The following is a 57671-nucleotide window of genomic DNA, read 5'->3' as shown; positions in this document are numbered from 1 at the left end:
TTTGGTGCTTAGTAGTATTAGTGCGGGAATTCCAACAAATGCTTTTCATAACTATGATATTACTTCACGCTCGTTTTTAATGATTCAAATCGATTTGATTCTTGAACTGTTTTTGAAAAAGTATGCAGATAATTAATCGACTATTCCATTCCCCCACTTTCCTATGTTCTTGCTCATCTTTATTCAATTATTGCTTATATTAAATTTTGAAATACACCTTGGCTTTCGGTGGATTTTTGGACTTTAGGAGTAATTTATCGTTTAAAAAGAATTTGTTTTTTTGAAAGTGTGTGGTATACTCGAAATAAGAAAAGGGATATGCGCTAACATATCCCCGCACAGAGCCATTAAAGATGGTGGCTGATTAGATGATATAAATAACCATCCTTTCGTCCAAAGAATTAGATGGTTATTTTTTTTGCTTATCGTTCGAGTCACGAACAGCTAATACTAACATTGCAAAAGCAATCATCAGCACTAGCGTTTCATACACCGACACAGTTAATCCTTTCCAGGAAGAAACCTCGAATAAACATCGGCCTCACCCCCTTGCTAGGGAATTTCAGCCACCATCTTTACTTCTCTGCTCATTTATCTTAACACGAATTGAGTCTCTTTTCTATCCCCTTTTATCTAGGAGAATATTGATTTTTGTGAGGTATCCATGTTTTTCAAAAGTTATAACTCTTCCAAAAAACTCTCATTGAGTTCATTTTCACTAGTATGCTATTAAAATATTATTTTCCCACGTAAAAAAGCGAAGGAGGCAAATCCTTCGCTTTTCTTATGGTAAGAACGTTTCGTCCATTAAATAAAAGTCAACCTCACGCGCAGCTTCTCTGCCTTCTGCAATGGCTGTCACAACGAGGCTTTGGCCGTATCTTGCGTCCCCACAAGCGAATACTGCTTCCTCACTCGTTCTGTAAAACCCTTTTGCGGCATCAATTGTGTGGCGCTTTGTTTGGCCCACATTGAAATTCGTGAAAATATCATCTGTAGCGCCAGCGAATCCAGCGGCAATTAGAACCATGTCGGCTTCAAAGAAACGTTCAGTACCTGGTATTTGTGTGTACTTATGATTCTCTACATCATGGTCCACTTGAACAGTGTGAAGACCAATTAGGTTTCCAGCGTCGTCTTTTTCAAACGCGACTGTGCTAATTAAATACTCGCGTGGATCAGCACCATAAACGGCTTCCGCTTCAGCGTGAGCGTAATCCATCTGGAAAATATGTGGGTATTCAGGCCACGGGTTTTTCCCGGTCCGCTGTTCTGGAAGCTTACCGCGGTGTCCGAATTGGTGAATGGAGGTTGCACCTTGCCGAAGGGCTGTCGCAACACAATCCGCACCGGTGTCACCACCGCCAATGATAATCACCTTTTTCCCCTGTGCAGAGAGGGTTTGAACGCCCTTGTTATCGAGATTGTCGCGAATGCTTTCGGTCAAGTACGGGACGGCCATGTGAATGCCTGCTGCTTCTCGTCCAGGGATTTCAACATCACGAGGCTTGCTTGCACCCGTTGCTAGGACGACGGCATCGAATTCAGCTTTTAAGTCCGTCATTGTGATGTCAACGCCGGCGTTGACGTTTGTCACAAATTCGACGCCTTCAGCGGCCATCAAATTGACACGGCGCATGACGGATTCTTTCTCGAGTTTCATCGTTGGGATGCCGTACATGAGCAAGCCGCCGATACGATCGCTTTTTTCATAAACCGTGACGAAGTGCCCCGCCTTGTTTAACTGATCAGCGCAAGCAAGACCAGCGGGGCCAGAGCCGATGATGGCAATCCGTTTACCCGTCCTATTTTGCGGTGGCTCTGGCTGAATCCACCCTTCGGCAAATCCGCGGTCAATGATTTCCTTTTCAATCGATTTAATGCCGACCGCCGGTTCCGAAATCGCGACCGTACACGCCCCTTCGCACGGGGCTGGACAGACACGCCCAGTAAACTCTGGGAAATTGTTCGTCTTCATAAGCAACATGAGCGCTTCTTTCCAGTCGCCGCGGTAAACCGCATCGTTCCACTCAGGAATCAAATTGTTCAGCGGGCAACCCGATACGCCGTTTTTAATTTCCATGCCAACGCTACAAAACGGGACACCGCAGTCCATGCAACGCGCCGCTTGAATCGTTAAATCCTGTTCCGGCATCGGTAGATTATATTCATTCCAGTCGCGCGTCCGCGTTTTCGGATCGCGAACGGGCGCTTTAATCCGTTTATAGTCCATAAAACCAGTTGATTTTCCCAAATTCATCGCCTCCTTTACTGCGCCGTAACTTCCTCTTTATTTCCCGTCAGCTCATAAAATGCTGCCAGTTCAGCCGCCGCATGCGTTTCACCGCTCGCTTCAAGCTCTTCCATTCGCGTCAAAATCGCCTCATATTCATGCGGAATGACGTACACGAAATGCTCAAGTTCATTTTCAAATTGGTCTAAAATGGATTTCGCGAACTTGCTCCCTGTGTAGGCGACATGGCGAATCAGCATATCCTTCAAACGATTCGCCTCCCGCGCAGAAGACACGCTCCGCACCGAAACAAGTTCGTGGTTCGTCTTCAAATGAAAGGCTTCCTTGTCACGCGTATAAACGTACGCCACACCGCCTGACATTCCCGCTGCGAAATTGTCTCCCACTTCGCCTAAAATGGCTACGGCACCACCTGTCATATATTCACAGCCATTATCGCCGATGCCTTCTACAACGGCGGTCGCACCGCTATTTCGTACGGCAAATCTGGCGCCCGCTTTTCCTAACATATAAGCTTCTCCGCCTGTTGCGCCGTAAAGTGTGACGTTGCCGACGATGGCCGATTCGTGCGGATTTACGGGTGTCTTGTCATTTGGTGCGACGATGAGTTTCCCGCCTGACAGCCCTTTTCCGAAGTAATCGTTCGCATCGCCTATGATTCGAAGTGTCATGCCATTTGGCGTAAAGGCACCAAAACTTTGACCTGCAGCACCGATAAACGTCAAATCAACGGTATCTTCCGGTAAGCCTTCTGCGCCAAATTTTTCGCTAATCATTGAACCCGAGATGGTGCCAATTGTGCGGTCAATGTTGCGCACAGGGAATGTCCCCGTCACTTTTTGCCCCGCTTCAAGTGCTGGCTGAATTTGCTGTACAATTTGGCGGGCATCAAGTGTTTCTTCTAACTTATGATTTTGCGCCTTCGTGCAAATTTGCGTCTGTGTTTTGTAAAAGTCATCTGTATAAAGCAACTTGCTGAAGTCCAAATATTTCGCTTTCCAGTGTGCGTCTTTTCGTTCGTGGAGTGTGATATATTGTTTTTGGCCAATTAGTTCGTCCAGCGTGCGGAAACCTAGTTCCGCCATCATTTCGCGCATTTCTTGAACGATAAACTGGAAGAAATTCACAACGTAGTCGGCGGAACCGGCAAATTTTTTGCGCAGCTCTGGATTTTGTGTTGCGACGCCAACCGGGCAAGTATCCATGTGACAAACGCGCATCATGACGCAGCCGAGTGTCACGAGCGGCGCTGTCGCAAAACCATATTCTTCTGCGCCTAGTAATGCCGCGATGAGAACGTCTTTACCGGTCATCATTTTGCCGTCTGTTTCCAAGGTGACTTGATTTCTAAGGCCATTCAAAAGGAGCGTTTGCTGTGTTTCCGCGAGACCAATTTCCCACGGTAAACCAGTGTGGCGAATGCTACTTCTGGCAGCAGCACCTGTTCCGCCTTCATAGCCGCTAACTAAAATGACATCGGCGTTTCCTTTTGCCACACCAGACGCGATTGTGCCTACGCCGGTTTTCGAAACGAGTTTCACATTAATACGCGCCTTTTGATTCGCATTTTTTAAGTCAAAAATAAGTTGGGATAAATCTTCAATTGAATAAATATCATGATGTGGTGGCGGGGAAATGAGGCCGACTCCAGTTGTTGAACCACGTGTTTTGGAAATCCACGGATACACTTTCTTCCCAGGCAAGTGTCCTCCTTCGCCTGGTTTCGCCCCCTGTGCCATTTTAATTTGCAACTCTTCCGCATTGACCAAGTAATGGCTTGTTACGCCAAAACGACCAGACGCCACTTGTTTAATCGCGCTTCGGCGCAAATCGCCGTTTGCATCGCGCACAAAACGCGCTGGATTTTCACCGCCCTCACCGCTATTGCTTTTGCCACCAAGGCGATTCATTGCTACAGCGAGCGCTTCGTGGGCTTCTTGGCTAATCGAACCGTAAGACATCGCACCCGTTTTAAACCGTTTAAAAATCGCTTCGGCTGGTTCAACTTCCTCGATAGGAACGGGCTTACGATCACTTTTTATATCAAACAAGCCACGTAGAAAAGCTTGATTTTGATTTTGCATTAAATCGGCGTATAGTTCGTAAGCTTCGCGGTCATTTTCGCGTGTCGCGCGTTGCAAGGAGTGAATCGCAAGTGGATTATAGACGTGATATTCGCCGTTCGAACGCCACTGGTATTCACCGCCTGAATCTAGCGTAAACGCCTGATAGCCAATATCGTGAAACGCTTGTCTATGGCGGAGCCACGCTTCTTTCGCAATAATATCAAGCGGAATGCCTGATAATACGCTTGCCGTCCCAGGGAAATATTTCTCTGTTACGTCAGCGCCAATGCCAATCGCTTCAAAAATTTGTGCCCCGCGGTAACTTTGCACAGTGGAAATCCCCATTTTCGACATCACTTTTAAAATTCCGTCTGTGAGCGCCTCCATGTATCTCGTTTCCGCTTCATCAAGCGTAAAACCTTTCATGCGACCTTGCTCAATTAAATCATGGAAAGCGTGCAGCGCAAGATACGGGAAAATCGCATCCGCACCATAGCCAATAAGTGTTGCGCATTGATGAACGTCACGCGCCTCGGCTGTTTTCACAATGAGGCTCGCTTTCGTCCGCAAACCTTTTTGAATCAAATGTTGATGCAAACCACTTACCGCAAGGAGTGACGGAATACCAATCCAATCGGCGTTCGTCCCTTCGTCCGTTAAAACAATGAGCTTGCTACCTGCTTGAATGGCTTCTTCTACTTGGGTAAAAAGAATGTTTAAGCGCGCATCTAGCGACTCGCATTCTTCTTGTTTGAACAGCATCGGTAAAATCGTCGTGGCTTCGCTAAATTTAGTTTGGTTTTTTAGGGCCGCATATTCCTTACGCGTTAAAATTGGCGTTTTCAAGCGGATTCGATTAGCGTTTTGTGCGCCAGGAGCTAAAATATTTCCTTCGTCGCCTAGAAGCGTCATCGTCGACACAACCGTTTCCTCGCGAAGTCCGTCGATCGGCGGATTCGTCACCTGCGCAAATAGTTGCTTGAAGTAATTAAACAAAAGTTGTGGTCGTTTCGAAAGCACTGCAAGCGGCGCGTCGTACCCCATTGCGCCCATCGGATCTTTTTTCTCCGTCACCATCGGAATTAAAATTTTGTTCAACTCGTCCTGCGTGTAGCCAAAAGCCTGCTCGAGTTTAAAACAAGCCGATTTTGTGAGCGGCACGAAATCCTCTTTTACATCTTTCGTGAGCTCGGAAATATCGGTTAGATTTTCAAGCCAGTCCGCATATGGTTCCGCCGATTCTAATGCCCCTTTAAGCTCGGCGTCCGGAATGATACGCCCTTGCTCCAAATCAATGAGCAGCATTTGGCCAGCGCCAACGGTTTCTTTTTTCACAACGTCCGCTTCATCAACTGGCACAACACCTGTTTCCGACGAATAAATGATTGTCCCGTCTTTCGTCAAATAATAACGAGCCGGACGCAAGCCGTTGCGATCTAAAATTGTCCCAATGACGCGGCCGTCCGTGAAGGAAATCGAAGTCGGTCCGTCCCACGGTTCCATGAGTGTCGCGTGATACTCATAAAACGCACGTTTTTCCTCCGACATATTTTTGTTTTTATCCCACGGCTCCGGAATGAGCATCATTGCCGCGTGCGGGAGCGCCCGCCCTGTTTGCACGAGGAATTCAAGCGCATTATCAAGCGTGGCCGAGTCGCTACCTGCTTCATCAATGATTGGCAAAACCTGACCGAGCTTTTTGCCAAAAAGTGGACTTTCTGCGCGTTTCTCACGAGCCTTCATCCAGTTCACATTGCCGCGTTGTGTGTTGATTTCACCGTTATGAATCAAGTAGCGGTAAGGATGCGCCCGCTCCCAGCTTGGAAATGTGTTCGTCGAAAAGCGCGAATGAACGAGCGCAAAAGCCGACGTGTATTCTTGGCTTGCGAGGTCTAAATAATACGCGCTAATCTGCTCTGGCAGTAACATCCCTTTATAAATCACTGTCCGAGTTGATAAACTCGGCACGTAAAAAGTCCCTTCTAAGTCAAGTGTCTTTGCAAAATTTTCAATTTGTTTCCGTATCAAATAAAGCGCGCGTTCAAATTCCTTTTCAGAACGTGCTTCTTCCTGTTCAATAAAAATCTGGTAAATTACCGGCTCCGTCTGTTTCGCGCCCGCGCCAATTTTCGTTGCATCGGTTGGCACTTTTCGGTAGCCAAGAAACGTTTGCCCTTCTTCCGAAACAATTGCCGCAAACCGTTCCATCAGCTTTGTGCGTTCAAATTCATCTTGCGGAAAATTAATCATACCCACCGCATATTTAAATTTTTCTGGAAGTGAAATGCCCTCTTCAGAACAAACTTTTCTAAAAAAAGCATCTGAAATTTCAAGTAAAATGCCAGCGCCATCACCCGTATCTCCGCCAACTTCACCACCGCGGTGTTTAAGCTGGCATAACATGTGAATCCCTTGCTCCACAATTTTATGCGAACTTTTATTTTGTACATTCGCCACAAAACCGATTCCACAAGCATCATGCTCATTTTCCGGATTATATAAACCATGTTTTTTTGGCAATCCTACATTTCTCATTCAAATTCCTCCTCCAGCATCCGCCTCTCTTTATTGACGGAATAAACTAAATTGATAGAAAATTCTCTCCCATCAAGTGACGTTTTGTGTAAGTTCTATTTTATCCCTTTTCATTTATCGAAACAATATATATAATAGAATAAAACAATCTCATTTTGAGAACGAAAGAAGTGTTTAACGTGGAACTACGCCAATTAAAATATTTTATGGAAGTCGCAAGAGTCGAACATATGACGCAAGCATCCGAAAATTTACACGTCGCCCAATCTGCCGTCAGTAGGCAGATTATTAAACTCGAAGATGAACTCGGCGTGGCGCTGTTTGAACGCGTCGGCCGAAATATGCGCCTTACAAATGTTGGGAGAGATTTTCTTGAACAAGCCAAGCGCGCCTTCAATGAACTCCAAAAAGCAGAATCCATTGTTACCGAGTATACCAACCCAACACTTGGAACCGTGCGCGTCGGGCTCCCTAACTCGCTCGCCACAAAAGTTTTACCCGCCGTCATTTCCAAGTTTCGGGAAAAATATCCCGACATTTCCTATCAATTTCTGGAAGGCTCAAACGCAGAACTCACAAACATGCTACACTCTGGCGACCTCGACTTCACGTTTTTGTCACCCGTCCCAGCTGAATCCGAATTTTTTCACACAACCCGCTTTTTTGATGAAAAATTAAAAGTAATCGTCCCAAAAACGCATCCGCTAAGCAGCGAGCAGACGTTAACGCTTCAAGACCTCGTCCAAGAAAAATTTATCCTTTATCCGAGCGACTTCGATTTATTCCAAATCGTCCAAAAGTCCGCCGAAAAAAAAGGTATTATGCTTGATATCGCCTTTCAAAGCACCGATTTCTACACAATTCAAGGCCTAGTTGGCGCTGGACTCGGCATCTCCATTCTCCCAGAAATGATTTTAGACGGTGCCATCTTCAAAGAAACCATCAGCATCCCTTTGCGCGACAAGGACTTACGCCGTTCAGTCGGCCTCATCACCACCAAAAAACGCAATTTATCTCCATCCGAACGACTATTTCACGATTTTATTTTAGAATTTTTCCAAAGCAAATAGATTTTTCGCATCAAAATAAAGAAGCATACATCCAAGTAACCATTCCATTTCAAACATGGTTGTTACTGAATTTATGCCTCTTTTTTTCGCACTCCTTTACACTTGGTTAAACGCATCGGGATAGCGAACTTCTCCGCTAAAATCAGTTAAGCCACCCGGATACAATTCAAGCGCTAAAAAGTTTTCTTCCGGGACATCAAACGGTGCAGAAATCCCAAAATCAGCAGCTTTCTTAAAACCAAATTTAGGATAGTAAGACGCATGGCCGAGCACGATAATTCCCGGATATGCTTTGGCACGCGAAAGCCGAATGCCCTCCTCAATGAGCGCACTCCCGACCCCTTCGCCTTGAAATTCTGGCAACACCGAAACCGGTGCAAGACCAAGTAAAACGCGTGTTTCCCCTTCTCTTTCAAGAAAAATTTCACTAAGCAAGGCGTGACCGACAAGTTGTCCGTCTAACGTTTCAGCGACAAGTGAAAGGTCACAGACATACTGCTCCGTTTCACGAATTAAATCCACTAACTTAGCTTCATCTTCGCGACCAAAAGCGCGTTTATGAATCTCAAAAATTCCCCGATTTTCCTCCTGCGTTTCTATCCGTATGTTCATTTTATCTAACCTGCTTTTCCATTCGATATTTTTCAAGCCCAAGTATCGCTTGCTCGACTTTATCCGCAGTTATTTCACCCGGCATCATATGAATTGTTTCGCCCGCCTCTGTCGCACGAGTTGAAACAGCGCGTATATCGCTTTCAGAAAGCGACTCCGTCAACATATCGGCAAGTGAAGTCGGCAAACCAAGCGCCGTATAAAATGGCAGTAACCGTTCCAATTCATCAAAACGATTTTCAAGAACGAGTTGAACGAACACGCCGTACGCAACTTTATTCCCATGTAAGATAGAATGTGTTTCTGGAATCATTGTGAGTGCATCGTGAATTGAATGTGCGCCAGCCGTTCGGCCATAGCGGTCACCAAAGCCACCCACCATTCCAGCAACTAAAATATTCGTTTCAACCGTTTTAATAAACGCATCATTTAATTCGCCCGCTTCCATTGCAGCAATTGCCGAAACGCTAAGCTCTAACAGATTTTCCCGACATTTATTCGCTGCAAAGTAAGCAATTTCAACTTCAACCGGCAGATTTTCCAGCTGGGAAATGATGACATCCGCCTCGTACCATTTCGCAAGCGTATCACCAATTCCAGCAATCATTAGCGAGATTGGAGAATGCAAAATGATTTCCGGCTCAATTAAAACAAGCGCGTTGCTTTCAGGGAACACATCGTAGCAAATCATAGCGCCGTTTTGATCATACATGACGCTAAGTGGTGTCGCTGCCGCACAAGTCGAAGCAAGTGTTGGTAAAATAAGTACTGGCATGCGTAACACATGCGCAGCCGCTTTCGCTAAGTCCGTTATTTTCCCACCGCCAACTGCAATAATCGCTTCAAATTGTTTTTCTTGAACGAGGCGAACAATTCGGTCGCGCTCTTCGTAGGTGCAGTCGCCATTATATTGTTCAAATGAAACGGTCACCTCTGGCAAATCAGGAAATTTCTCCTCAGCCACTTCCCATGACTTGTCGCCATGCAAAACGAGGACTTTTTCCAAACGACGTCTTTTTAAATGTTCCGGTAGCGTTTTCCATGCGCCCGTTGTACAAACATATTCTTGCGGTGCTCCGCGTACAATCAATTCTTCAACCATGATGAATCCTCCTCCAAATCTTTTGCCACTAATAAATAGTCTGCTTTTCTTGCAAAGTGAAGAATGAGCTCCGTGAACTCTCCTTCACTCGATTTAATTTCCACGCTGTGGCCGAGCTTTTTCGCCATTTGTTTCGCCAAATAAAGCCCAATGCCCGTCGCTTTCTTTTCTTTCCGACCAATCATGCCCGTGAAGCCTTGCTCAAACACGCGCGGCAAATCTTCTTCACTAATGCCACGACCGTTATCCCAAATATGCAAATCGATGCGCTCTTTTTCCTCCTCACACCAAATCTTCACTTCGCCACCCTCAGGCGTATACTTCAAAGCATTTGAAATAATCTGGTCCAAAATAAACCCAAGCCACTTGCTGTCCGTCCGCACATCAACGTTCACATCATCCATCGAAAGCTTTTTCTTCCCGGAAATAAACAGCCGAGAATGGCGCTTAATCGACTCCCTAACAACACTTCCAAGATTTTGTTCTTGGATAAAATAGTCTTTTGCAAATGTGTCAAGCCGGGAGAAGTACAGGGCTTGCATCACTAATTGATCCACCCGGTCAAGCTCCTCATCGACTTTCGAAAAAATCGTTGCAGTATCATTCAAATCCGGATTTTTAATCAGCATTTTACTAGCCACAAGTGGTGTCTTAACTTCATGCACCCAGTATAAAATAAAATCATGATATTCTTCTTGCTTATCTTGAAGCGCCGTCACCGTTTTTTGTTCTTCTCGATGCTTTTTGCGCATCAGTTCATTGAAGAAAGCTTGCTCGCTCGTACGCGGTTTCGGTAAGAGTTCGATAATATTTTCATCGATTTCCCCATCAACAAGCTCTTTCATTTCTTGCCAGTACCGATATTTAAAAATATAGCCGAGAATCAGATAGGCGACTAAAAACATGAACACGAAAAAGTATAAATAAATAATATTGCCGAGTGTTAGTTTACTGTTTGGATCAATGTAAATTAAAAGACCAACAAAAAACATGACGATGAAAAAGAAAAATAAGAAAAAGCGTTTATCGCGTACATAGCGCCACCAAGTCATTTAGCTCACCCTTTCTCGTCAATTTCAAGTGGAACAAAATCAAATTTTTGGAAATCAAACAGCCCTTGATCGGTAAGTTTATATTCTGGAATGACAGGCAAAGTAAGAAACGATAGCGTAAGAAACGGATCAAATCCGCGCGCCTGACTAATCGTCTGGAACACACTTAAAAGCGTTTCTAAATCGGCTTGCACTTTTTCAAACGGGGCATGTGTAAGTAGGCCCGCAATTTCGAGGCGCAACTCGCCAAGCAATTTGCCATTTGCAACAACGACAACGCCGCCGCCAATTTCCGTTAAACGACGAATCGCAAAATCAATGTCCGCATCATTCATACCAACCGCCACAATATTATGAGAATCATGGGCTACAGTGGTCGCAATGGCGCCGTTTTGCATACCGAAACCTTTCACAATGCCTAGGCCAACATTTTCCGTTCCTTTATGCCGCTCCACAACGACCATTTTAGCTAAATCGCGGGAAGCGTCGGGAACAAATTCGCCGTTTTTGAGGTCCACAGTGGCGGTTAAACGCTCGGTGAATAAACTGTTTGGCAACATGCCCATCACGCGTACGTTTTCCGATTTCAAAGTGAGTCGCAAATCTTTTTTCGTTAAGCGATGTGTGATTTTTGGCGATACAAAATTGGTAGCCGCTTTTCCGAATTTTTCTTCCAAGCGAATGCCGTCCTGAACGAGTAGCTCTCCTTTTTTGAAAACTTTTGTAATCGCAACATCCTCCAAGCGTTCGAGGAAAACAAGATCCGCTTGGTAGCCTGCTGCAACCGCCCCCAAATAAGGTAAATTATGACAGTTTGCAGCATTAATTGTTGCCATTTGAATCGCTGTAATCGGCGCAATCCCGTGCGCAATCGCAAGCCGAATATTGTAATTAATCGACCCCTCCCGAACTAAATCCGGAATTAATTTATCATCTGTACAAAAACAAAAACGGTGACTGTTTTCAATTCGCACAGCCTGAATCGCTTTTTCTAAATCGCGTCCAACAGTTCCTTCACGAAGCATGACAAACATGCCCGCCTGAACGCGGTCTAGCGCCTCATCGCGCGTCGTACTTTCATGGTCCGTCCGAATCCCAGCCGCCAAATAATTATTCAAGTTATCGCGCGTTAAGCCGGCCCCGTGCCCATCAATGCGCCCGCCATTCGCTTTCGCATCAATGATTTTCTGTAAAATATCAGCCGAGCCTGATGCGACCGACGGAAAATCCATCACTTCCGCAAGCCCAATGACTTTCTCATGTGTATAAAGCGGCTTTAAATCTTCCGCAAGAAGTGTGGCCCCGTTGTTTTCTTGGGGCGTTGCTGGGACAGAAGATGGTGACATGACAAACATATCGATTGGCGCGTCTTCTGCATCTGCTAGCATAAATTCGATTCCCGGAACGCCTGCCACATTGGCGATTTCATGTGGGTCCGTCACAATCGTTGTGACACCATTTGGCAAAAGTACACGGGCAAACTCGCTCGGTGTAATCATGGCGCTCTCCACATGGACGTGGGCATCTATAAAGCCAGGCGCGATATATTGCCCTTTCGCATCAATAATTTTAGCAGCCTCTTCAAACGAGCCAATGCCGGCGATATAACCGTTTTTAATGGCAATGTCGCCCTCCATAATTTCTCCTGTAAAGACGTTGATAATTCGACCATTTTTAATAATACAATCCGCCTTCGCCCGATGATCACTGACGGCAATGCGCTCACGCAAACTTTGAACTGTTTCCAACTCGAAATCCTCCTCTTATTTTTGTTCAAAAAAACCTTCGTCGTTTAAATAGCTTTCCGCGGCTTCAATCGTTGGGAATATCGCTTCCACATTTTCGAAAGCGTAAACAATCCACATTTTATTTTCATAAATTAAGGACAGTTTTTCATTAAATTCATCAACATACGTTATTTCTTGCCCTTCTTGGAATATATCCCCGTCGCTATCCATATATGCGATTGCGGCTTCGATGAGCCCGACTAATTCGGATTCGCTTGCTTCAAAAACGTTGAAATAACCTTGTTTATCAAGCGTATCCGCATCTAAATACGGCGCATACACATAGCCATTTCCGTTAGGATGTAAATGTTTAATTAAGATGGACTTATCACGTTTACTTTCTGGATAATGATAATTCACACGCCCAAGCGAAATCGCTTTTTCCTCTAATTGGGTATACCGGGAAATAATTTGTTTTTTCTCTTCAAAAGTTAGCATCGTCTTCTCTTCTTTCTTATTTAAAATCTTTCGCTAGCATTTGTTCTTTGGCAACAACTGGTAGCCAGTCATGGACATCTTGAAAGATGAAGCCAAGATTTTTAGCTTTTGTATTGTCTAAATAATACGATTTCGGAATATCAAACGGCGATTCGTTTTCATCATCAGTTTCCGAAACATCAGCAACATGCGCTTTTTTCTGCGTAATTGTTTCTAATGTTTCGATTAATTCGCTAAGCTTGTAAACACCATTTGACGCCGCGTTTATCGGGCCAGTAAAGTCTGACTTCGTGCCGATAAACGCAAGAAACCGCGCAGCTTCGTCTGAGGTAATAAACCCGATTTCCGCCTCCTCGTTTTGGAGCCCGATTTCTGTACCATTCATGATTCTTGATGTATGAAATTGCAGACGCTTCGTGTAATCATCGGCGCCAAGCACGATTGGAAAACGTACAGCGACCACGTCGAAATCCGCTTTCTGGCAATATACCGCTTCGCCGAGACGCTTCCCTTCGCCGTAATCAAAGTCCATGCGGTCGCCAAGAATAATTTCGTAGTGCTTGCTATCAAAATCTTCTTCCAAAAGCGCCCGTCCTTTTATCCCGTAAACCGAAAGAGAGGACGTATAAATCAGCCGCGTTTTCTTGCCTTTAAAGGCTTGAATTAAATAAAGCGCATCTTGCGGTGAAAAACAAATATTGTCATAAATTACATCAAATTGTTCATTTGCCAGTTGAAATAAATCTTCGCGCCGCTCGCGATTTAATTTTAAATGCCTCACACCAGCTGGAATAGTCACATCCGCCTTGCCGCGCGTCACAATCGTCACACGGTGCCCCTCCGCTTGCAAAATATCCACAAGACGCTTACCAAAAAAACGCGTACCACCTAAAACTAAAACCTTCATCCAAACCCCTCCTTTTTTTATGTAAAAACAGGAAGTAAAAGTTTCTCGTAGCAAAAGAAACCTACTTCCTCCAATTTATTCAATCATATAGCCCTGCCCTTTTTTCGTCTTAATGAAATCATCTAAGCCAATTTCGGCAAGTTTTTTACGAATGCGCACAACATTAACGGTAAGCGTATTGTCGTCCACAAAACTTTCATCTTCCCAAAGTGCACGCATGATTTCGTCACGGCTAACAATACTGCCTTTTTGTTTCATTAATTCATATAAAATTAAAAACTCATTTTTAGTCAGCTCAATCTTTTCATCAAGAAAAGTAAGCGTGTTTGTGTCGATATGCAAAAAGACATTATTATGTTCCATGACATTGGGCTCTTCAAGTTCAGCATACGAATAAGTACGCCGCAGAAGCGCATTAATTCGCGCCATTAAAACGTCCAAATCGACAGGTTTTTCAATATAATAATCTGCCCCCATATTCATGCCCATAATTTGATCCATACGCGAATTTCTAGAAGACAAGAAAATAATAGGTACGTTCGAAACTTCGCGAATTTGATTGCACCAGTAAAAACCATCAAAGTATGGCAAATTCACATCTAAAATAACCAATTGTGGTTCGAATTCTAAAAACTCATTTAAAATGTTATTAAAATCCTCTACGGTGTGAATATCAAAGCCCCACTTCATCAAATGTTTTTGAATCGTATCGCGAATGACTAAATCATCTTCTACAATATAAACTTTAACCATCGTTTTGCCTCCAATTTCAAACTAACACCACACGACCAGTTCTATTTGTATTTCATTTCGCAGCGCGTATCTGTCTCCATCACCGGATAATGAAATCACCTGCTTTAAAGTAAAATTTCGCTCTTCTCTATTTTAGCTGATTATCGTTATTTTTACCAATTAATGGCGGAAACGCGTGACAATATTCATGTAGCTGTTCACACAAATCCAGTAATAAAAACCATAAAAAATGCAGTACACACTTGTGACGATAATGACAGGCCACTGCAAGCTATAATCGATATTTCTTGATAGCCCAATCATGGCAATCATGCTGTGTGAAAGGCCAAGTAAGAGCGGGATAATAAACATTGGCGCAATTTGTCTAGAAACAACACGCCTTAATTCTTTTCGCGTTAAGCCCAGTTTAAAGAGTGTCGTAAATTGATTTTGCTCTAAATAGGCGTCCGTCACTTGTTTAAAGTAAATGATACTGCCTGTTGCCATGAAGAAAACCAGTCCAATAAAGACACCAATATAAAGAATCGTTCCCATTAAAATCGACACCATGTGATAGTTGGAATAATAGCTTGAAAAGTTTTCCGACCATAGATTTATTTTTCCTTCTGTGGCCATTTGAATTTTATTTCCTAAAGCTTCGGAATGATCGACTTCTGTCACATCATAGATGGAAACTTTTTGCGTGCGTAACTCTCCTGTAAGTTGATTATAAAACGCATCACTAACAACAAGCATCGCATCTGCAAAACCAGCATTAAAAATCGGATAATAGCGAAAATCGGTAATCGTGACATCGCCTAGTTTTTTTGTTTTATCGGTTGAAACAATTTTAAATTCTTCGCCTAGCAATTGTTGTACACGCTTATCACGTACATTGCTCATTGATTTTCCAACAAAAACAGCTTCACCCGTTTTTAAATTTTTAATGGGTTTATTATTCCTGTTTTCTACTAAATTAAGACGATTAAATTCTGATTCTGTAATGAAAGAAAACGTAGCTTTATTTTGATAGTAATCATACGGCATTTGGTCGAGTTCTTGCTCAACGTAAGCATCAATATAAGCACTTCTTGTCATGTAATTTAAATTATGATTCTTATCGCGCTTAATAATCCGCTCCACTTCAGCTTCTTTATTTGGTGTTAAATTTAAAAGTTGATAACTACTTGGATTTTCTTTTTGCACTTGATCGATGGTGATGTAATAGAAGCTACTAATAGCGCCGATGATAGTTAAAGTTGTGGCACTTAAAACGGCAATCATGGCTAATGTATTGGCATTTTTTTTCATGCGGTAGCGAAGGGATGTGACGGTGATTAAATTTGTTCCGCGATAATAGGCCTTTTTAAAGTTATAAAAATAACGTAACCCGAGTGGCATGGAGTAGCGAATAAAAATCCATGTTCCCAGTATAACTGACCCAAGGATCAATAAAATGCAGTTGCCAAATCCTACTTTTTCCCAAAAAGAAGAATTTACAACGATTTGAAGTGCTAAACAATAGCCAAAGACGATGAAAAGGAGTCCGGCAATGGTCAACATGAGCGAGCCTTTTACACGTTTCTCGCGTGTTTCGGATTTAAAGAGTTCGAGCAAACTGTAGCGAAAAATGATGTACACCGCATAGACTGACGTGACGCCCATGATGAGGAGGAAAGTATAGATGGTGTCTGTAATCGCCTTAGTAGACACAATTAGCTGTGTATCTACGCGTAAGTTAACAATCCAAAAGAGGAGCATAATGAACAGTTTAGAAAAGAAAATACCTGTCAAAATCCCCGCCACAAGCGCGAGCAAATAAGTTAACAAATTTTCAAAAATAATAATAATACTAATTTGCCCTCTTCTTAAACCGAGCAAAGCGTACAAGCCAAATTCCCTTTTTCTTTTTTTTAAAAAGTAGCTATTCGAATAAAAAATGAAAAAGCCGACAAATAAAATAAGAATGACGCCCGCTGATGAAAATAAAGAGTTCCCAACAACTTCCCAGTTTTTGAAAATTTTATTTATAAGCGGATTTTGCGAAAGCGACATAAAGGTAAAATAAATTAATACGCTAATCGCAATACTAATGAAGTAAATCAAATATTGGTTGAAATTTTTTCGCATGTTGGTGACAGCAATTTTAAAAAGCGTCATCAGCTTCACCGCCAAGCATCGCCAGCACATCTAATATTTTTTGAAAAAATTGTTTGCGCGTCGTTTTACCGCGGTGAATTTCAGTATAGATTTCACCATCTTTAATAAATAAGACGCGGTCTGAATAGCTTGACGCAAAAGCATCGTGCGTGACCATTAAAATCGTAGCACTTCCTTGTTCTTTCGCTTGCTTTAAACCTTCCAATAAGTTCGTTGCCGCCTTTGAATCAAGTGCACCGGTTGGTTCATCCGCAAAAATAAGCGCTGGCTTTGTAATCATCGCGCGGCAAACTGCTGTGCGTTGTTTTTGGCCGCCTGAAACTTCACTTGGAAATTTATCACGCAAATCATAAATGCCAAATTGCCTTGCAATCTCTTCAAAACGCACTTCAATTTCAATAGGTGGCACACGATTTAAAGAAAGCGGCAACACGATATTATCTTTTAGCGACATCGTTTCTAATAAATTATAATCTTGAAAAATAAAGCCTAATTGGTCCCGCCTAAACATCGCCAATTCCTTTTGGCGCATATCGGAAAGTGACTTCCCGTTAATTTCAATTTCACCAGAAGTGGGGCCATCAATTGATGACAGCACGTTTAAAAGTGTCGACTTTCCCGCACCAGACGGTCCCATGACACTAACAAACTCCCCCTTTCTCACCTCTAAAGAAATACTATTTAAAGCAGGAAAAAGACTTCCTTTTGACCCGTAAACTTTACGCACTTTATGGGCTTTTAAAATTAAATCTTCCATCGTTTTCCTCCTGATATTCAGTCATCTCGTGTTATTTTACAGTATACCGAAAGATTTGAACAAGGTCTATAGTTGTAGAAAGCTATTTTTTTCAAAAAAAAAAGCAGATATTCTGCTTTTTAGAAAGATAATGCTGGTTCTTCCGACGTTTTACGATTTTCCTCGCCAAATTCCGCCATGCATTCCTGAATAAGCATTTCTAGCTCAGAAAGTGAGATTTCACTATCATACGCGGTAATATCCCACACAAGTTCTCTCTCTTCTTTAATAAACGTATAAATTTCAAGGCGTCCGTGTTGAAAAATTGTTACACGTGGCATTTTTAACTCGAGCTCACAAACGGCAGGCCAAGTTTGAAAATCGCCGCGATACGAAATTCCTTCTTTGGAAAGTTCAATAGTCGGCTGCACGTTTAAAAGCCGAAAAAACGGACGCAAAGTCGCCGCCGCTAGAAAAATGAGGAGAATGACTTCCTCCGTTCCCGTAACCCCTTTCAAATGACTAAAACTCAAATATATCAAGACGCAAACAGCCAAAGTCATCAGCACACTTGAAAAAACAAGCCGCCGATTCACCATCAACTTCATCGTCTCACCCGACTTCAATTTAGCTAAATTTCCCATCTTTTCGATCCTTCCTTTATCCACATAACTTCATTCTACACTAAATCCTACTGGATAAAAAGGGGCAACCTCCAAAATCAACATACTGACAAACGATGATTTTCGTTAGTTAGCATCACTTCGAACCATTGACCTTTAATTCTTAGAAGTGTTAAAATACTTGTAAATTGGGGGAGATAAATATGGTAAGACAACTTATTTTAACTGGCTTTATGGGAGCTGGCAAAACGACCATTGGAAAGCTCTTAGCAAACAAAATGGAACTTCCATTTATTGATATTGATAAGGAAATCGAAATCGAACAAGAAAAGTCAATTCGTGAGATTTTTGATACATATGGCGAAGAAGCCTTTCGCAAAATGGAGCGCGGAAAACTTGCCGAATTACACGACACTTCTGCCGTGCTTTCAACCGGAGGAGGTATTGTGCTAGACGACAACAATCAAGCCTTCCTAATCCGCCACCCCGCGCCGGTTTTTTACTTAAGGACGAGCCCGAAAATCTTTCTACATCGCCTCAGAAACGACACAACAAGACCTCTCCTTCAGGCTAAAACGAGCGAGGAGATAACCGCCATTTTCGAAAGTCGCACACCACTATACGAGCAAACTGCTAATTATGTCATCATAACCGACAACAAAGATCCTTACGAAATTGCCGATGAAATTTTGGCGAAACTAAAATAACCCCTCGCTGCTGCGAGGGGTTATTTTAGACTGAATATGGTGTGAAGCTGTTTTATATTTGATTTTAGTTTACTGTATGCAGCGTTTACACCAAAGTTCTGGTAAAATTGCCGTGTAATCTTTCGTGAATGTCAATAAATCATAAAACATTTGGTCATAATATCCCGACTCGTCCACTTCAATTTCTTTTAAAACATGCAAAGCGTCGAGTGCCTTATCGCGCAAGGCAGGTAAAATATAACCGGTAATTTTAATTTGACCGAGTGCGGCACTAACAGCTATTTTCATGGATAAAAAGGTGTTTTCATCCTGGCTTTCGCGCATTTTTTGAAGCGTCGCAGCATCATAGTCTTTCGGCTCCACAAATGAAATCCCTTTTTCTTCCGCAAAATATTTCGGAAATGCAGATAAATTTAGCCCCTCATCTGATTTATCTTTAAAATAAGACGTTAGGCGATCTAAAACTTCTTGTCCTATAGCGCTACTAAACGGCGCCTCTTTTTGCTCCAAATCATAGTAAATATCCAAGTGAAAGTGTTCTGTAAAGTGCGGATGGCTCGTTTCCTTCTGAATCCCGTTCTCATTATCAAAATACATCGTCATACTCAAAGTCAACTACTCCTTCCATGTGAAGTTCTTCTCATAACGATTGTATCAAATTTTTTTGGAAAAAGCACGAGTATTTTTGTTTCATAGACTTGCCACTTCGATTCCCGCTCCCAACCAGTCTTTCTTAAAAGCGAACGCTGTGTCCACTTGTTGCATGACTAATAAACCGCTCAAAATACGGTCTACCTTCGCTGATATATCTGTCCTATCCTCTGAACTTTCAATCCTAGCGAGCTCACACAATCTAAATTCACATTTAAAAATCATAAGTCCATCTTCACGTGTAATCGCTCGTTTCAAAGTACATTCTAATAAATCTTTTGTTTCACAAAAGCGACCATTTAAACGAAGCCTTTCACAAAAACAGAACCACGTCGCTATTTGTAGCCCCTCAACATTTTGATAACCTTTGTACCGCTCTAACGATTTAAACACCCTGCTCGCTATCACATCAATTTGCGTAATATCAATCATATATAAAACATGACACATTACAATAAGCTCATAATACGTCCACTGCTCTTGTTCAGCTAACGTAACCCATATAGGAAGAATGTGCTTTTGGATAGCTTCATCAGTTTGCTGAGGCATATATGCCCTTGTTATCGTTTCTAAATAAGCACAAAGTTTACGCTCTTTTTTTATTTCTTTCATTTGGGATAAAAGCTGGTTCATGTTTGTTCCAATGAAATCGCTACCCACCTTCAAAAATTGGTCCATAATTTCATCTAATGCCCTTTTCTGGTATCCCCGGCAAATAAAAATAAGCTCTTCAAAAGAAACTCCGTTATCTCGCAATACTTTTTCAAGTTTTTCCTGTCCAATATTTTGATGCCCACCCTCAATTCGGTACGCATACTTCTCTGACATGCGCTTGCCATAAAAATCCGTAATCGTTTCATTTTTATTTTTACGAACCACACGAAGCGCATTCCCAATTAATTTCGCTATTTCCATCTCGATGTCATCTCCCTTATTCTACTTATCAGTTGAATTTTCGTCGCATATAAATAAAGTATGTTATTCTAAAAAGTAGGGGCAAAACAATGTCTATATTTCATTCAGTGTAACATAAATACACAGAATAATGAACATTAATTTCTATTTACATAGTTCTAACAAGAAAGAATAGGTGAAAAAATGATACAAGTTCAAAACTTACATATCGTTACACGGGAAACTTTACTAAAAGATAGCAACTTTACTTTTAAAGATGCTTTAATTTATGGAATATCAGCACCAAATGGCTCTGGAAAAACAACACTTTTACGTGTCTTAGCAGGTTTAAAGCCTGCCAATCGTGGACAAATTATTTTTAAAGAAAATCAGCTCTTTTTAAAATCAAAAGACGTCCGTCAAAAGCTTTTTTACTATGAAACTTCCGAATGGTTTAATCCAAACTTATCTGCATGGGACTACTTGCAATTTGTGCAAAAAATGTGGACTAGTACATCTGCTGATTTAGCAGAGATTATTCAATTTTGGGAACTAGAAGAATTTCTAAAAATACCTATCCGCAAATATTCTTTAGGTATGAAACAAAAAACATTGCTTGCGATGTATGCCGTTAGTCAAACAACTTACTGGCTTTTAGATGAGCCCACCAATGGATTAGATTACAAGAATCAAGAACGCTTTGTAACATTCATAGAGCAAGCAAAAGCCAGTGGTAAAACGATTATTTTCACCTCTCATCAGGACGATAAAATGTACGCTATTTCAGATGAGATTGTTCAAATTCACGACCGAAAACTACAAACAACGATAGAAATTTAAGGGGGGCAACCTATGCAACAGCAAACTTTTTATTTTAAGAAGTTTTTCAAAACAAAGGGAAACTGGATACCACTTTTTGTATTAGTAGCCACCATCTTATTTGTTCTAATTATGAATACAATAACAGAAAAAGAACACGATATGGCTGCTATCGCTGATTTGAACATGTCAATCAATGAGCAAGGTTTTAAAAACAACCAAAAAAAAAGAAATAATGGTGAGTTATCAAAAGAGGATGAACAATTACTTGATGAAAATCAAGTAAGCACTCAACAACTTTTGACTACCTATCAGAAAATTCGCGATTACTATAATTCGGGACAATACAAACAAGCATACGCTTTGAAAATTAAAGAAATCGAAAAATCTATTGCTTTTGAAAAAGAAACCTTTACGGATAATGGAATGGAATCCCTCAATATCCGTGACTTAACCAAATATAAGAAATTACAAGAATTAAATATTAACGAGCAAGTGGAAGATATGGAAACACAAGGATTCACCTATCTTTACCGTATGCTAGTAAATTTCTTCCCTCTACTCATTATTATTGTCAGTTGTTTCGCTCTAACTTCCGTTTTAACAGAACGATTTCATAATGGCTTAGATCGAATGAAATTGATGCCCCTTAGTAGCTTTAGAAATACAACAGAACGCTTAGTTTTTAGTACGTGTGTGGCACTTATCATTTATTTTTTAAGTATTCTTTTTGCGTTTCTTCCAGCAACAGTTTTATCTGGTCTAGGAAGCTTAAATTATCCAATTCTTTCAGAGATGAGTGGTGGATATGTAACCCTTCCTGTTGGAAAATTGTTGCTGGAAACCATCATTCTTCAAATGCTCAGTTTGTTAATTGTCATTTTAGTCATTGATTTAATTAGTAAAATAGTTAAGAAAGCCATGCCCACTTTATTCTTAAGCCTAATTCTCTTAATTGCACCAACGTTTCTTATCGGCAAAGTGGTTTTTCTTGATAAAATAGCTGCTTTTCTACCAATGACTTATTTTAATTCCGGGCAAGTGACAAATTATTTTTTAGCGGAAGCATGTAACAATCCTACTATTACATTTGTTACTGGTGTAATCGTATTACTAATTAGTTTATGTCTTCTACTGGTGATTAATTATTATATAGATTGGAAAGGAGGTGAAAATAGCTCTCACTTTAAGCAAAAAAAATAAACACTTAGTGCTACTATAAACTTACACAAGGGAGTTGTTTACCAACATGAAAAAGGCTATGTACAAGATTGCGCTTGCGCTTATATTAATAACTGGAATTTTAATTACTATCACCCCAGATGCTATGTCAAAATCCGTGTTAAGCTGGCAAAAATATGATATCAATAAATATACTAAAAAACGTACAGTTGTATCAGAGCAATGGAAAAGTGTTCCAAATAACGTATACTGGCATAGTAGTAATGTAAACCGTGCTGGCAGTGGCTGGAATTATAATCGTTATGTTATTACATTAAAATATTTTGATGCGAAAACAAAAAGATATTATTAGAACTATAAGAAATTTTATAAAATACTTATCTACATAATGTATTTAGATATTTCATAAGTTCATTTTTCGGAAAATAACACAAAATAAGTAATTTTATATTGAAAACACTTAGCCCGATGATTCTTTTGTATCATCGGGCTTTTTTATAGCATAAAACTCACTAAAAAATATATTTATTCCTCGACTGGTAAAGAGAAACAAATGTTGTCAGCTCTTGCGCAGTGCCTGAATACGTCCTCTTTGCTTGCAATTTTATCCAACTTGAGACTCCTGTTATAATTCCAAAGATACGACATTTTCAATATGCGTCGTCATCGGAAACATGTCCACAGGTTGGACGGCTGAAACTTTATACCCGCCTTCGTTTAAGATGCGTAAGTCGCGGGCAAGGGTTGCTGGGTCACAGGATACGTAGACGACTTTTTTCGGTTTCATTTTTAAGATAGTGGCAAGCAATTTTTCGTCGCATCCTTTTCTTGGGGGATCGACGACTAGGACGTCTGCGGTAATCCCATTTTTATACCAGTTGGGGATAACGTCTTCTGCTTTTCCGGTTTCAAACGTGACATTCTCGATTTGGTTTAGCTTGGCATTTGCTCGCGCGTCAAGGATGGCTTGGTTTACGATTTCGACGCCGTAAACATGTCTTGCTTTTTTGGCGAGGCAAAGCGAGATGGAGCCAATGCCACAATAGGCATCAATGACGGTTTCATTTCCGGTTAAATTCGCTGCATCAAGCGCTTTTTGATAAAGGACTTCCGTTTGCTCCGGATTGACTTGGTAGAAGCTCCGTGCTGAAATTGCAAATTGAATCCCGTGAATGGTGTCTGTAATCGTATTTGGGCCATAAAGCGTGACCGTTTTATCGCCCAAAATGACGTTCGTTTTATTCGCATTGATGTTTTGGACGATGGAGGTGACACCTTGAACGCGTTTTTTAAGTTGTTCAAGGATAGCTGGTTTGTTTGGGAAATCAAGCGTGCGCGTGATTAAAACGAGCATGAGCTCACCTGATGTTTTGCCGACGCGCGTCATAATGTGGCGCAAATCGCCTTGGTGGGTTACTTCATTGTATGGCTCCGTGTAAAATTCCGCGAAAACCGCACGTGCTTCTTGAATGGCCGCATCGCTTTTCTCATCTTGAATGAGGCACGTATCCATATCAATGATGTCATGACTTCTCTTTTGATAAAAACCTGCGCCGAGTTTCCCGTTCACATAACCGACTGGCACTTGCGATTTGTTTCGGTAGCGGAACGGTTTTGCCATTCCAATTGTTGGCAGGACTTCGGTTTCGAGTTTACCGACGCGCTTCATAAGCTGTTCGACTTGCCTTCTTTTAAACAAAAGTTGCCCTTCATAAGAGAGGTGTTGGAGCTGGCAGCCGCCGCATTTTTGGTATACGGGGCAAGGTGGTGTGACGCGTTCTGGGCTTTCTTTTTCGAAGCTTTCGATTCTTCCGAAACCATACTTTTTGTTCACCTTGACCACTTTTACACGGACTTCTTCGCCTGGAAGCGCCGCAGGTATAAATAGCGGATAGCCGTCGATTTTGGCGATTCCGCTTCCGTCATGAGTTAAATCCTCGATGGTTACAGACAGTATTTGGTTTTTCTTTAACATTTCGTTTGGCATCTGGCGTTCTCCCCATTCAAAAAGCAGAGCGAGTGACTGCCCTGCTGTTATTTGATAATATATTCAATCCCAATTGGCACAGAAACATTTACTTGTTTCGTTTCTGAAAAAATGAGCCATGAGTTTCGAGTAACGTTGAAATCATAAAAGAATGTTTTAGGATAGGCTGTGACCGTTTTAGCTTTCGCCTCAAACGAATCATCTAGCGCTAAACTTTCTGTTGTGATGTTCATTTGCAAAGCTTTTATGCTTTTTGTCGCCAGTTCATTTGAAAACTCGACGGGCACTAAAGATTTGGCAGTCACTTGATTTTTTTTGCGTGTTAAATTGATGGTTTCATTGCTCGTTTGGATTTCACGCGTGCCACTTTCAATTTGATAATTAGAGAAGCCATCGCAAGCATGATCCATAGGATATTTGAATTTCGAGTTATTGATATACTCCGCCACATTTGACGCAGCAATAACTAAGCGATATTCTTTAATCCCTTCATACTTAGAATCTTCTTCTGAAAGTTGATTTAAAATTTCATGATTGGTGACATCGACAACTAAATTTCCGTTAGCTAATATATGAACCTCTGTATCTTTTTCGGCTGGTAAAAATGAAATGTCATCCGTTAATGGAATTGCTGTTTTCGTTGCAATCCACGATTTATTGCTTGCAATAAGCTCCGCTTCGCTTACTCTAGGTGTAATTTCCTCTGCTTGAACCTTCCAAACTACAAAAAGTGCGATAACAACTGAAAGGATGAATAGAGCACTTAGAAATAATGCTTTTTTGGGTCGGGCTACTTTTTCCAAGTTTGCTTCACCCACTTTCTATTTTTTGACTTTACCATTATACTGGCAAAACCAAAATAATACAATACCATGACAAAAAAGACATATTTTCGACTAATTTAAAGGGCTATTTCTTATATTTTACGGACTCTACTTTTTCTTCGTTATGACGGTCAACAAAATAGAGCGGACGTTGTTTCGTCTCGTTGAAGATTCGCCCTAAATATTCGCCAATAATTCCGAGTGAGAGCAATTGAATGCCGCCAAGGAATAATATTACGACCATAAGGGATGGGTAGCCACTTACACTTTCCCCAAAAAGAAGGGTTTTAATAAAGGTCCAAATCATGAAAATGAACGCAATAATTGAAATCAAAACGCCGCTAAGCGCTGAGAGTCTTAAAGGAGCCGTGGTAAATGATGTTATCCCTTCCATCGCTAAATTCATGAGTTGGAAATAATTCCATTTTGTTTGGCCGGCGCCGCGTTTGTCACGGTCAAATAAAATTTCTTTTTTGTGGAAACCTATCCAGCTAAACATTCCTTTTGTATAGCGTTGTGCCTCGCGAAACTCGCGCAGCGCATTCACTGCTCGGCGATCAAGCAATCTGAAATCTCCCGTATCTTCTTGGATAGGTACTTTCGTCAGCTTTTTAAGCAGTTTATAAAACTGTCTTGACGTCAGCTTCTTCATAGCACTTTCGCCGTCGCGCGATCTTCGTTTTGCGTAAACATCGTCGTAACCTTCTTCCCAGTATTGAATCATTTCTGGGATCAGTTCAGGCGGGTCTTGCAAGTCTGCGTCCATAATAATTACTGCATCGCTGTCCGCATAGTCGAGTCCTGCAATCATCGCAATTTCTTTACCAAAATTTCGACTTAAGTTAATATAGCTTACTCTTTTATCCTGTTCACGGAGCTTTTTTAAGATTTCAAGTGTATTGTCTTTACTTCCGTCATTTACAAACAAAATTTCGAATGAATAGTTTTGAATCGTATCTAAAGTGAGTAAGACTTGATCGTAAAACATGTTTAGAACCTGCTCCTCATTGTAAGCTGGGACTAGAATCGTTATTTTTTTCATTTCCGCTCTTTCTCCTATCATTTACCCTTTTTAAATTTGAGAATCCGCTTGTTTTTTGCTGTCTAAATCAGTTGCTGGAATGGCATGCACATCGGCAAAAAATTCGATATGTTGGTTTAAATTTTCAAATGTCATTGGTGTTTCTCCGCCAAGTTCTCCGTCAAGATTAATAAGCATTTTTTCTTCGGATGTCACAATGACTTTTTTCGATTTCACGTAGATGATATTCGGTTCCTTAATGTGGTCGCCGCGAAGGGCGAGCGTCACTAATCGAATAAATTCTGCTAAGTTCACTTTTTTCAAGATGATGAGGGAAAACTTGCCGTCGTCTAGTTTTGCGTCAGGTGCAATTTTTTCGAAGCCTCCGATAGAGTTCGTCAAGCCAAGTAAAAAGAACATCGCTTTTCCTTCAAAGACACCATCATCATATTCGACACGCACGTCCGTCGCTTTTAAAGAAGGGAGCATTTCAATCCCTTTCAAATAATACGCGAGTTGCCCAAGCATCGTTTTTAGCTTGCTTGGCACATCATAGGTTAGCTCCGTAATCCGGCCGCCACCGCCAATATTAATGAAGTACGTTTCATTCGCCTTCCCAATATCCATCGCCACACTATCACCACGAGCAATGATTTCCGTTGCCTTCATAACGTCGCGCGGCACGTGTAGCGCCCTCGCAAAATCATTCGTTGTCCCAGTTGGAATGATGCCAACCTTTGGACGGTATTCTTGTTCAGCAATCCCATTGATGACTTCATTTATCGTTCCATCGCCACCTGCTGCGACGACTAAATCGTATTTTTCTTGCACGGCACGTCTAGCTTCACGTTCGGCATCACCTGGTTCTGGTGTTGTCGCATGGGCTGACGTTACATAACCGGCATTTTCTAAAACCATGAGCACATCTGCTAAATTCTTTTTTATGATTTCTCGTCCTGAAGTTGGATTATAGATGACACGGGCGCGCTTCGCCATGGAATTCATCCTCTCTCGCATAAAACTCATTACGTTTTATCTACAAATTTTCACTAACATTTTTATTATAGCAAAATGCGCCTTTTTTTAAAATAAAAAGAAGGGACTTTTTGTTGCCCCTCCTTCCAGTTTACTTAGCGCTTATTCATTTCGTCGATAAGTAATTTATTTACCATTGGCGGATTAGCTTGCCCTTTCGTTGCTTTCATCACTTGCCCAACTAGGAAGCCAACAGCACGATCCTTACCATTTTTGTAATCCTCAATCGATTGCGCGTTTCCGTCTAAAATGCCAGAAATGATGGCGCGTAATTCGCCTTCATCGGAAATTTGTACGAGCCCTTTCGCTTTGACAACTTCTTCCGCGTCCCCACCATTTTCGGCTAACTCACGGAAAACTTTTTTAGCGATTTTAGAAGAAATCGTGCCTTTTTCAATCAACTGAATCATCCCAGCTAAGTTTGCTGGCGTCAGCCCTGTTTCATGCAACTCTTTTTGCTCGGCGTTCAGGTAAGCGGACACTTCGCCCATAAGCCAGTTGGAGACCTGTTTTGCGTCTGCGCCTTCTTGTAAAGTAGCTTCAAAGAAATCAGACATTTCCTTTGTAAGTGTGAGCACCATCGCGTCATAGGTTGGCAAGCCTAGCTCGCTCACGTAGCGCGCTTGACGTTTGTCTGGAAGCTCTGGAATTTCAGCACGAATTCGTTCCATCCATGCGTCATCGATATAAAGATCGACTAAATCTGGTTCTGGGAAGTAACGATAATCATCAGAGCCTTCTTTCACGCGCATAAGTGATGTTTTACCTGTTGCCTCATCAAAACGGCGCGTTTCTTGTTCGATGATGCCGCCTGCCATGAGCACTTCTGCTTGGCGTTTTTCTTCATATTCAATTCCTTTACGCACATTATTAAAGGAGTTTAAATTTTTAAGCTCTGTTTTAACTCCAAATTCTTCTTGCCCAACTGGACGAATGGAAATATTCGCATCACACCGCATTGAGCCTTCTTCCATCTTCACATCGGATACACCCGTGTATTGAATGATTGATTTTAATTTTTCAAGATACGCGTATGCCTCGTCAGCAGAACGAATATCTGGCTCTGATACGATTTCAATAAGCGGCGTCCCTTGACGATTAATATCAACAAGCGAGTAACCTTTATTCGTATGCGTATTTTTCCCAGCATCTTCTTCTAAGTGAAGACGCGTAATGCCGATTTTCTTTTTGCGTCCGTCTACTTCAATTTCGATGTGCCCATGTTCCCCGATTGGCTTATCGAATTGCGAAATTTGGTACGCTTTCGGATTATCTGGATAAAAGTAGTTTTTGCGGTCAAACTTCGTATGTTTCGCGATATCACAATTGATTGCCATCGCGGCTTTCATACCAAACTCAACTGCCCGTTTATTTAAAACAGGTAAAACGCCTGGCATCCCTAAATCGACCACCGTAGTATTTGTATTCGGTTCTGCACCAAAATGCGCCGGAGCAGAAGAGAAAATTTTGGATTCTGTTTTTAATTCAACATGGACTTCAAGCCCGATAATAGTTTCAAAATTCATGACTGCACCGCCTTTTTATAATGATGGTTTTGCTTTATGAAAATCTGTTGCTTGCTCAAACGCATGCGCAACTTGATAAATTTGACCTTCTTTAAAATGATTGCCAATAATTTGTAAGCCTACAGGTAGACCGTCGCTTAGACCACACGGAACCGAAATCGCCGGAAGTCCTGCCAAGTTAATTGGAATCGTTAATAAGTCATTTTGATACATCGTAATTGGATCGTGAATCATGCCATCAATATCAAAAGCAGTCGTCGGCGTACTTGGTCCAATAATGACATCGTAGTCCGCAAAAACTTTTTCAAAATCTTGCTTAATAAGCGTTCTCGCTTGCTGCGCTTTTTTGTAATACGCATCGTAATAACCCGAGCTTAGTGAATAAGTTCCGAGCATAATCCGGCGTTTCACTTCGTCGCCAAAGCCTTCTGAACGCGTTTTTTTGTAAAGCTCTTCAAGCGAATTCGCATTTTCCGTACGATAACCGTAACGCACACCATCAAAACGCGCTAAGTTCGAAGACGCTTCACTCGAGGCTAAAATATAGTAACTCGCTACCCCGTATTCAGAATGCGGCAAGGAAACTTCTTCCCAAGTTGCGCCAAGTTTTTCAAGTGTTTTTAAAGCTTCCATAACAGCGGTTTTCACACCAGGCTGTACACCATCGCCTAGGTACTCTTTTGGAACACCAATTTTAAGACCTTTTACATCACCCGTTAAGTATTCTGAGAAGTTTTCAACAGGCGCGTCAATCGACGTTGAGTCATTTTCATCTACGCCAGAAATTGCTTGCAGCAAGTAAGCATTATCCTCAACCGTCCGAGTAATAGGACCGATTTGATCAAGCGACGAGGCAAAAGCAATGAGCCCAAACCGAGAGATGCGGCCATATGTAGGTTTCATTCCGACTACGCCACAAAAAGCGGCAGGCTGGCGGATGGAACCACCTGTATCTGAACCGAGTGAGAAGAGTACTTCAGACGCGGCTACAGCAGCAGCACTCCCGCCTGATGACCCACCAGGTACTTTCGATAAGTCCCACGGGTTGTATGTTTTGTGGAAATGAGACGTTTCGGTCGATGAACCCATCGCAAACTCGTCCATATTTAATTTCCCGATGTTGATAACTTGGGCTTGTTTTAGTTTCCAGACGACAGTCGCATCATAAATTGGGTCAAAGTTGTATAAAATCTTACTTGCCGCTGTTGTTCGTAAGTTTTTCGTAACAATATTATCTTTAAGTCCGATTGGCAAGCCAGCGAGCATGTTTGCTGGATCAATGCCAGAATCGCTTAATTCTTCTGCGACGTCGAGCGCTGTTTCTTTGTTTAATGTTATAAATGATTGTACTTTATCTTCTACTGCCTCAATGCGGTCAAAAGATTCTTTCACCAAATCAAAAGGGGAAATTTCTTTTTTGACGAGCATGTCATGCAAGTTTTTTACTGAGTGTTCGAATAATCCCAAAATGAATTCCCTCCTTAATCCTCTAAAATCGTTGGTACTTTAAACATGCCGTCCTGTGTGTCAGGCGCGTTACGGAGTACTTTTTCACGTTTTAATCCCGGGTGAGAAACATCTTCCCGTAAAACATTTGAAACCTCAATTGCATGAGAAGTTGGCTCAACATTGGCTGTATTTAGCTGGTCCAGTTTTTCCACCATTTCAATAATATTGCCTAGTTGGCCTGCAAAAACATCTGCCTCTGCGCCAGAAACATCAAGCTTAGCTAAATTGGCCACTTTTAAAACGGTCTCTTTTGATATGTTCGTCAAGACGCCATCCTCCTTTTCGTTTTTTCCACTAATGGTAAAATTATATCATAGAAGCGACTATTCGGATATAAAAAATACCGGAAAACGTGAAAAGTTCCTAGCGAATGCTAGGAACTTTTTTAATTAATTATAAATGTGCGCGTTCGCTGCGCTGTCGCTTGGTTTGCGCGTAATTAATGCAGCAGGACCATCAGAAGTTGAAATGCTAACTTGGATATTCGCTTCTTTTGGTAAATGCTTGCCAATTAAATCGGTAACATATTGCGTGAAACCGATAATTTCCGCTTCCCCGTAAAATTGAAGGGGGATATCGACGTTTAAGTCTGCCATTTGGCCATCTTCATAACGTGCGCGTCCCACAACCCCAGTGAAGTTCGGATAGTATTTTTCAATATCGGCCTGGAAGTTTAAGAATGAATCATTGTCTGCCTTGTGGTCAGATTGTGCCTCTGCACTTGGCAAAACATAATTTTTTTCTTTGATTGTTTTAAAGTTGCCAATGTCATTGCCGTTTGTTGTTGCATAAGCGATATAATTCCCCGGGGCAACGGCATCACGTCGGCCTTGTTTATAAATGGCAATCGTGACGGGGACATTTTCTAGCCCTTTCGTTTGGCGAATTCGCGTTAAAATCGTTTGAGCCATTGCTTTTCCTTCTGATAACAATTTATCATCGCTAATCTCTTGCTCAAATGTGTCACCGTATTGTTCCTTTTGGTAATAATCAACGGAATTCATCGCGAGCGCAATGGATACACCACCGAGTGCGACCGTGTCTTTATCCGTTTTCTTCAAATAGTTTTGTTCTAAAATATGCGCTAAATAAATAGGATTACGGTTAGCACCGAAACCGTTATCTACTGGATTCAAACCGTCTTTATTTTTATCGCTTTTACGACTAAGCCAAGACGTTAACAATTCTTTATCCAAATATTGTCCTTCTTGGAAAAGGTAATCGTCCGGTGAATATTCATTTTGCGAAACACGCATTAAACCAGACTCTAATTCGTTAATGTCATAACGCGAATAAATATTCGATACAACGAGTCCTCTTGATTTACTCGCTTTATAGGGCAGAACCGTCTTATAGTAATTCTCAGAAATTTGATTTTTCGTCATAATTCCGGTTTCGCTTTTCTTTTCTTCGTCTTTTGTGACCACTTTCTCATCTGATGACAGTTTTGGGGCACAACCTGTGAGTACAAGTAGCGAAGCCAAAACGAGTATTAAATATTTTTTCATTATTTATAATTCACCCTCATCTGGTAAGTATTCCATAAGCTCTTCTTCCGACCAGACAGATATGCCGAGTTCATTTGCCTTTTCAAGCTTAGAACCTGCATCGCTGCCCGCAACAACAACATCCGTCTTTTTGCTGACGCTACCGGAAACATCGCCGCCAAGTTTCTCAATTAGGGCTTTCGCTTCGTTTCGCGTAAGCTGTTCCAATTTCCCAGTTAAAACTACCTTTTTCCCGGAAAAAACTAAGTCTTCCTCATCTTGCTCTTCGATGCGTGGACCTGTGTAGGTCATGTTCACGCCAGCCGCTTCGAGTTCAGCGAGCAGTTCGTGGACTTCTTCATTTTCGAAATAAGTGACGATGCTATCCGCCATTTTTTCGCCAATGTCGGCCGTATTTTGAAGGGTTTCCTTATCTGCTTTTCTGAGGGCGTCCATCGTGTCAAAGCGGAGTGCGAGCGTGCGCGCCGCCTTTTCACCTACATGACGAATGCCAAGACCAAATAGCAATCGTTCGAGCGAATTTTGCTTGCTTGCTTCAATGCTCGAAAGCAAATTGGAAACAGATTTTTCTCCCATTCTTTCTAATTCTAACAGTTTTTCTTTTGAAAGGGAAAACAAATCTGCAACATCGGCAATGAGGTTGTGTGAAAAGAGCTGAATAATCACTTTTTCGCCAAGTCCATCAATATTCATTGCATTGCGCGATACAAAATGAATGAGCCCTTCCTTAATTTGCGCTGGGCATTTTGGATTGATACAGCGCAGAGCGACCTCTTCTTCGAGGCGAACAAGTTCGCTTCCGCAGTCTGGGCAAACTTTTGGCATGTGAAACGGCTCTTCTGCACCAGTTCGTTTTTCTGGGATGCTACGAATCACTTCAGGAATAATATCGCCTGCTTTTTTGATGACAACGGTATCGCCAACACGAATATCTTTTTCATGGATTAAATCTTCGTTATGAAGGGACGCACGGCCAACTGTTGTACCCGCTACTTGAACGGGTTCTAAAATAGCAGTTGGTGTGACAACGCCTGTTCGACCAACGCGAAGTTCAATATCAAGTAATGTCGTTTCGACTTCTTCAGCCGGGAATTTGTAAGCAATTGCCCAGCGTGGTGTTTTAACACGAGCGCCAAGCTCATTTTGTTGCGCCAAATCATTGACTTTAATGACAATCCCATCAATATCGTAATCGAGTGATGTTCGTTTTTCTGTCCACTTTTTAATATAAGCAAACACTTCATCCATTGTGCCGCAAACAGCGCGTTCTTTGTTCGTTCTAAGACCGAGTTCGCCGAGCATGTCCAAACCATCGCTATGTTTTTTGACGCCCATTTCACCAAAATCAGCCACCGCATAAAGGAAAATATCCAAATTCCGCGATGCCGCAATTTTTGTATCGAGCTGTCTAAGCGAACCAGCCGCCGCATTACGCGGATTTGCGAACAGCATGAGGCCTTCTTGTTCGCGTGTTTCATTTAAGTTTTTAAATGATTTTTTAGGCATGAAAGCTTCGCCGCGGACTTCAATTGAAAAGTCGCGTTTTAGTTTCATGGGGATGGACCGAATTGTCCGCAGATTTGCGGTAATGTCTTCACCGGTTGTGCCGTCGCCACGAGTCGCGCCGCGCTTATAGCGACCAGCTTCGTATTCAAGTGAAACGGCAAGGCCATCAATTTTAAGTTCGCACATATATTCGCGGTCGTCGCCGACTTTTTCGCGTACACGGCGGTCAAAATCGAGCAGATCCTGTTCGTTAAATGCATTGGCCAAGCTTAACATTGGCGTTTTATGTGCCACTTTATCGAAGCCTTCTAAAACTTCACCGCCGATTCGTTGTGACGGTGAGTCACTTGTTATCCAATTAGGGTGCTTTTCTTCTAAAGCGATTAGTTCGTGGAGCAATTTATCATAGACAGCATCTTCTACGGTTGGCTTGTCTAGGGCATAATACTCGTAACTATACTGATTAAGTTCAGCGATAATTTCGTCGTATCTAGTTCTTTCACTCATGCTCTCTACCTACCTTTACACTTTTTCAATTGGCGCGAATTCGGCCAGTAATCGTTTAATTCCAGTTGGACTTGGGAAAGCGATATCGAGTTCCATATTGCTACCTTCCCCTTTTACGCTCACAACAGTTCCAGTTCCCCATTTTTTATGGGTCGCTTTGTCGCCAACAGACCAACCAACTTTTTCAGCACCGCTCGTTTGGTAATTCGCCACTTGTTTCGTGTTGATTGTGGAACGTTTGAACGGCACTTCTTTTAATTTATTTTCGTTGCCTGTTTCAAGCAAATCTTGTGGGATTTCGCCGATAAATCGGGATTCAACGTTGGCTGCTGAACGCCCAAAAATCATGCGCGAATAGGCGCTCGTTAAGAACAATTCTTCTTCTGCCCGCGTAATCCCTACGTAAGCTAAACGACGTTCTTCTTCCATTTCATCTTCTTCAAAAAGAGCGCGCGAATGTGGGAAAATGCCTTCTTCAAGGCCGACTAAAAAGACAACTGGAAACTCGAGCCCTTTTGCTGAGTGAAGCGTCATCAATGTGACCGCGGCAGTTTGCTCTAAGTCGTCTTCTAATTGATCCACATCGGCAACAAGAGCCAAGTCCGTTAGAAACGCGATAAGCGACTTATCTTCACTTTCTTTTTCGAAGTTTTGCGTAACAGAAAGGAGCTCGTCAATATTTTCGAGCCGCGTCTGCGCTTCAATCGTTCTTTCATTTTTCAGCATGTCACGATATCCCGTTTTATCCAAAACTTGCTCTACAAGCTCGGTTACAGAGAGAAATTCTTGCATTTGACTAAAGCCGCGAATTAAATCGTGGAATTCGACCAACTGTTTACTCGTTTTCGCGGGAATGCCGGCGAGTTCGATGCGATTTAACACTTCAAATAAAGTTAAGTCATACGCGTTCGCTGTACTTGCTATTTTGTCGAGCGATCCAGCCCCCACCCCGCGCTTCGGCACGTTAATGATGCGCGACAAACTAATGTCATCTTCATTGTTTGAAATGAGGCGCAAATAAGCTAAAATGTCTTTAATTTCTTTACGGTCATAGAATTTTGTGCCGCCGACCATCGTGTAGGCCATGTTCGATTTCATGAAGAATTCCTCCATGACACGCGACTGGGCGTTTGTCCGGTACAGAATTGCAAAATCAGATAATGGTCGATTTTTGTTTGCCACTTCTTCTTGAATTTTACTTACTACATAGGAAGCCTCTTCTTTTTCGGTGAGCGCTTTGTGATAGAAAATTTTGGCGCCTTCGTCATTGCTCGTCCACAAATTTTTCGCTTTGCGGTTACGGTTATTTTCAATCACACGGTTTGCCGCTTCTAAAATCCGTTTTGTCGACCGGTAGTTCTCTTCAAGCAAAATCATTTGCGCCTTTGGATAATCCTTTTCAAACGACAAAATGTTGGAAATATCAGCACCGCGCCAGCCATAAATCGACTGATCCGAGTCCCCGACGACGCACAAATTCTGAAGTCTTGCCGCGAGAAGTTTCACGAGCAAATACTGCGCGTGGTTCGTATCTTGATATTCATCTACGTGAATGTATTGAAATTTTCGCTGATAGTACTCTAAAACATCTGGTACGCGCTCAAATAAGCGAATCGTCACCATGATTAAATCGTCGAAATCGAGCGCCTGATTCTTTTTCAATTTCTTCTCATACGCTTCGTAAACTTCTGCAACCATATTATCATAGTAGCCACTCGCCTCGCGCTTATACTCCGCCGCGTCCATCAATTCATTTTTCGCGTTGCTAATGGAAGCAAGTATCCCGCGTGGCTCATATTTTTTTGAATCAATATTTTTGTCTTTTAAAATACCTTTAATAACGGAAAGTTGATCGCTACTATCTAAAATTGTAAAATTGCGCTCGTAGCCAATTCGCTCGATGTCGCGCCTTAAAATGCGGACACACATGGAGTGAAATGTAGAAATCCAAATTGATTCCGCTACACCACCAAGAAGCCCGACAACTCGCGCTTTCATTTCGCGCGCCGCTTTGTTTGTAAACGTAATCGCCAAAATGTTATACGGATTCACTTCGCGCTCTTTGATTAAATACGCAATTCGGTGCGTTAAAACACGCGTCTTCCCACTACCAGCTCCTGCCATAATTAAAAGCGGTCCTTCCGTTGTTTCTACCGCCCTTTTTTGCTCCTTATTAAGTCCTTTTACAAGTTCTTCACTGTTTAATTGCATTTTTTATCCACCACCACACAAACATTTGTTCTTATTTTATCATATCTTCCTCGCACCTGCTAGCACGAGCTGAAACTTGCGCCGTAACAAGCGCTTCTTCTAAATCTTCATAAATTAAATTACCCACGATGATGACATCAGCCACTTCCGCCATTTCTTTTGCATCTGTAAGCGAGCGAATGCCCCCACCATACCATAATTTCGTTTCCTTAAGCACAGCTTTGACTGCCCGCAAAATTGTCACGTCACCAAACATGCCACTATATTCCACATAAAAAATCGGTAGGTGGAAAAAATGTTCTGCTAATTCAGCGTACGCCGCAACAGTTTCTGCTTCCAAATTGGTCAGCGCTCCGGTTTTAATCGCCGCTTTTGCCTCTGGATTTAAAATGACGTAACCAACTGGCGAAATACGCCTAAATGGGACGTGCGGTGCATATTCACGCAATAAGTCAACGTGTAAACCATGCGACCAAGTTGTATCAAGCGTATTTAAAACCATCGGAATTAAAAATTGGTCAGCCAGAGGTAAAATCATATCTGGCGTACTTATTTCCAAATAAAGTGGCAAGTCGGTTTCCATAAAACGTTCGTACGTTTCTGTGACATTTTCTAAAGTAATTCCATCTGTCCCGCCAATAATAAAACCATCTGTCTCACTTTGTAAGAGCATTTGAACCGCTTCATCAGACAATGGTTTGGCTGGATCAATCTTAAATAAATGACGCACACGCATAGACTCCCTTACTAAAATTCCAATTTTAATCGCTAGACTAATCTATTATAGCATTTGTTTGTTTTTCATTCATCTGTTCAAACGAGAATTTAACTTTTTTTGAACTTTTTCTAAAAACTTGCTTTAAATAAAAGACTTTTTTGATATGATTAACCTTACATCACTTTGAAAGGGGAATTTTATGCATCAAAAAGAAAAATGGGGTTCTAAAATAGGCTTTATATTGGCATCGGCTGGATCAGCTATCGGGATTGGTGCCATTTGGAAATTGCCATATGTAGCGGCAACAGCAGGCGGAGGAGCATTTTTTCTACTTTTCCTCGCCATCACGCTCCTTGTTGTTATGCCTATCTTAATGGCCGAATTTATTATCGGTCGCAGTTCAGGCGGTGACGCCATTTTAGCTTATAAAACACTCGCTCCAAAATCAAAATGGAACTTACTTGGAAAACTAGGCGTTGTTGGCGCAAGTATTCTGTTTTCTTTCTACAGCGTTGTAGGTGGCTGGATTATTACTTACCTCTTTAAAGCCTTATCAATGAGCTTAGCGGGTGCCACGCAAACTGAATTACTACAAGAATTTAGTCGCACAACAGCCAACCCGTATCTTTCACTTATCGCTACCTTCATTTTTATCCTACTAAATGTTTTCGTTATTAACCGCGGAGTCGTATCTGGAATCGAGAAAATGAGCAAATTTATGATGCCGGCACTTTTTCTATTATTTCTTGTCTTGATTATTCGCTCATTAACGCTTGACGGTGCGATGAGCGGCGTACAATTTTTCTTGAAACCTGACTTCACACATATGACAGCCAACACGATTTTAATCACGCTCGGGCAAGCCTTCTTCTCACTAAGCGTTGGTATCTCGGTTATGGTCACCTACAGTTCTTACTTAGATAAATCTGTCAGCCTGCCACAATCTGCTATTTCTATCGCTCTTTTGAATGTCTGTGTTTCGCTTCTTGCAGGGCTCGCTATCTTTCCAGCAGCCTTCGCATTCGGAATCACGCCTGACGCAGGCCCCGGCTTATTATTCGTCATCCTGCCATCGATTTTCAACCAACTGCCGTTTGGAACATTCTTCTTTGTCATTTTCCTTATTCTGTTTCTTTTTGCAGCCCTTACGTCAAGCTTTTCCATGCTCGAAGCAACGGTAGCACCGATTATGTCCAGCGGCGTTTCTCGAAAAAAAGCAAGTACGTGGATGGGAGTGCTTATCATGATTATGGCCGTTCCGTCGGCGCTTAGTTTCGGCGTGTGGAATGATATTCACCTCTTCGGCCTTACCTTCTTTGAATTCGCAGACTATCTCGTTTCCAATATCATCCTTCCAGTCGGCGCCTTATTCATTTCCATTTTCGTCGGTTACCGACTGCCTAGACAGCTTTTACAAGATGAATTTACGGCAAGTAGCCATTTTGGCAAAAAAACCTTCATTGTCTGGCTTTTTATCATCAAATACATTGCTCCTATCGCGATTATCTTTGTCTTTCTAAGCGCGACTGGGATTTTAAAATTATTTTAAAACTAAAAAAACCTGAAGGTAACGTATTTCAAGTACGTTGCCTTCAGGTTTTTATTTCTGACTGATTAAATAGCGATTATTAAATTATGCTGTAATTCTTACTGTGTTAGTAGCCACAACAGCGCCACTAGCATTATATCCCTTCATAATAACCTCATCCGTAACGCTCGTTACATCGCGTTTAATATAGTAGCTATACGTACCCGTGTTATCCACAGGAATCTTAGAAAGTTGTGTCCCATTCACGGTTGCAGAAATGTATTTCACATCTCCTGAATAGGTTCCAATAATTGACTTGTCCCCAATTCGATAGCTATTCGATGTAATGTCACTTGTTAATCGAACACGAACTGGAGCTTCTGCAACTTGTACTTTTTCCTGATTGTAAGCCACAATGGATACTGTATCTGTAAGAGATGTAATATTAGGACGAGCATAGTAGGTATACGTGCCGTCTGATGGAACTGGAATCCTACTCAATAATGTTCCATTCACTTTCAACGCAATATATTTTACGCTTCCTTCATACGTCCCTGATATATATTTATCTTGATGTAAGAAAAAGTCATTTGCTGCAATTGCATTATTTTGTGGTGGACTTAGAACCACATTGACTGGTTTTTGATCGACAACATTTCCAGCAGCATTGTACCCTTTCACAGAAACTGTGTCGCCCGTTGCAATTTTATCTTTAGCATAGTATCTCCATGTTGTCGTATTTATCACGGATGTTCTCGAATACTCTGTTCCATTCACAACCAAGGATACATATTTCACATTGCCTGCATACGTTCCTTCTACATATGAGTCTGAAATAGCATAGTAATTCGGATTAACCGTAATTGTCCCACCTAAACTCCCTGGTCGATATAAGTCTACTTTCTTCCGTGAAACTTCGGTATTTTCCGAATTGTAACCGATGACAAACACTTCATCTGTATCTGCATTTGTAATGTTTGAACGTGCATAATAGCGGAATTTACCGTCTGCTTCAACTGGAACTTTAGAAAGCGTTGTTCCATTCACAGAAAGTCCTACTTTTCTTACCGAACCCGTATACGTTCCTTCCACATAAGCATCAGTCCCCACTACAAAGTTATTCGGGGAAACCGCTCCAATTTTTAGTTGCCCATCTTTTAAATTTACTCGTGCGCGGTCTAGTTCTCTATTTGCTGAATCAAGTCCAACTAAATAGACTGTTTGATTTATACTTGTAATATTATTTTTAGCATAGTAAGTGAAGCTTCCTGTAACAGGAACCTTAGATTGTTGAACGCCGTTCACTTCTAGGTAAACTCTCTCCACATCACCTGTTACTTCTGCTTGAATGCGACTATCATAGCCTACATAAAAGTCTTGTTTCACGGTAACCGTACCACTTTTTGCTGCTTGTGTAACTGTTGTATGGGCATTAGACGTTTTATCACCTGCTGTTACAGTGGCAGTTACGACTGTTCCGGCTACTTGCGCTGGAATCGTCAAACTGTAAGCGCCATCTGAAGCAATTCGACCACTCGCAAGTTGATTATTATGCTGGTCTTTCAGCACAATTGTTGCATTCGGTTCACCTGTTCCTGTCGCTACTCTCGAGTCTACATTTAATGGATTAATAGTAGTTTGAGCAATATGCTCATTCGTTACAGTCGTAAAAGCACTAGACGTTTTACCACCTTGTGTCACTGTCGCCGTCACAACTGTCCCAACCATTTGTTTTTGAATCGTCAAGCTATAACGACCATCTGAGCCTACTCGCCCTGTTGCAAGTTGATTATTATTTTGATCTTTTAACACAATCGTCGCATTCGGTTCTGCGGTTCCTACGGCGATTACCGAATCTGTGTTTAATGGCTCAATGGTTGTTTGAGCAAGGTTACCTTGTGCAACGGTTGTATTCACACTCGATGTCTTACCATCTGCTGTTGCCGTTGCTGTCACAATTGTTCCTGAAACTTGTTTCGGAATTGTTACACTATAACGACCATCTGAACCGACTCGACCCGTTGCAAGTGTTGTCGAACCTGCTTTAATTACAATCGTCGCATTTGGTTCTGCGGTTCCCTCTGCTTTGACAGAATCCGCATCTAATGCATTAATGGTTGTTTGTGCGATGTTTCCTTGTGCAACAATTGTATCTGCACTTGATGTTTTCCCGTTCAATGTTGCCGTTGCTGTCACAGACGTCTCTGCCTCTTGCCTTGGAATCGTTATACTGTAACGACCATCTGAACTTGCTGTACCCGTTCCAAGCGTTGTCGAACCTGCTTTAATTACAATCGTCGCATTCGGTTCTGCAGTTCCCTCCGCTTTGACAGAATCTGTATTTAACGCACTAATGGTTGTTTGTGCGATATTTCCTTGTGCAACAGTTGTATTTACACTTGACGTTTTCCCGTATGCCGTTGCAGTTGCCGTCACAACGGTTCCTACTGCTTGTTTTGGAATCGTCAAACTATATTGCCCATCTGCAGCTACTCTCCCTGTACCAAGCGTTGTCGAACCTGCTTTGATTTCAATCGTTGCATTTGGTTCTGCAGTTCCCTCCGCTTTGACAGAATCCGTGTCTAACTCATTAATAGTTGTTTGATCAAGAGCTGCATCCAAATCCATCAATGATACATTTCCAATATTTATTGTACCTTCCGTACCAATTGCATCTTTAAAACCAAGTACTTTTAATTCAATCCGCATCGTGATGTCTGCAGGAGCAGTGACAGTTGTCGTATAATTTCTTGCTGTAGGACTCGTGACAGGTAACCAATCACTGTTTGATATCTCAACATCATTATTATTGAAGTCTGATGTCCGTACTTGGATATGTTCTAAATCCGATCCAGAAACATACTTATAATCCACAGACAAACGATATCTGTGTCCCTCTATAACCTCTACATTTTGTCCTAAAAAAGCAATATGTCCATTATTTATAGCCCTTTTATGTGTAACGTTAATACTTCCATCACTTTGTGGAGCCATATAATTATCCAAGTATTCTCCAGAACCGCCGTATATCCTATAATTTTCCATATAATAAGCTCGGCCCGCTGAATACCTACCTTGTACATCCCAATTTGTAATCAAATTTCCGTCCCCTACAAATCCAGGATTTTGCAGTAAGTTACTTGTGACTGAAGTTAATGAACTATTTAGCCCAGCCTCCTGTGCATGGCCTTCAGTTGCTTTTGCATTATATGGCAATGAAGTAGCAATTGTTGATGCAAACAGGGTCGCTACTAAAGTACTAATCACCGTTTTCCTTAATCTAGATTTCTTAATTTTCAATATTCAATTCTCCTTTCGAGCGTTTTAGACATGGCAAAAAATAGGGGGTCCGCATCAGGACACCTCTAATCCTAATCGTTTCCTATTAGTCCCCTTGTCTATTATACTGTCTAATTTTTTAACACAATCCTCCTTTTTTAATCCTCTAATCACTGTAAGCTTTTTTCATAGTAACATTTAAAATTTACCGAAAAAAGCCAGAAAAATGGATTTTCAAAAAAAATATATATAAATTTTGTGACAAATTTTCTTCATTTTCACTTCAATTCTCAAGCCCAAACGGACCGATAATCATTGCTACAAGAAGAAGTACACAATTGGCACGATGAGATTCCACTCTGGTCTAGCTCAACCGCTTACTCATTGTACTTATTCACTTCCATTCGACCTTTTCGATAAATTTTCCCCTGTAACTTTAAATCGCGCCAAATTATGCTTTTCAGATTTTGAAGGGTGACGAGAAGCGTATTACGATGATTCACTTGCCCAGATTGCACCTTTAAAAGCGAAAGTTTTGGCGACACCAGTTTATTATTTTCTTGTATAGCTACACCAATTGCATACGCCAAGCTAGGAGGTTTTTCTTCTTCCAAAATTGAATAAACTGGTATTTTATGTATAAATTGTAACAATTTCCATCTAAATACCTCTAATAAACTTAAATATTGACTTAAAAACCTCCTTTTTTCCAAAAATGCTTTATGTTATAATGAAGTCTGATTTTAGTGAGGTTTCGACCTATATGGAGGAGATGAACAGAGAAAACTTGCCGAAATGAAGATGAAAAAGAACACCTGAGAACGATTATTTTAGTCAAATAAGGAGATTAGTTTTATGATAACAAAGCAACAGACGACTCTTTTAAAAGGGATAGCTATTTTTATAGTAATCGTGTCACATATATGCTATAAAAACTTTGATAATTACCATTATATTGGTCCGATTTCTGTGTGGATATTTTTAATTCTTTCAGGATATGGACTAACGGCCTCTGCTGATAAAAACGGTTTATCCAAATACTATAAGCGTTATGTCAAAATCATTATCCCATACTGGATTTTTAGTATTTTTAAACTGATTTTTGTAGCCATTATTTTCCAGCAAACTTTTTCGATGAAACAATTATTTTCAATCATGTTTTTCTTTGATATCGGACGTGACTTAGATCCGACGATGTGGTTTGTACTATTTATACTATTTTGGTACACGTTATTCTTAATCGCGCGCTTACTTGTAAAAAATCGTGTATTACAACTGATTATATTATTACTCGGTTCAGTCAGCATCGTGTTTATTGACGAATACTGGTTATTTTATTCCATCGCCTTTCCGGTTGGGGTCTTCCTGAAAAGAGAAGAACACTGGTTAGCACCTATGAAAGATAAATTATTAGCAAAAGCCTCAATAAAGTGGGGCAGCCTAATTGCATTAACGGTTGTGTGCGTATTTTTATACTTCACTTCTAACATTCCAATGGCATCCTTTATGTGCTTTATCGGAGCGCTCCTTGTTATTATGGTAGTCCAGTCTTTCCATGTAAAAAGTAAATTCTTACTATTTTTGGGTACTTGGTCCTTCTTCCTTTATCTAATCGAAGGCTTCCCGAGTTATTCTTTCGATTTAGTAGGCTACTTCAATCCAATGATAGTCGGCTTACTTGTTTACCTTGCCTTTACTTTTATCATAGGTATTTTGCTTGGTAAATTCAGTAATAAGATTTTGAAAATGTTACGTTAATTGCTAATCATTAACCGCCTATTCTTAGGCGGTTTTTTTGCACAAAAAAAGAACTTGCGTTAGCAAGCTCTCATTTTTTTATTTTGTTTTAGACTAAATCGCCATCAAAATAAGACTCAATACACAAATCCACATACCAGAAAGTCCGATGGAAATTCCGATGTAATTTTTTGCGCGCACATTGAAAAGTGTTGTGAAACTAAAACAAATAATGAATATCCAGTGCCATAACATGCTGAAATTCAGTCCGACATTTTGGATAATCATATCGATTGAAATATACATAACGGCGAGAACCAAAATGGCGATAATCGCAGTTTGGAACCCTTTACTTGGTTTCTTCTTCATTTATATCCTTCTTACTTCGTTTCCATTCGGTTGAACACAACTTCATACATGTCGTTACCGTAGTTTAGCGAACGTTTTACACGTGAAATCGTTGCGGTGCTTGCACCTGTTTCTGCTTCAATAACATTATATGTTTTTCCTTCTGAAAGCATTTTAGCAACTTGGAAGCGTTGTGACATCGACTGAATTTCATTCACAGTGCAGACATCATCAAAGAAAGCATAACATTCTTCAAGCGTTTCGAGCTTTAAAATACCATTAAAAAAAGCATCCAAACCTTCCCCACGAATCTTTTCTATTTGCATATTTAGATAACCTCCGTTCCTCTACTTGTACTTTCATATTTTAACGTACCAACGCATGAAAAAGCAACTACTTTATTTCTGTAAAAGGGAAAAGCGGATTTGCCAAATCGCTCATCCGCTTGTTTTATCTTATTCAGCTTTCGCACCTATGTCAATTCGGTAGAAGAAATTTGGATTGTCTAGTTTCTTCATTTCCGCATATAAAATTTGACGTGCTTCTTTCATTGTATTTGCAAAAGTTTGAAGAAGGAGTACTCGGCCACCATTTGAAATGAGATTGCCGGCAGTGTCCAATTTTGTTCCAGCATGATAGATTGCGATTTCTGGGCTGACTTGGTCAAGGCCGGTTAGCAATTGGCCGGTTTCGTATTGTTCGGGGTAGCCCTTGCTTGCAAGGACGATGCCGAGGTGAATACCTGCTTTTTTAAAGCGTACGTCGGGAGTCTCATTTTTTAGAAGTGCGAAGATGAGCTCGGCGAAGTCGCTTTCTAGGCGCGGGAGGACGACTTGCGTTTCTGGGTCTCCGAAGCGCGCATTAAATTCGATGACTTTCGGACCTTCATTTGTGGCAATCAAGCCGGCGTAAAGGATACCTCGGAACTCACGCCCTTCTTCGACCATTCCTTTTGCTGCGGGAAAAAGAATCGTTTGAATGGCTTCTTCGACCAATTTTTCTGGTATATGTGGAACGGGTGAATAGGCGCCCATTCCGCCTGTGTTTGGACCTTTGTCGCCGTCATAGGCGCGTTTGTGATCCTGGGCGATGGGCATCGGATAGACTTCTTCGCCGTTTACAAAGGCCATGAGGGAAAATTCTTCGCCTTCTAAAAATTCTTCGATGACGACTTTTTGTGAGGCTTCACCGAATCGTTCTTCTAGCATCATTTCCTTTAATGCGAGTACGGCTTCTGGCATCGTCATTGCGACAGCAACGCCTTTTCCGGCGGCAAGTCCGTCCGCCTTAATCACAATGGGGACTCCTTTTTCCTCCAAATAGGCTTTCGCTTCTTCGTACTTGGTGAAGGTCTTCGAGTTTGCGGTTGGAATCGCGTATTTTTGCATGAACTGTTTGGCGAAATCTTTGCTTCCTTCGATGAGAGCGGCGGCTTTTGTTGGACCGAACGCGAGCAAACCAGCTTCTGTGAAGGCATCCACTACGCCTGATAAAAGCGGGATTTCTGGGCCGACTACCGTGAATGCGACGGCTTCTTCTTGCGCGAAGTGAATTAGTGCTTTAGCGTTTTTTTCTTGAATGTCCACGCAGTGCACGCCGCTGTTTTTCATGCCGTCATTTCCTGGGGCACAAAAAACGGTGTCAACGTCACGCGAGGAAAGAAGTTTTTGACAGATGGCATGTTCTCGGCCACCACTACCAATTACGAGTACTTTCATCTTTTCACTTCCTTTTTAATGTTTAAAGTGACGAACATGTGTTGTAACCATTGCAATACCGTGTTTATTTGCCATTTCAATGGAATCCGCATCTTTAATCGAGCCGCCTGGTTGAATGATTGCGGTAATGCCGGCTTCTGCTGCAGCAAGAACCGTGTCATTCATTGGGAAGAAAGCATCGCTCGCTAGTACTGCCCCCTGTGCGTTCACGCCAGCTTGACTTAGCGCAATTTTTGCCGCACCGATGCGATTCATTTGTCCAGCGCCGACACCGAGCGTCTGGCTAGCGTTTCCGACAACAATCGCGTTTGACTTCACATGTTTCACAATTTTCCACTGCACAAGAAGCGCGCGCATCTCCTCGTCAGTCGGTGCTTTTTCCGTCACAACCGTAAAAGTCTCGGGATCAGCCACAAAAGTATCACTATCTTGGACAAGCAAGCCGCCGTTCACAGACGTTTTTTCCAAGCTCGGCGCAAAACTCGACATGTCGACCGAAAGCAAACGGATATTTTTCTTTTTGGTTAAAATAGCTAACGCGGCGTCAGAAAAACTTGGCGCAACAATGATTTCCAGAAAGATTTCACTTAGCTTTTGCGCAGTTTCCACGTCAACCTCACGATTTAGCGCGACAATGCCACCAAAAATCGAGGTTTCATCCGCCTCGTACGCCTTTTCATACGCCTCAAAAATCGTCGTACCGACACCAACGCCGCATGGGTTCATATGTTTCACGGCCACTGCTACAGGTTCTGTGAATTCGGCTGCAATTTTAAGCGCAGCGTCTGTATCGCGAATGTTGTTGTAGGATAGCTCTTTGCCGTGGAGCTGTGAAGCGTGTGCCACACTATGAACGTCCGCCAGTGGTTCTTCGTAAAAAGCCGCCTTTTGGTGCGGGTTCTCACCGTAGCGTAAACTTTCTTTTAGGTCATATGTTAGCGTGAGCTTTTCAGGGAATTCCTCTTCCGTCAAGAAGCCCGCGATTAGCGCATCATAGGAAGCCGTATGGCGGAACACTTTTGCGGCAAGTTTCGCACGAGTTTCGGGTGTCACGCCGCCGTTTTCAAGTTCAGCTAAAACAGGCGCGTAGTCGGCCGCATCAACTAAAACCGTCACCGCCTGATAGTTTTTGGCCGCCGAACGGAGCATCGAAGGGCCACCGATGTCGATATTTTCAATGGCTTCGCTAAGTGCCACATCAGGTTTCGCAATCGTTTCTTGGAAGGGATATAAATTGACGCAAACTAAATCGATCGGCTGGATACCGTGTCGTTTAGCCTCATTCACATGCGTTTCTAGGTCACGCCGAAATAAAAGGCCACCGTGAATCATCGGGTGGAGGGTTTTCACGCGTCCGTCTAGCATTTCTGGAAACTCCGTCACCGCTTCAATTCCGGTGGTTAAAACGCCGTTTTCCTCCAAAATTTTCTTCGTTCCGCCAGTTGAAATAATCTCAAAGTCAAGTTGTACGAGTGCCTTCGCGAAGGCCACCACGCCTTCTTTGTCCGACACACTAATGAGCGCTCTTTTCATTTATTTAAACTTCCCCTCTACTAAATTTTTCACCACTTTGGGGTAAAAGATATGTTCGATTTCGTGAATTTTCGCCGTGAGTGACGCCTCCTTATCTGTTGCAAGGATTGGAATGCTTTCGCGTGCAATCACTTCGCCCGTATCCATGCCCGCATCTACAAAATGTGCGGTGACGCCCGTCTCGTCTGCCCCGTCTGAAAGCGCCTGTAAAATCGCATCCTTGCCCGGATATTTCGGCAAAAGTGACGGGTGCAAATTGACAATTTTATTCGGATACTGGTCGAGTAGCGTTTCGCCGATGAGGCGCATGTAGCCAGCCAAGACGATAAAGTCTACCTGTTTCGCTTCTAGCTCGGCTAAAATGGCGGTTTCAAATTCCGCTTTATGCGCGTAAGCTTTCGGCTCAAACAGAAATGTCGGCACGCCAAATTGCTTGGCCCTCTCGAGCACCCCGGCGCCCGCTTTATCACAGACGAGCAGGACGATTTTATCCCCGACATCGCTTTTCATGAGCGCTTCGAAATTCGTTCCCGAACCTGTTGCAAAGACGGCGATATTCATTTCGTTTCGCCCCCAATAAATGTGACGGCTACCGTTTGTTTCTCCGTGACGCGCCCAATTTTATAAGCCGGCTCGCCTAGCTCCTGCAATACATGTAAAACGTTCGCCGCTTCATTTTCTGGAACTGCTAGCACCATGCCAATTCCCATGTTGAAGATGTTATACATTTCCATTTCATCTAGCTGACCGCGCATTTTAAGGCTACTGAAAATCGGCAGTTCAGGCCAAGAGCCACATTTAATTTCCGCCGCCAAATTTTCGTTCAGCATTCTCGGCAAGTTTTCAATAAAGCCGCCGCCCGTGATGTGCGCAATGCCATTCACCTTGCTTTGTTTTAAGACTTCTAAAACAGGCTTTACGTATATTTTTGTCGGTTCTAACAAGTAGTCCACAAGTTCCCCGTCTGGGAGTTCTGGAAGCTTGGCATTCAATTTTAGAGCACCATCTTTGAAGTAGATTTTTCGAACGAGCGAGTAGCCATTGCTATGAATGCCGCTTGAAGGAAGCCCAATTAAAACGTCACCCGCCTGAACGGCATCAGCCTGAATCAATTTGCTTTTTTCAACAGCGCCAACAGTAAAGCCAGCTAAATCGTAATCGTCCGCCGCATACATATCGGGCATTTCAGCGGTTTCCCCGCCGATAAGCGCGCACCCTGAAAGCTCGCAGCCAGTCGCCACACCTTTCACAATTTGTTCCATTTTGGACGGCGTATTTTTCCCTGTCGCAATATAATCTAAAAAGAAAAGTGGCTCGGCGCCTTGTGCGAGTATATCGTTTACACACATAGCAACGCAGTCAATCCCAATTGTATCGTGTTTTCCAGCAGAGATCGCCACAGCGAGTTTTGTTCCAACACCATCTGTGCCTGATACTAAAACAGGTTCTTTTAATGCGAGCTCACTTAAATCAAACATGCCACCAAAGGAGCCAAGTGCGCCCATAACGCCTAATCGCTCTGTCCGCGCAACATGTTTTTGAATGCGTTCCACGACTTCGTAGCCTGCATGGACATCAACGCCTGCCTTACTGTATGCATTTTCCACTTTTTAACACTTCCTCGTTTTAGTTTTTTTGATCTTCTAGGCTTTTCAAATACTCCGCTTCATAATCATATAAATCAGTTGGATAGTCGCCGTTAAAATACGCCATACATAAACCGCCGTACGGCTCATTCGGATAAGGTTTGCCGACTGCTTCCACAAGCCCCTCTTCACTTAAATACGTGAGCGAATCAGCGCCGATAATTCGGCAAATTTCATCGACACTATGGTTTGCCGCAATGAGTTCGTTGCGTGTTTGAATATCAATGCCGTAAAAACACGGGAACGCAAGGGGCGGGGAAGCAATTCGGACGTGCACTTCTCTGGCGCCAGCTTCGCGCAGTAGTTGAACAATACGCTTACTCGTTGTTCCGCGCACAATGGAATCGTCAATCATGACGACACGTTTACCTTCAACGACACCGCGAACCGCCGACAATTTCATGCGCACCCCTTGTTCTCTTAGCTCCTGTGAAGGCTCAATGAACGTTCTGGCCACGTACCTATTTTTAATCAAACCGAGCTCGTAAGGTAACCCAGATTCCTCCGCGTAACCGATTGCCGCTGAAATGCTCGAATCAGGTACACCTGTCACGACATCAGCGTCCACGAAAGCTTCCTGTGCGAGCCGTTTGCCACTACGCTTTCTCGCCGAGTGCACGTTAATCCCCGCAATATTTGAGTCGGGGCGTGCAAAATAAATGTACTCCATGCTACAAATCGAGTGCTTGACTTCTTTGGTGAAAACGTCAATGTGAAGTCCGTCATCATCAATCACAATGAGTTCGCCTGGTTCAACGTCACGGACAAATTCTGCACCTACCGTTTCAAACGCGCATGTTTCCGATGCAACGACGTAACTGTCGCCAATCCGGCCAATCGAAAGCGGACGGAAGCCGTTCGGATCTAGTGCGGCAATCATCGCATGTTCCGTAAGAAGCATATAGGCAAAGCCGCCTTTCACACGGTTTAGCGCCACTTTCAAATCTTGAATGAAGTCCCCCGTCTGACTGCGCTTAATCAGATGCGCCAGCACTTCCGTATCCGAACTCGTTTGGAAAATCGCCCCTTCTTTTTCCAGTTCCGCACGTAGCGATGAAGCGTTAATTAAATTGCCGTTATGCGCAAGCGCCAATGAAGAGTTTTGAAAGTGGAACAAAAACGGCTGCACATTGCCTAAACTTTTGCCTCCTGCCGTCGCATATCGCACATGCCCAATTGCCCCCGTTCCTTTTAACCCATCAAGCTCTCCGTGTTTAAAAACGTCCGCAAGCAACCCTAAATTCCGGTGCCCCTTAAGCGTCAGACCGTCCGTTGACACAATCCCAGCGCCTTCTTGCCCGCGATGTTGCAAACTGTGCAAGCCGTAATACGTAATTTCCGTAGCAGCCGGGTGATTCCAAACGCCAAAAATTCCACATTCCTCGTTCAAACCTTTTATTTCAGCAAGCATGGCAAAGCCCCTTCCCAAATTTCGCGCAAACTTTCCGTAGATACAAGCACTTCTTCTTTTTTGGAAGAAATCATTAGCACAGCGTCTTCCGTCACCACTCCAACTTCATGCACATTTTTGTTCGCGAAAATTTCCTCAAATTTCGCTTTGTCCGCTTGTTTCACCGATACAATAAAACGAGATTGTGACTCACTGAAAATCATTTCAAGTTCAAATGGCACAGCCACTTTCGCCCCGTAATTGCCTTTAAATGCCGCCTCCGCGAGTGCCACTGCAAAACCGCCTTCTGAAATATCATGCGCACTTTGAACAAGTCCAGCTTGAATCGCTTGAAGTACCCCCGCCTGGTTCGCCTGTTCCACATCTAAATCAAGCCGCGGAGCACGCCCAGAAATCTTACCTTGCAAGAGCTTTTGCAGTTCCGAGCCATTATATTCAGCGAAAGTGTCACCGACCAAATAAATCGCATCACCTGCCGCCTTAAAATCCTGCGTCGTAATATCTTTTATATTTTCAACCAAACCAACCATACCAATTACTGGTGTCGGGTAAATCCCCGTGCCGTCCGTTTCATTATACATCGACACATTCCCCGAAATAACTGGTGTATCAAGCGCAAGACACGCCTTACTAATGCCGTCTGCCGCTTTCTCAATCTCCCAGAAAATTTCCGGTTTGTCCGGATTTCCAAAATTAAGGCCGTCCGTAATCGCAAGCGGTTTTGCACCACTCGCCACAATATTACGCGCCGCCTCGCTCACCGCAATCGCACCACCAAGCTCTGGGTCAAGATACAAATACCTTGAATTGCAATCCGTCGTCATCGCAATCGCCTTCTCCGTTCCACGCACACGTACAACCGCCGCATCACTACCCGGCACAACCGCCGTACTCGTGCGCACTTGGTAATCATATTGCTCATAAATATACCGCTTACTCGCAATTGTCGGTTGAGCCAAAAGCTTTTCCCAAGTTTCTTTTAGGTTTAAAAGATTAGGCCGAAATGGCGTTTCATTTTGAAACTCTTGGTAACGTTTTGGTTCACTTGACGGTTTGTGATAAACCGGCGCATCTTCCGCAAGAGCATCAACCGGTACACTCGCCACAACTTCCCCGTGATGAACAATCGTGTACATTTTATCATCCGTCACCTCGCCAATTGTCACCGCATGCAAGCCGTAACGCTCAAACAATGCTACAATTTCCGCCTCATGACCGCGCTTCACACATAAAAGCATCCGCTCCTGCGACTCCGAAAGCAGCATTTCATACGCGGACATATGCGTTTCCCGTTGCGGCACATCGTCCATCACAAGACGCAGACCAGTTCCCGCCTTCGATGCCATCTCCGAACTCGAACTCACAAGTCCCGCTGCCCCCATATCTTGAATCCCAACTAAAATATCCGCATGCTTCTGAATGACTTCCAAACAAGCCTCTAAAAGCAGTTTTTCCATAAACGGATCGCCAACTTGAACCGCTGAACGCTGCTGTTCGCCTTCCTCACTAAATTCCACCGAAGCAAACGTCGCCCCGTGAATTCCGTCACGCCCCGTTTTGGCGCCAACGTACATGACCGGATTGCCAACACCAACTGCTTGCCCTTTTTGAATATCTTCTTTTTTGATTAAACCCACACACATGGCGTTGACCAGCGGGTTCTTCGAGTAGCACGTTTCAAATTGTACCTCGCCCCCAACCGTCGGAATCCCAATTGAGTTTCCGTAACCTGCAATGCCTGCCACAACTTCATTTACCAAGTATTTCGTATGCGGATTATTTAGTTCGCCGAAACGAAGTGAGTTCAGCATCGCAATTGGACGAGCGCCCATCGAAAACACATCGCGAATGATTCCGCCGACTCCAGTTGCCGCACCTTGATATGGCTCCACGTATGACGGGTGGTTATGACTCTCCACTTTAAAAGCCACGCCTAGTTCGTCCCCAATGTCAACAATTCCAGCTCCCTCACCCGGGCCTTGTAAGACTTGCTGCCCTTCTGTTGGGAATTTTTTCAAAACCGGTTTGGAAGTTTTATAACTACAGTGCTCCGACCACATGACCGAGAAGAGGCCTGTTTCGGTGTAGTTCGGCTTGCGCCCGAGAATGGAAACGATTAAATCGAATTCGCTATCCGTTAAACCCATTTCCTGATATATTTTTTGCTGTGCGATTTGGTCCATCGTTGGTTCATTTGCTAGCACTTTCGCTCGCCTCCTTCATAGAACTGACAATCGATTGAAATAATTTCAAGCCGTCCATACCGCCGACAATTTCTTCGACAGCTCGCTCTGGATGTGGCATCATGCCAAGCACGTTGCCGCGTTTATTCACAATACCAGCGATATTCGCCGCGCTACCATTTGGATTTTCAGCCGCATACGTAAAGACAATTTGCTTGTTCGCCTGAAGTTCCGCAAGCGTTTCTGCATCGCAATAATAATTGCCTTCCCCGTGCGCCACGGGAATTTGGATTTCTTCACCAGCTTGATAGCTAGACGTAAAAAGCGTATCCGCATTCTCAACTTGAAGCGGCAACGTTTTACAAACAAAATGCAAATTGCGATTCCGAATGAGCGCGCCTGGCAACAAGCCGCATTCCGTTAAAATTTGAAATCCGTTACAAACGCCTAGAACGGGACGCCCCTCTTCCGCAAAACGCATCACTTCTTTCATAATATTCGCAAATTTAGCGATGGCGCCCGTGCGTAAATAGTCCCCGTATGAAAAGCCACCCGGAAGAAGCACCGCATCAAATCCAGCAAGCGACTTTTCAGCGTGCCACACGTATTCGGCTTCCTCACCTAGCACATCTCGGATAGCATGAAGCATATCTAAATCGCAATTTGACCCCGGAAACTGAATCACAGCAAATTTCATTCTTATGCCTCCTCAATTTCGTAACGATAATCTTCCATCACTGGATTCGTTAACAATTTATCACAAAGTTCATCCAACATAACGCGTACATCACGATCCGTTTTTTCAACTTGAAGCTCCATATATTTTCCAATCCGAACGTCCTGAACACTCGCATACCCCATACTAATAGCCGCCTCGTTCACCGCGTCCCCTTGCGGATCAAGCACACTTTTCTTTAACGTCACATAAATTTTCACATTATACATTACTTCATGACCTCCTCAAGTCGCGATAAAACTTCATCATAAACTGTAATTAAATTCCCAATATTCCGACGAAAGACATCCTTATCGAGCCTCTCCCGCGTCTCTTTATCCCAAAGTCGGCACGTATCCGGCGAAATCTCATCCGCAAGCAAAATCTGACCTGCCGCATCGCGTCCAAATTCAAGTTTAAAATCAACAAGCGTAATCCCCATTTTTTCAAAAAGTTCCTGTAATTTACCGTTCACTTGAAGCGCGAGAGCCTTAAGCGTTTCAATTTCCTTCCTATCGCAAGCACCGAGAAAAACAACGTGGTCATCATTGATGAAAGGATCGTCTAGTGCATCATTTTTAAAATAAAATTCCACAATCGGCGTATCAATAAGTTCCCCCTCGTCCCTGCCAAGCCTTTTCGCAAGACTACCCGCAAGCACATTTCGCACCACCACTTCCAGTGGAATGATGTCCACCTTTCGAATCAATTGTTCCGTTTCAGAAATTTGTTCAATAAAGTGACTCGGAATTCCCTCGTTTTTCAAATAACGAAAAATAAGCGAAGTAATGTTGTTATTGCGTATTCCTTTTCCCGCAAAAACTTCTTTCCTTCCGCCGTTTAATGCCGTTGCATCATCTTTATATTTCGCACGGAGCACATCCGCTTTTTCTGTCGTAAAAAGTTCCTTCGCTTTGCCTTCGTAAATGAGTTCGTCTGTCACTTAAAATCTCTCCTTTTGAAAAAAGTAGCCTCACTCGCCTAATAAAAGACGAGCAAGTCGTATTTTAAAGCCCTAAACGGTTAAAAATTAAATCTACATTTTTAAGATGATAGTGATAATCAAAGCAGTCATCAATCTCTTTTTCCGAAAGTAATGCGGTAATTTTCGGCTCATTTTCCACAAGCGTTCTGAAAGACGTTTTCGTTTCCCACGCTTCCATCGCTTTTGGTTGAACCGTATCATATGCCTCTTCCCGCGCCATTCCTTTATCAATTAAAGAAAGTAAGACGCGCTGTGAATAAATTAGACCTAGCGTCGCATCCATATTTCGCTTCATATTGTCAGGAAATACCGACAAATTTTTCACAATGTTTCCAAAGCGACTTAAAATATAATCAAGTAAAATGGTCGCATCTGGTAAAATAATTCGCTCCGCCGAGCTATGTGAAATATCGCGTTCATGCCATAGCGGCACATTTTCATACGCCGTCATCATATGTCCGCGAATTACGCGTGCAAGCCCCGTCACGTTTTCCGAGCCAATCGGATTACGCTTATGCGGCATCGCCGAACTCCCTTTTTGGCCTTTCGCAAAAGCTTCCTCCACTTCACGAACTTCACTTTTCTGAAGGCCACGCACCTCAACCGCAAATTTTTCAACAGACGTTGCGATTAAAGCAAGTGTTGCGACATATTCCGCATGTCTGTCGCGCTGCAGTGTCTGCGTGGAAATTGGTGCCGGCGTAGTGCCTAAGTGCTTACAAACATATTCTTCGACAAAAGGGTCAATATTCGCGTACGTGCCAACTGCACCAGAAATCTTACCAAATTCAACGCCCTTCGCCGCATGATCAAATCGCTCTAAATTACGCTTCATTTCCTCATGCCAAAGTGCAAGTTTCAACCCGAATGTCGTCGGCTCCGCATGAACGCCGTGTGTTCTACCCATCATGACCGTGTTTTTATGTTCCCGAGCTTTGTCAGCCAAAATTTGAATGAAGTTTTCCAAATCTTTACGTAAAATTTCATTCGCTTGTTTTAATAAGTAAGAGTTTGCTGTATCCACCACATCCGTTGACGTTAAGCCGTAGTGCACCCATTTACGTTCAGCACCAAGCGTTTCAGAAACCGCACGTGTAAAAGCCACCACATCATGACGCGTTTCAAGCTCAATCTCTTTAATCCGTTCAACATCGAATGTCGCATGCTCGCGAATTTTAGCTACATCCGCTTTTGGAATATCGCCAAGCTCTGCCCATGCCTCACAAGCTAAAATTTCAACTTCAAGCCAAGCCTTAAAGCGATTTTCCTCCGTCCAAATTTTGCCCATTTCCTCTCTCGTATAACGTTCAATCATGCGCCTTTAGTCCTCCATCTATTTCCAAATTTTCGTTTCTTCTAAATCAATTAATACAGCGCTTGGATCATTCGCTAAAATCGTAATATGCCCCATTTTGCGGTCGCGCTTCGCTTCTTTTTTCCCGTAATAGTGCACATACCAACGCGAGTAATCACCCATCTGTTCATTTACGCCTTCCACATGCTGCCCTAAAATGTTAATCATGACTGCTGGCTTAATCAATTCCGGCTTTAAAAGCGGCAAGCCAACAATTGCCCGAATATGCTGCGTAAACTGCGAAATATTACATGCTTCAATCGTATAGTGCCCCGAATTATGCGGTCTAGGCGCGAGCTCATTCACATATAGCGCGCCAGACGCTGTCACAAACATTTCAACCGCCAAAACGCCTTCTAAGCTTAAAAACTCGGCCAATTTCACAGCAATGGCTTGCGCCTCCTCGTGGACATCGGCTTCTAGTTTTGCCGGCACAACGGATGTATGCAAAATATTATTGCGATGCACATTTTCACTTACTGGAAAGGTTTCAATTTGCCCCGCAGCATTTCGAGCTACAACAACAGAAACTTCTTTTTCAAACGGAATAAAAGCTTCGAGCACACACGAACCATATTTTAACACTGGAAGGGTTTTATCCACATCTGCCTCACTACGGAGAATAACTTGACCTTTTCCATCATATCCGCCCCGCGCCGTTTTCACAACAGCTGGATAGCCAATACTTTTAATCTGTTCCAAAATATCCTCTTTATCAACAACAACCGCATAAGGAGCAATGTTCACATTCACAGACTCCAAATATGCTTTCTCTAAAATCCTATCTTGCGTAATCGACAAAAGCTCGGAGCCTTGCGGAACTTTCACCATATCTTCCACTTTTGCAAGCGCCCCGTAATCTACATTTTCAAACTCATACGTCACGACATCTGACTTCGCCGCGAGCTCGCGTAACGCCTTAATATCATCATATTCCGCCACAATCTGTTCATCACAAACCTGACCACAAGGCGAATCAAAAGTTGGGTCTAAAACAATCACCCGATACCCCATCGCTTTCGCACTAAGTGTCATCATTCTGCCTAGTTGTCCACCGCCAATTATGCCAATTGTGCTATTCGGTAATAAAAATGTGTTATTCAAGTTTATCACTACTTTCTAGTACAGTTTCCTCTAGTGTAGCACGTCTTTTCGCTAATCGGCTAGCAATTAAATCATTAGAAATTGATAAGATTTGTGCAGCCAGTAAACCAGCATTCACAGCACCACTCTCACCAATTGCAACCGTAGCAACTGGCACACCAGCTGGCATTTGTACAATTGAAAGAAGTGAATCCATTCCATTCAGCGCCTTCGATTTAACCGGCACACCAATAACAGGTAACGTCGTCTTCGCCGCAACCATTCCTGGTAAATGCGCCGCTCCGCCAGCACCTGCAATAATCACTTTTATTCCATTTTCTCGCGCCGCCTCCGCATAACGAAACATTAAATCAGGCGTACGATGCGCCGAAACAACCTTCTTCTCATAAGAAATCTCCAGCTCATCCAGTATCTCACAAGCCTTTCGCATCGTTTCAAAATCCGAGATACTCCCCATGATGACACCAACATCCGCAGACATTTACGGCTCAACTCCTTCTATAAAAGTGAATTTCCGTTTCAACACCTTAATTCTAACAATACAAACCTTAATTGTCAATTAAAAATCGAACATTTTTATACTTCTAAAACCGAACGTTCGGTTTTTGCTTAATTATAAAAAAGTCCCGCCAACCAGCAGGACTTCACTTCATTCGTTTTCGCACACTCTTAACCCAAAATCCACCATGAATTTGTTTCGGCTCTGAAGAAACAATAAATGCCTTTTCATCAATCGCCACAATTTCCTTATAAAGCTTCCGTTCATTTTTCCGTGGTGTCAAAATCTCGAGCATCATCCGCTCACCATCTCGACCATTCGCAAGCCAACTTGTCACCCCGTAACCCAAATCCCGAATCTGGTTCGGCAAATCCAAATTGTACTCCTGCGTAATCACGTTCACCGTAATATAACCTAACGCCAAACGTTCCTCGATTTTCATACCGATAAACAATCCCACGCCAAATCCGACTGCATATGCAATCACATTCGCGATATTATTTAAGTTATCAAGCACCAAACTAAGCGCCACCACGTACACAACCATTTCAATAACGCTCACAAAAGCCGCCAAATAACGATATCCCTTCATTGTTAGCAACAATCGCACCGTTGAAATCGCGACATATAAAATGTTCACAATAAAAATTGTAAGCACAATACCAATTGCCCCATGAACCATCCTAATCCCCACTTCCTTTAAAACCAAACAGACTTACCTACTTATCCATTCTACACTATCCCTATTCCATTTTAAATACCACCTTAAACACTTTCTAAAAAAAAGTATTAAAAAAAAGGCTCAGAAAATTTCTGAGCCTTCCAATTGCCCGGCAGCGACCTACTCTCACAGGGGGAAGCCCCCAACTACCATCGGCGCAGAGAAGCTTAACTACCGTGTTCGGGATGGGAACGGGTGTGACCTTCTCGCCATAACTACCAGACAATGAAT

The 57671-nt window shown here is 42.5% G+C and carries 51 protein-coding genes and 1 rRNA gene (1 of these 52 running past the window's edge); 8 read left to right on the top strand and 44 right to left on the bottom strand.

The window, feature by feature from the left end; genetic code table 11:
- Positions 1-136: the end of a MurR/RpiR family transcriptional regulator gene (locus CFS60_RS10750; protein ID WP_088810886.1), read on the top strand. The gene continues 617 nt to the left of window position 1, outside the view; 136 of the gene's 753 nt are visible here — the last part of the coding sequence; its start codon lies off the left edge, out of view; it ends in the stop codon at positions 134-136.
- A gap of 273 nt (positions 137-409) precedes the next feature.
- Here CFS60_RS10750 and CFS60_RS14160 read toward each other — a convergent pair whose 3' ends face one another.
- From CFS60_RS14160 to gltB, 3 genes are all read right to left on the bottom strand, one after another.
- Complete coding sequence (locus CFS60_RS14160; RefSeq protein ID WP_220387118.1) at positions 410-499, bottom strand: putative holin-like toxin; 90 nt, start codon at positions 497-499, stop codon at positions 410-412.
- 285 nt (positions 500-784) lie between these two features.
- Positions 785-2254, bottom strand: coding sequence for a glutamate synthase subunit beta (locus tag CFS60_RS10745; protein WP_088839241.1), 1470 nt, complete (start codon positions 2252-2254; stop codon positions 785-787).
- 14 nt (positions 2255-2268) lie between these two features.
- The gene (gene gltB, locus CFS60_RS10740) at positions 2269-6855 is read right to left on the bottom strand and encodes a glutamate synthase large subunit (RefSeq protein ID WP_088839240.1); all 4587 of its coding nucleotides are present in this window, start codon (positions 6853-6855) and stop codon (positions 2269-2271) included.
- 179 nt (positions 6856-7034) lie between these two features.
- Here gltB and CFS60_RS10735 point away from each other — a divergent pair, with 179 nt between their 5' ends.
- Entirely contained in the window at positions 7035-7925 is an 891-nt protein-coding gene (locus tag CFS60_RS10735) for a LysR family transcriptional regulator (RefSeq protein WP_088810883.1), read from the top strand.
- Between the two features lie 96 nt (positions 7926-8021).
- Here CFS60_RS10735 and CFS60_RS10730 read toward each other — a convergent pair whose 3' ends face one another.
- The 10 genes from CFS60_RS10730 to CFS60_RS10685 form a co-directional block, all read right to left on the bottom strand.
- Entirely contained in the window at positions 8022-8537 is a 516-nt protein-coding gene (locus CFS60_RS10730; RefSeq protein ID WP_088839239.1) for a GNAT family N-acetyltransferase, read from the bottom strand.
- 1 nt (position 8538) lies between these two features.
- Positions 8539-9639 carry an iron-containing alcohol dehydrogenase family protein gene (locus CFS60_RS10725; RefSeq protein WP_088810881.1) on the bottom strand — a complete coding sequence of 367 codons (1101 nt, stop codon included), beginning with the start codon at positions 9637-9639 and terminating at the stop codon, positions 8539-8541.
- A complete protein-coding gene (locus CFS60_RS10720) occupies positions 9624-10691 on the bottom strand; it encodes a sensor histidine kinase (protein ID WP_088810880.1) in 1068 nt (355 codons plus the stop codon). The genes CFS60_RS10725 and CFS60_RS10720 overlap by 16 nt, the downstream gene beginning before the upstream one ends.
- Positions 10692-10696: 5 nt before the next feature.
- On the bottom strand, positions 10697-12439 hold the full coding sequence (ade, locus tag CFS60_RS10715) for an adenine deaminase (protein WP_088839238.1): 1743 nt from the start codon (positions 12437-12439) through the stop codon (positions 10697-10699).
- Positions 12440-12454: 15 nt separating this feature from the next.
- Entirely contained in the window at positions 12455-12916 is a 462-nt protein-coding gene (locus CFS60_RS10710; protein WP_088816216.1) for a hypothetical protein, read from the bottom strand.
- Positions 12917-12932: 16 nt separating this feature from the next.
- Positions 12933-13823, bottom strand: coding sequence for an NAD-dependent epimerase/dehydratase family protein (locus tag CFS60_RS10705; protein ID WP_088810877.1), 891 nt, complete (start codon positions 13821-13823; stop codon positions 12933-12935).
- 75 nt (positions 13824-13898) lie between these two features.
- A complete protein-coding gene (locus CFS60_RS10700; protein ID WP_088810876.1) occupies positions 13899-14576 on the bottom strand; it encodes a response regulator transcription factor in 678 nt (225 codons plus the stop codon).
- A 159-nt stretch (positions 14577-14735) separates the two neighbouring features.
- Positions 14736-16715, bottom strand: coding sequence for an ABC transporter permease (locus CFS60_RS10695; RefSeq protein WP_088810875.1), 1980 nt, complete (start codon positions 16713-16715; stop codon positions 14736-14738).
- Positions 16702-17472 carry an ABC transporter ATP-binding protein gene (locus CFS60_RS10690; protein WP_088810874.1) on the bottom strand — a complete coding sequence of 257 codons (771 nt, stop codon included), beginning with the start codon at positions 17470-17472 and terminating at the stop codon, positions 16702-16704. Before CFS60_RS10690 ends, CFS60_RS10695 begins: the two co-directional genes overlap by 14 nt.
- A 119-nt stretch (positions 17473-17591) precedes the next feature.
- Positions 17592-18095, bottom strand: a complete 504-nt coding sequence (locus CFS60_RS10685; protein WP_240310392.1) for a hypothetical protein — start codon at positions 18093-18095, stop codon at positions 17592-17594.
- 182 nt (positions 18096-18277) lie between these two features.
- Here CFS60_RS10685 and CFS60_RS10680 point away from each other — a divergent pair, with 182 nt between their 5' ends.
- Positions 18278-18781 carry a shikimate kinase gene (locus CFS60_RS10680; protein ID WP_088839237.1) on the top strand — a complete coding sequence of 168 codons (504 nt, stop codon included), beginning with the start codon at positions 18278-18280 and terminating at the stop codon, positions 18779-18781.
- Between the two features lie 69 nt (positions 18782-18850).
- Here CFS60_RS10680 and CFS60_RS10675 read toward each other — a convergent pair whose 3' ends face one another.
- Positions 18851-19390, bottom strand: a complete 540-nt coding sequence (locus CFS60_RS10675) for a molybdate metabolism regulator (RefSeq protein WP_369821473.1) — start codon at positions 19388-19390, stop codon at positions 18851-18853.
- An 81-nt stretch (positions 19391-19471) separates the two neighbouring features.
- On the bottom strand, positions 19472-20347 hold the full coding sequence (locus tag CFS60_RS10670) for a hypothetical protein (protein WP_088839236.1): 876 nt from the start codon (positions 20345-20347) through the stop codon (positions 19472-19474).
- Between the two features lie 183 nt (positions 20348-20530).
- On the opposite strand from CFS60_RS10670, the gene CFS60_RS10665 reads away from it, so the two are divergent.
- From CFS60_RS10665 to CFS60_RS10655, 3 genes are read left to right on the top strand one after another with little or no spacing between them, the layout of a single operon-like run.
- A complete protein-coding gene (locus CFS60_RS10665) occupies positions 20531-21166 on the top strand; it encodes an ABC transporter ATP-binding protein (RefSeq protein ID WP_088839235.1) in 636 nt (211 codons plus the stop codon).
- Positions 21167-21178: 12 nt separating this feature from the next.
- Entirely contained in the window at positions 21179-22348 is a 1170-nt protein-coding gene (locus CFS60_RS10660) for an ABC transporter permease (RefSeq protein ID WP_088816213.1), read from the top strand.
- 46 nt (positions 22349-22394) lie between these two features.
- The gene (locus CFS60_RS10655) at positions 22395-22679 is read left to right on the top strand and encodes a hypothetical protein (protein ID WP_088810869.1); all 285 of its coding nucleotides are present in this window, start codon (positions 22395-22397) and stop codon (positions 22677-22679) included.
- Positions 22680-22952: 273 nt separating this feature from the next.
- On the opposite strand, the gene rlmD is transcribed toward CFS60_RS10655, so the two are convergent.
- The 11 genes from rlmD to CFS60_RS10600 all read right to left on the bottom strand — a co-directional run bounded on the left by rlmD (position 22953) and on the right by CFS60_RS10600 (position 36691).
- Positions 22953-24314 carry a 23S rRNA (uracil(1939)-C(5))-methyltransferase RlmD gene (gene rlmD, locus CFS60_RS10650; RefSeq protein ID WP_088810868.1) on the bottom strand — a complete coding sequence of 454 codons (1362 nt, stop codon included), beginning with the start codon at positions 24312-24314 and terminating at the stop codon, positions 22953-22955.
- A gap of 47 nt (positions 24315-24361) precedes the next feature.
- Positions 24362-25117, bottom strand: a complete 756-nt coding sequence (locus CFS60_RS10645) for a hypothetical protein (protein WP_088839234.1) — start codon at positions 25115-25117, stop codon at positions 24362-24364.
- Between the two features lie 106 nt (positions 25118-25223).
- A complete protein-coding gene (locus CFS60_RS10640) occupies positions 25224-26180 on the bottom strand; it encodes a glycosyltransferase family 2 protein (protein ID WP_088810866.1) in 957 nt (318 codons plus the stop codon).
- Between the two features lie 30 nt (positions 26181-26210).
- On the bottom strand, positions 26211-27155 hold the full coding sequence (locus CFS60_RS10635; protein WP_088810865.1) for a diacylglycerol kinase: 945 nt from the start codon (positions 27153-27155) through the stop codon (positions 26211-26213).
- Positions 27156-27289: 134 nt separating this feature from the next.
- Positions 27290-28720 carry an Asp-tRNA(Asn)/Glu-tRNA(Gln) amidotransferase subunit GatB gene (gene gatB, locus CFS60_RS10630; protein ID WP_088810864.1) on the bottom strand — a complete coding sequence of 477 codons (1431 nt, stop codon included), beginning with the start codon at positions 28718-28720 and terminating at the stop codon, positions 27290-27292.
- Between the two features lie 15 nt (positions 28721-28735).
- Positions 28736-30187, bottom strand: a complete 1452-nt coding sequence (gene gatA / locus CFS60_RS10625; protein ID WP_088825856.1) for an Asp-tRNA(Asn)/Glu-tRNA(Gln) amidotransferase subunit GatA — start codon at positions 30185-30187, stop codon at positions 28736-28738.
- Between the two features lie 14 nt (positions 30188-30201).
- Positions 30202-30495 carry an Asp-tRNA(Asn)/Glu-tRNA(Gln) amidotransferase subunit GatC gene (gatC, locus tag CFS60_RS10620; protein ID WP_088810862.1) on the bottom strand — a complete coding sequence of 98 codons (294 nt, stop codon included), beginning with the start codon at positions 30493-30495 and terminating at the stop codon, positions 30202-30204.
- Positions 30496-30618: 123 nt separating this feature from the next.
- On the bottom strand, positions 30619-31737 hold the full coding sequence (locus CFS60_RS10615) for a CamS family sex pheromone protein (RefSeq protein ID WP_088810861.1): 1119 nt from the start codon (positions 31735-31737) through the stop codon (positions 30619-30621).
- 3 nt (positions 31738-31740) lie between these two features.
- The gene (gene ligA, locus CFS60_RS10610) at positions 31741-33750 is read right to left on the bottom strand and encodes an NAD-dependent DNA ligase LigA (protein ID WP_088816211.1); all 2010 of its coding nucleotides are present in this window, start codon (positions 33748-33750) and stop codon (positions 31741-31743) included.
- A 15-nt stretch (positions 33751-33765) separates the two neighbouring features.
- The gene (pcrA, locus tag CFS60_RS10605) at positions 33766-35961 is read right to left on the bottom strand and encodes a DNA helicase PcrA (protein WP_088839233.1); all 2196 of its coding nucleotides are present in this window, start codon (positions 35959-35961) and stop codon (positions 33766-33768) included.
- 31 nt (positions 35962-35992) lie between these two features.
- Entirely contained in the window at positions 35993-36691 is a 699-nt protein-coding gene (locus tag CFS60_RS10600; RefSeq protein ID WP_088810930.1) for a heptaprenylglyceryl phosphate synthase, read from the bottom strand.
- Positions 36692-36878: 187 nt separating this feature from the next.
- Here CFS60_RS10600 and CFS60_RS10595 point away from each other — a divergent pair, with 187 nt between their 5' ends.
- Positions 36879-38228: a sodium-dependent transporter gene (locus CFS60_RS10595; RefSeq protein WP_088816209.1), complete on the top strand. Its 1350-nt coding sequence runs from the start codon at positions 36879-36881 to the stop codon at positions 38226-38228.
- 84 nt (positions 38229-38312) lie between these two features.
- On the opposite strand, the gene CFS60_RS10590 is transcribed toward CFS60_RS10595, so the two are convergent.
- Positions 38313-41507 carry an immunoglobulin-like domain-containing protein gene (locus tag CFS60_RS10590; protein WP_088839232.1) on the bottom strand — a complete coding sequence of 1065 codons (3195 nt, stop codon included), beginning with the start codon at positions 41505-41507 and terminating at the stop codon, positions 38313-38315.
- A 356-nt stretch (positions 41508-41863) separates the two neighbouring features.
- On the bottom strand, positions 41864-42139 hold the full coding sequence (locus CFS60_RS10585; RefSeq protein ID WP_159458306.1) for a WxL protein host-binding domain-containing protein: 276 nt from the start codon (positions 42137-42139) through the stop codon (positions 41864-41866).
- A gap of 202 nt (positions 42140-42341) precedes the next feature.
- On the opposite strand from CFS60_RS10585, the gene CFS60_RS10580 reads away from it, so the two are divergent.
- Positions 42342-43244, top strand: a complete 903-nt coding sequence (locus tag CFS60_RS10580; protein WP_088810855.1) for an acyltransferase family protein — start codon at positions 42342-42344, stop codon at positions 43242-43244.
- 93 nt (positions 43245-43337) lie between these two features.
- On the opposite strand, the gene CFS60_RS10575 is transcribed toward CFS60_RS10580, so the two are convergent.
- The 16 genes from CFS60_RS10575 to rrf all read right to left on the bottom strand — a co-directional run bounded on the left by CFS60_RS10575 (position 43338) and on the right by rrf (position 57663).
- Entirely contained in the window at positions 43338-43592 is a 255-nt protein-coding gene (locus tag CFS60_RS10575) for a hypothetical protein (protein WP_088810854.1), read from the bottom strand.
- Positions 43593-43603: 11 nt separating this feature from the next.
- A complete protein-coding gene (locus tag CFS60_RS10570; protein ID WP_088810853.1) occupies positions 43604-43897 on the bottom strand; it encodes a YerC/YecD family TrpR-related protein in 294 nt (97 codons plus the stop codon).
- Between the two features lie 129 nt (positions 43898-44026).
- Entirely contained in the window at positions 44027-45289 is a 1263-nt protein-coding gene (gene purD / locus CFS60_RS10565; RefSeq protein WP_088825853.1) for a phosphoribosylamine--glycine ligase, read from the bottom strand.
- Between the two features lie 15 nt (positions 45290-45304).
- On the bottom strand, positions 45305-46822 hold the full coding sequence (gene purH / locus CFS60_RS10560; RefSeq protein WP_088839230.1) for a bifunctional phosphoribosylaminoimidazolecarboxamide formyltransferase/IMP cyclohydrolase: 1518 nt from the start codon (positions 46820-46822) through the stop codon (positions 45305-45307).
- Positions 46823-47383, bottom strand: a complete 561-nt coding sequence (purN, locus tag CFS60_RS10555; protein ID WP_088839229.1) for a phosphoribosylglycinamide formyltransferase — start codon at positions 47381-47383, stop codon at positions 46823-46825.
- Positions 47380-48429 (bottom strand): phosphoribosylformylglycinamidine cyclo-ligase, encoded by a 1050-nt coding sequence (purM, locus tag CFS60_RS10550; RefSeq protein WP_088839228.1) that lies wholly within the window; start codon positions 48427-48429, stop codon positions 47380-47382. Before purM ends, purN begins: the two co-directional genes overlap by 4 nt.
- A gap of 19 nt (positions 48430-48448) precedes the next feature.
- Positions 48449-49879, bottom strand: a complete 1431-nt coding sequence (gene purF, locus CFS60_RS10545; RefSeq protein ID WP_088839227.1) for an amidophosphoribosyltransferase — start codon at positions 49877-49879, stop codon at positions 48449-48451.
- The gene (gene purL / locus CFS60_RS10540) at positions 49864-52062 is read right to left on the bottom strand and encodes a phosphoribosylformylglycinamidine synthase subunit PurL (protein WP_088839247.1); all 2199 of its coding nucleotides are present in this window, start codon (positions 52060-52062) and stop codon (positions 49864-49866) included. Before purL ends, purF begins: the two co-directional genes overlap by 16 nt.
- 7 nt (positions 52063-52069) lie before the next feature.
- Positions 52070-52759 carry a phosphoribosylformylglycinamidine synthase subunit PurQ gene (gene purQ / locus CFS60_RS10535; protein WP_088839226.1) on the bottom strand — a complete coding sequence of 230 codons (690 nt, stop codon included), beginning with the start codon at positions 52757-52759 and terminating at the stop codon, positions 52070-52072.
- Between the two features lie 2 nt (positions 52760-52761).
- On the bottom strand, positions 52762-53007 hold the full coding sequence (purS, locus tag CFS60_RS10530) for a phosphoribosylformylglycinamidine synthase subunit PurS (protein WP_088810846.1): 246 nt from the start codon (positions 53005-53007) through the stop codon (positions 52762-52764).
- Complete coding sequence (gene purC / locus CFS60_RS10525; protein ID WP_088839225.1) at positions 53007-53720, bottom strand: phosphoribosylaminoimidazolesuccinocarboxamide synthase; 714 nt, start codon at positions 53718-53720, stop codon at positions 53007-53009. The genes purS and purC overlap by 1 nt, the downstream gene beginning before the upstream one ends.
- A gap of 64 nt (positions 53721-53784) precedes the next feature.
- Positions 53785-55077, bottom strand: a complete 1293-nt coding sequence (gene purB, locus CFS60_RS10520) for an adenylosuccinate lyase (protein WP_088816200.1) — start codon at positions 55075-55077, stop codon at positions 53785-53787.
- A gap of 18 nt (positions 55078-55095) precedes the next feature.
- Complete coding sequence (gene purK / locus CFS60_RS10515) at positions 55096-56220, bottom strand: 5-(carboxyamino)imidazole ribonucleotide synthase (protein WP_088810843.1); 1125 nt, start codon at positions 56218-56220, stop codon at positions 55096-55098.
- Positions 56213-56701: a 5-(carboxyamino)imidazole ribonucleotide mutase gene (gene purE / locus CFS60_RS10510; protein ID WP_088810842.1), complete on the bottom strand. Its 489-nt coding sequence runs from the start codon at positions 56699-56701 to the stop codon at positions 56213-56215. Before purE ends, purK begins: the two co-directional genes overlap by 8 nt.
- A 163-nt stretch (positions 56702-56864) precedes the next feature.
- On the bottom strand, positions 56865-57401 hold the full coding sequence (locus CFS60_RS10505) for a DUF2179 domain-containing protein (RefSeq protein ID WP_088810841.1): 537 nt from the start codon (positions 57399-57401) through the stop codon (positions 56865-56867).
- A 146-nt stretch (positions 57402-57547) separates the two neighbouring features.
- A 5S ribosomal RNA gene (gene rrf / locus CFS60_RS10500) occupies positions 57548-57663 on the bottom strand.
- Between the last annotated feature and the right edge of the window lie 8 nt (positions 57664-57671).

It is taken from the genome of Listeria sp. ILCC792 (assembly GCF_900186135.1).
Classification (GTDB): Bacteria; Bacillota; Bacilli; order Lactobacillales; family Listeriaceae; genus Listeria; species Listeria goaensis.
The sequence above is the reverse complement of the archived record's forward strand: the minus strand, read 5'-3'. Positions and strand labels throughout refer to the sequence as shown.

What these genes read in the sequence shown, in the direction of transcription:
- gatB (WP_088810864.1), bottom strand. Translation starts at nt 28,720, where the DNA reads ATGAATTTTGAAACTATTATCGGGCTTGAAGTCCATGTTGAATTAAAA.
- CFS60_RS10695 (WP_088810875.1), bottom strand. Translation starts at nt 16,715, where the DNA reads ATGACGCTTTTTAAAATTGCTGTCACCAACATGCGAAAAAATTTCAAC.
- ligA (WP_088816211.1), bottom strand. Translation starts at nt 33,750, where the DNA reads ATGAGTGAAAGAACTAGATACGACGAAATTATCGCTGAACTTAATCAG.
- CFS60_RS10705 (WP_088810877.1), bottom strand. Translation starts at nt 13,823, where the DNA reads ATGAAGGTTTTAGTTTTAGGTGGTACGCGTTTTTTTGGTAAGCGTCTT.
- CFS60_RS10635 (WP_088810865.1), bottom strand. Translation starts at nt 27,155, where the DNA reads ATGGCGAAGCGCGCCCGTGTCATCTATAATCCAACTTCAGGACGAGAA.
- CFS60_RS10570 (WP_088810853.1), bottom strand. Translation starts at nt 43,897, where the DNA reads ATGCAAATAGAAAAGATTCGTGGGGAAGGTTTGGATGCTTTTTTTAAT.
- CFS60_RS10575 (WP_088810854.1), bottom strand. Translation starts at nt 43,592, where the DNA reads ATGAAGAAGAAACCAAGTAAAGGGTTCCAAACTGCGATTATCGCCATT.
- CFS60_RS10710 (WP_088816216.1), bottom strand. Translation starts at nt 12,916, where the DNA reads ATGCTAACTTTTGAAGAGAAAAAACAAATTATTTCCCGGTATACCCAA.
- CFS60_RS10660 (WP_088816213.1), top strand. Translation starts at nt 21,179, where the DNA reads ATGCAACAGCAAACTTTTTATTTTAAGAAGTTTTTCAAAACAAAGGGA.
- pcrA (WP_088839233.1), bottom strand. Translation starts at nt 35,961, where the DNA reads ATGCAATTAAACAGTGAAGAACTTGTAAAAGGACTTAATAAGGAGCAA.
- CFS60_RS10580 (WP_088810855.1), top strand. Translation starts at nt 42,342, where the DNA reads ATGATAACAAAGCAACAGACGACTCTTTTAAAAGGGATAGCTATTTTT.
- purD (WP_088825853.1), bottom strand. Translation starts at nt 45,289, where the DNA reads ATGAAAGTACTCGTAATTGGTAGTGGTGGCCGAGAACATGCCATCTGT.
- purQ (WP_088839226.1), bottom strand. Translation starts at nt 52,759, where the DNA reads ATGAAATTTGCTGTGATTCAGTTTCCGGGGTCAAATTGCGATTTAGAT.
- CFS60_RS10680 (WP_088839237.1), top strand. Translation starts at nt 18,278, where the DNA reads ATGGTAAGACAACTTATTTTAACTGGCTTTATGGGAGCTGGCAAAACG.
- CFS60_RS10685 (WP_240310392.1), bottom strand. Translation starts at nt 18,095, where the DNA reads ATGGGAAATTTAGCTAAATTGAAGTCGGGTGAGACGATGAAGTTGATG.
- CFS60_RS10640 (WP_088810866.1), bottom strand. Translation starts at nt 26,180, where the DNA reads ATGAAAAAAATAACGATTCTAGTCCCAGCTTACAATGAGGAGCAGGTT.
- CFS60_RS10670 (WP_088839236.1), bottom strand. Translation starts at nt 20,347, where the DNA reads ATGGAAATAGCGAAATTAATTGGGAATGCGCTTCGTGTGGTTCGTAAA.
- purN (WP_088839229.1), bottom strand. Translation starts at nt 47,383, where the DNA reads ATGAATATCGCCGTCTTTGCAACAGGTTCGGGAACGAATTTCGAAGCG.
- CFS60_RS10700 (WP_088810876.1), bottom strand. Translation starts at nt 14,576, where the DNA reads ATGGTTAAAGTTTATATTGTAGAAGATGATTTAGTCATTCGCGATACG.
- CFS60_RS10730 (WP_088839239.1), bottom strand. Translation starts at nt 8,537, where the DNA reads ATGAACATACGGATAGAAACGCAGGAGGAAAATCGGGGAATTTTTGAG.
- CFS60_RS10720 (WP_088810880.1), bottom strand. Translation starts at nt 10,691, where the DNA reads ATGACTTGGTGGCGCTATGTACGCGATAAACGCTTTTTCTTATTTTTC.
- purF (WP_088839227.1), bottom strand. Translation starts at nt 49,879, where the DNA reads ATGCTTGCTGAAATAAAAGGTTTGAACGAGGAATGTGGAATTTTTGGC.
- CFS60_RS10615 (WP_088810861.1), bottom strand. Translation starts at nt 31,737, where the DNA reads ATGAAAAAATATTTAATACTCGTTTTGGCTTCGCTACTTGTACTCACA.
- CFS60_RS10595 (WP_088816209.1), top strand. Translation starts at nt 36,879, where the DNA reads ATGCATCAAAAAGAAAAATGGGGTTCTAAAATAGGCTTTATATTGGCA.
- CFS60_RS10725 (WP_088810881.1), bottom strand. Translation starts at nt 9,639, where the DNA reads ATGGTTGAAGAATTGATTGTACGCGGAGCACCGCAAGAATATGTTTGT.
- CFS60_RS10505 (WP_088810841.1), bottom strand. Translation starts at nt 57,401, where the DNA reads ATGGTTCATGGGGCAATTGGTATTGTGCTTACAATTTTTATTGTGAAC.
- purE (WP_088810842.1), bottom strand. Translation starts at nt 56,701, where the DNA reads ATGTCTGCGGATGTTGGTGTCATCATGGGGAGTATCTCGGATTTTGAA.
- purB (WP_088816200.1), bottom strand. Translation starts at nt 55,077, where the DNA reads ATGATTGAACGTTATACGAGAGAGGAAATGGGCAAAATTTGGACGGAG.
- purS (WP_088810846.1), bottom strand. Translation starts at nt 53,007, where the DNA reads ATGTATAATGTGAAAATTTATGTGACGTTAAAGAAAAGTGTGCTTGAT.
- CFS60_RS10655 (WP_088810869.1), top strand. Translation starts at nt 22,395, where the DNA reads ATGAAAAAGGCTATGTACAAGATTGCGCTTGCGCTTATATTAATAACT.
- CFS60_RS10665 (WP_088839235.1), top strand. Translation starts at nt 20,531, where the DNA reads ATGATACAAGTTCAAAACTTACATATCGTTACACGGGAAACTTTACTA.
- rlmD (WP_088810868.1), bottom strand. Translation starts at nt 24,314, where the DNA reads ATGCCAAACGAAATGTTAAAGAAAAACCAAATACTGTCTGTAACCATC.
- purL (WP_088839247.1), bottom strand. Translation starts at nt 52,062, where the DNA reads ATGGACCAAATCGCACAGCAAAAAATATATCAGGAAATGGGTTTAACG.
- gltB (WP_088839240.1), bottom strand. Translation starts at nt 6,855, where the DNA reads ATGAGAAATGTAGGATTGCCAAAAAAACATGGTTTATATAATCCGGAA.
- purH (WP_088839230.1), bottom strand. Translation starts at nt 46,822, where the DNA reads ATGAAAAGAGCGCTCATTAGTGTGTCGGACAAAGAAGGCGTGGTGGCC.
- CFS60_RS10690 (WP_088810874.1), bottom strand. Translation starts at nt 17,472, where the DNA reads ATGGAAGATTTAATTTTAAAAGCCCATAAAGTGCGTAAAGTTTACGGG.